A 57671-nucleotide genomic window follows, 5' to 3' on the forward strand; every position below is an offset into this window, starting at 1 on the left:
CGTAAAGCTAGAATGAGCTTATCTCTCTCTAAAACTTACAGATTTATCATCACCGCTCAATTATAAACCGCACCAAGCATGACCGCCGGTTTACTGATCAGTGCCAGCAATCACACACTCCCCGAGCACGTCCTCTCCCCACAACAACTGCAACCGGTCACCCGCATTCACTTCACCGACGCCAGCCGGCGTGCCAGTATAAATGATATCCCCTGCTCCCAGTCCCAAATGATTTCCGCAAAAATCGACGATCGTCTGCAAATCGAACACCATATCCTGAATGTTGCCACGTTGCACCTCAACCCCATTTTTGGCAAGGGCGAAATCCGTGTCAGCACAGGTCTCTACACCCGGGAAGGGGTAAAACTTGGTGACCAGGGCTGAGTTGGGAAATCCTTTGGCCTGAAGCCACGGATGACCTTTCCGTTTTAAATCTTCTTGCAAATCACGCAACGTAAAATCGATACCAAGCGCAAAAGCGTCAATCAATTCATCAACTGATAGCCCTTTTTGATACGGTTTGCCGATTCGGATGACCAACTCCGCTTCATAGTGCACCTGCCCTTGACCCACAGGCAGTCTGATGGCCCGTCCATCGGCAAGCGCTAGCGCATGGGTCGGCTTGGAGAAGACCATCAGCGACGAGGGCACCGCATTGCCAAGCTCGGCCGCATGCAGACGGTAATTGCGACCCACGCAATAAATGTTGCGAGTCGTGTCCATTTCCTATACCCCCTCATTTGTTTCCGCGTTCTCTTTTAAAGATACCTGAAGCAGGAATCGGTGTGAACTGCTCCAACTCATCGAAACATAAAAAGGAGCCTTTTTTCATCAAAAGGCACTTTGTGCCGAAGAAGTCACGCCTGCGATGGGCCGCCCTCTAAGCGTTTGTTTTTGGCCCAATCATAATCACCATCGTAGCGGTGAAGTTGCTGATTCTCCAGCCAATAAATGGTGCCGAACAAACGGTTTAAGAAATAGCGGTCATGGGAAACGGCGAGGATGGTGCCGGGAAATTCCGCCAATGCTTCTTCAAGCACTTCCCGCGAGTCGATGTCCAAGTGATTCGTCGGCTCATCCATAACCAACAAATTGATGTCCTGATGCATCAACTGCGCCAACCGCAACCGCATCCGCTCCCCACCGCTCAAGTCGCCCACTTTGCGGAAGACAGAGTGGCCGTAAAAAAGGAACCGGGCCAACAAATGGCGGGCCTCCCCTTCTGTCACCGCGACTTCCTCTCTGAAGGCGTTGATTACCGTTTGCTCCGGATCGCCTTCATAGCCCGCCTGGGAAAGATAGCCCACTTTCACGCTGTCACCCAACCGCACCCAGCCATCGTCCGCCTGCTCCCGGCCCAGGATGATGCGCAGCAACGTGGATTTGCCTGTTCCGTTCGCTCCGACAATGGCACATCTCTCCCCGAAACGTACCAACATCCCGCACCCTGCGAACAGCAAGCGGTCACCATACAACTTGCCAATATTTTCGGCGACGATCACATCTTTGCCGCTCCGCTTGGCAAAATCAAATTGCAAACGCATTTTCCTCCGCTCCAAGACAGGCTTTTTCACCTTCTCCATCCGCTCCAGCGCTTTTTCCATGCTTTTGGCGCGCCGATGCATGCCTGCATTGGGAGGATTGGCGCGGTTGGCCCATTCTTTCAGCCGTTTAATGGTTTCTTTCATTTTTTTGATTTTCTTCTCCTGCTCTTGATACTGTTTGAATTCAGCCAGCAGGCGTTCTTCCTTCAGTTTGGTGAAACGGGAGTAATTACCGGGATATATATGAATCTCTCCATCTTCCAAATCCCATGTCTCATTAGTCACCCGATCAAGAAAGTAACGGTCATGAGAGACGAGCAACACGGCGCCTTGATATTTTTCAAGATAGTTTTCCAACCATTCCACCGACGGCAAATCCAAATGATTGGTCGGTTCATCAAGCAGCAAGCAGTCCGGCCGGGACAGTAGCAATGTAGCCAAACCAACTTTCGTCTTTTCTCCACCGCTCAACTTGTGAAATGGCAGATTCCACATCTCTTTGGGCACACCCAATCCAGTAGCTACCTGGGTAATGAGCGAGTCGATCTGGTACCCGCCTTCTTGTTCAAAGCGTTCGCGCAACACATCCCATTGGCTGAGCAAGCGTTCTAATTTTTGGGGAGAGTCCGTTTCACCCATTTGCAACGATAATTCATTCATTTTACGCTCCATGGCAGTCAGTTTGGCAAACGGTTGCCGCAACACGTCCTCCACCGTGGTCTTCTCATCCGTCTCTGGCAATTGTGCCAGATAGCCCACTTTCGCTTGCTTGCGAATGAAGACTTCTCCTTCATCTGGCCGCTCAATCCCTGCCAAACATTTCAATAGGGTGGTCTTCCCGCTCCCGTTGGCACCAACCAAGCCAATGCGAGCGCGTTCATGTATTTCACCATCTATTTGTTTTAGTACCCATGTGGCACCCAACATTTTTTTCAATTGATGACATGCGCATACGATCATCGACAAACACTCCTTTTTGGACGCAAAAAAGCCATCAGCATACACACCCGCTGATGGCTTTCTCACATCTATGTTGAGAATAGTGGGGTTCTGATGCTACGCTTGAATTGCTGGTATTTGGCTAAAAAAGGGCACACGTATCCCATTTTCAGCCAAACCATGGGTAATGGCAGTAATTTCCACCACCAACCAACCCAGCCAATTCTGCCATGCGTAGCTCATGAACCCTCACCTCCTTGTCGTTGATCAGTATTGTCGCACTATCCATTTTAATTGAAATTTCTTTCATAAGCAAGCGGCAAATCGCCCGTGTCCGCTGGAAGTTGCACGCACCCTAAGACGCAACCGCATTCTGCTCCGCTTCTAGCTGTTTGGCCGCATCAAATTCCTGTTCGCTTTTGGCCACAACGATGGTGGCGATCCCGTTTCCGATCATATTGACAAGCGCACGGGCTTCAGACATGAAGCGGTCCACACCCAACAACAACGTCAGCCCCTCCATCGGTATGACCTGCATCGCCCCCAATGTGGACGCCAACACAATGAAGCCTCCACCGGTCACTGTGGCTGCCCCCTTGGACGTCAACATGAGAATGGCGATGACTGTCAATTCTTGCGTCAGACTCAAGTCCACCCCGCTCACCTGCGCCAAAAAGACAACGGCCATGGTCAAATAAATCGAAGTGCCGTCCAGGTTAAACGAATATCCGGTGGGAAGTACTAACCCAACCACTGATCGGGAGCACCCATACGCCTCCATTTTATGCATCATCCGCGGCAAAACGGATTCCGATGAAGATGTGCCCAAAACGATCAATATTTCCTCTTTGATGAATTTCAAATACTTCCACAAACTGAATCCATATATCTTACAAATCAGATTAAGTATGACAAACACAAAGAAAATCATGGTCAGATAGACGGCCAACATCAATTTCCCCAACGGGATGAGCGAAGATAAGCCGTAATGACCAATCGTGTATGAGATCGCTCCAAGCGCCCCAAGCGGCGCCACCCGCATCACCATGTTGACGAGTTTGAAAAAAGCTTGACTGATCCGCTCGAACACGTCAATCACCAGCTGGTTTGCCTGCCCGAGGGAAGCCAAAGCGAAGCCGAACAGGACAGCGAAAAAGACGACCTGAAGAATGTCCCCTTTTGCGAACGAATCTACCACATTGGAGGGAACGATATGGATCAAGAAGTCCACCATATCCATTTTCTCGCCTTCATGAACGTATCCGTCCACTTCTTTTTTGTATTGTGAGCTGTTAAGGGGCACTCCCTCACCCGGCTCGACCACATTGGCGACCACCAGGCCGATAATCAACGCAAACGTGGTCACGATTTCAAAGTAGATTAGCGCTTTTCCTCCGACCCTTCCCACTTTCTTCATGTCGCCCATTTTGGCAATGCCGAGCACAATCGTAAAAAAGATAATCGGCGCGATCACCATCTTAACCATGTTGATAAAGATATCGCTGAGCGGCTTCAGGTAATTGGCCGTGTTTGGTGCGACGGCGCCAAGGATGATCCCGATGGTGATTGCACTTAGCACTTGAAAAGTTAAATTTGTGAATAATTTCTTCACTACTTCCGCCTCCTGTCCGATCGTGATGCTGGTGTGGGCAATGCTTCTGACTCTGCATGGAACATTCCCTCTTTTCAAAAATATTAGGGTATGTCACGCAAATCAAGTGGGTGGATAGAAACAGCGGAAAAATCTTTTCTATTTATCTCTTTATCAAACACGCACGAATCACTCTCGTCACCGATCACATCCTTCATAAAAAAGGTGCGGCTTCTCCTCTGAGTAGCCGCACCCCTGCCCGCTTCACTGTTTCCCGTCGACCGAAGCCCATTTGAGGTCATATTCGGCTCCATACGGATGGCGATGCAACCCCTTCACATATGGCTTTTGCAAAAACGAATTCGTCTCATAATACAAGGGCACAAGCGCCGCCTGTTGGCCCTCACCTGTTCCGACCAATAGTTTCTCCGCCTGAATCATCAAGGAGGTTTTCTTATTGTGCGATGCTGCCGCTTTGGCTTGTTTGATCAACCGATCATAGGCCGCATTGTTAAATTTCATGTAATTCAATCCGGAATTTGCGGTCCATATTTCCAAGAAACCGATGGGATCACTGTAGTCGGCAAACCAGCTGGACATGGTCATGTCAAATTCACCTTTCAATTCGTGATCCACTTTGGTTTTACGCGGGAGAGTGTTCAATTTGATCTCCAGCCCCAATTTAGCCTTGAGTTGCTCTTTGATTGATAACGCCACATAACTTCGTTGGTCGTTGAAGCTGAGCATCACAATCGACTCCGGGGGCCGGGTTAACCCCAGTTCCCGTAACCCCTTGTTGAAGTACGTCTGCGCCAAGCTCGGGTTGTGGCCAACGACTTCGCCACCAGCCCGTTGGCGGAATGATTGCCCCTCTACTGACAGCGCTGGCGGAATTAGCGCTCCCGCTGGTTTTGATCCGTCTTTCAACACCCTGTCTACAAGCTCATTACGATCGATGGCCAAGCTGATCGCACGCCGAATATTGGGATTTTTAAAAAACGGTTTGCTTTGGTTCATCAACAGATATTGTGAGGAGGCCAATTCCAAACTGGTGTAATCTGTCGTTTGCTTGAATGCGTAGACAAATTCGGAATCAATTTTGGTGATGTCCGCTTTTCCAGAATTATAAAAATTGATGCGCTTTGATGTATCCGCTTGCACCTGCACATCGACTTGTCCAAGCTGAACCGTGTCTTTGTCCCAATACCTCTCGTTTTTCAACAACCGTACTTGGGTAGGTGTAACCGAATCAATGATGAACGGCCCGTTATAAACCATCTTGTCGGGAGATTTGGCATATTCCTCTCCATATTTTTCAACAATGTCTTTTCGTTGCGGGAAATAGGTGGATTGCGTGGTCAAGCTCAGAAATTCATGCTCTGGTTGCTTCAAGCGCACTTCCAACGTATGGTCATCAATCGCTTTCACTTTGACTTGATTCGCGGAACCTCTTCCCTTGTTATATTCTTCTGCGCCCATAATCGGATATAAGATATATGCGTATTCCGATTTAATCCGGGGATCAAGCGCCCGTTTCCATGCATATTCGAAATCATGGGCAGTGACTGGCTCTTCATCACTCCACTCCGCGTCATCGCGCAGTTTGAAGGTGTAGGTTTTTTTGTCAGGACTCACTTCCACTGATTCTGCCATACCATTGACGAGCCGGTTGTTCGGCCCTAACCGCGTCAATCCTTCATTCACGTTATACAAAATGTTCCATGAAACGATGTCCACATACTTGGCACTGTCCAAGTTGGAGATTTGATTGCTCTCCATGATGCGCAAAATCTTGTTTTCCGGAATGGCTTCGTTTGATTCCAACCACGGAATACTACACGCGGTCAATAACAACAGAGACAACGAAACAACTGACGCGATGAACAAACTCTTTTTCCTCATGATTTCCCCCATTTTTATTAAGAGTATAATTATGCCGACGATTGAATATATTCGATTTTATTCATTTACACTAATAAAGTAAAGAGTTTGTTGCAAAAAACTGATAAATTTACAACCAAACTTTGGTCTTTTGTTAATAATAAAGGAATTGACAAATTAATTAAACAACAATAGAGGCGCTGACTTCAACATACAAAAAAAGGGATTGTCCAACGAACGGACAATCCCATCCCTTTATCTGCTTACTCAAGCAACCTGCCCACTCTTCACCGTCCGATAACGGCGAATGAGCCAATAGATCGGCAATCCAACTAGGGTAATCCCTACAACAGACAAACTGCCCACCACGTCATTCGTCAGCGCACTGACAATCACAAACAGCGCCCCGACGATTGCCACTATCGGCACAAACGGATACAAGGGCACGCGGTACGGAAGCTCAGCGTTCCCTTTGCGCTTGCGCAGGATAAATACAGCGACAAAAGCCATCAAATAAAACAGGAACGTCGCAAACACAGCAATGTCCGACAATTGGTTCGGATCAGCCAACAGCATCATGGCAATAGCCAAGACAACTTGGGACAAGATGGACATCACGGGTGTTTTCCACGTGGAGTGAACTTGTTTCAAATAACGGGAACCCGGCAATTGGCCCCGTTCTGCCATTGAAAACGGGATGCGGGGGAATGTGAGAATTTTGCCGTTGAGACAGCCGAAAATAGAAATAATAATACCGATTTGAATCAACTTCCCACCCACGTCTCCAAACAGCAACGTAGCGGCAGTGCTTGCCGCATTCTCCCCAAGCTTCACGATTTCTCCTGCTGGCAGGATGTGCAACATCGCAAGGTTGACCAACAGATAAACCAGCGTCACCGCTGAAATCCCAAAAATGATCGCCCGCGGCAACATCTTGGCGGGATTTTTCATTTCACCGGCCACTGACGCGACCATGATCCACCCGTCATAAGCGAACAAGGTAGCGACAACCGCGGCCCCAAAACTGATCTCCATCGAGGAAGACCCAGAAACGCCAAAAATGGTTGCTTCCCCTTTCCACAAGCCAAACACAATGATCATAGCGATGGGCAATAATTTAGCAATCGTTGACACCAACTGCACCTGACCACCGTATTTGGTGCCGATCATGTTCACCAACGCCAAAAAGATCACAAACCCAACACCAATCAAGGTCGACCAGCTATGATCCATGCCAAACAGGTGAACAATAAGGCTTCCTAGGTACAGCCCCAAGGCGCCAATGACAGCGGGCCCGTAAATGACGGTTTGCATCCATCCACACAAAAACCCCCAACGTTCGCCATATGTCTCTTCCAGATAGACATTCAAACCGCCGGTCTTGGGAATTTGCGCCCCAATCTCTGCAATGGTCAATCCTCCTGCCAGGGTGATCACTCCCCCGATCAGCCAAGCCAACAATCCCATCGTGGAATCGCTGGTTTGACCGAGCACAACGCCCGGCTTCATGAAGACGCCCGATCCGATCACCGTCCCTATCACGATCGACAACGCCACCATAAAGCCGATATCTTTCTTCAAATGTTGTTCTGCCATCCCATTTCGTCCTCCCCCAAAAGACATTTGTTTCATTCAGTAACACATCATCATGTATTATACCATGTTGATGCTAAAAAGAACTGATTAATTTACCATCTTAAATGCAATTATACAAAAAACAGCTAATGAACACCCAAAATATTATAAATATTAATGATTGGTTATCGATATGATAAATTTTTATGAAAATTACCTCTTCTCCTCAAGCTCAAGGAGGCAGGAAAAGAGATTGGCGCACCCGCTTTCGGACTGGCTCCCGACCTTTGCTATCAACCATTTCTTATCAATCAATATTAATACATAAAAATCATCCCTCTATTGGTTAACAAAAGGGTAATTTCGTTAATCAACAATCAATCCTCTCAAGAAAAACGCATGCCGGCCGCAATCGTGAGGCCACTGGCAGATGTATCAGCGACACAGCAAACAAATGGCTTGCCTCTTGCTACATAAAGAAGATTTATTCTATTGCCAAATGGTATAATATAACTAACAGTCCAAGCATCGCACACACCTCCATGCCCACGGCATCATCACATGCCACGCACTTCCCCGGGCTGCGGAATGATAGCATCATTACACAAGACAGCCCACCAATCTTGTTCCCTTTTGAATCTCGAGTAAGTTACTCATGATGGACGACATTCTTTTATCACACAGGAGGAGATTGCATGAATATGATCGAATGCATCGCCATGTCCCTGCGCAACCGCCCGAACCTTGATTTCACCGCATTAAAACAGGCGATTGAACAGGCCGAATGCACGTTGGAGCGCATAAGCGCGCACATCCCTGCTCCCGCTCCCCCTCTTCACTACGGCCGAAACGTCATCTACCGTTCCAAGTCTGTAGAAGCGATCGTCATCCATTTGCCTGGATACACAGAAACGCCGATCCATGATCACGGCGATTCGATTTGTTGCTTGTATGTTGTCTCCGGCTCAGTGGTGAACCGAATCTACGCCACCCCGTCGGATACCGCCCCCGAGCGGGAACAACGAAAACAAGCGGGGGAATTCCTTTATTGCGATTATGGACAAATCCACTCCTTGTACAATCCAGGACCCCAACGCCTCATCACTTTCCACCTCTATACCCCGCCATTGCGAAATGCAACATTCTACCCTCCCTTTTCCAAGCAGGTCTTGCAACCGCCCCAAGCCTCAAGCACGCCTGTTAAGCAAATCAAGCTGACGAGATCCGCCTCCCACAAACAAAAAACCCACCCAAAGGGCGGGAAATAGCCTAACGATATACGTTAATATAAGAAATTTGGTCATTCCAGCCATCACCAACATATCTAATATCAAGTCCAGGCCCAAACGTTTTGCAAGGTTCGCCCCCATTTTTGTGAAAACAAACCCGTGTTCCCGAACTTTTTCTGGCTGTTTTGAGTGATGAAACTTCATCATTGTAAGAGCTGTTGTTGAAGTTCGTATAATATCCCACTGGTGTCGTGTATTTCCAACCACGGAAGCCGGAATGTTGGAACGATTCGGTCGCATAATCAGAAGCTTGTGCCTTTATCCCCTCTTGCTGGACGGCCCATTTTTGTTTGAACTTCTTTTCGGCGATTTCATACGCCGCTCTGGTTTTGTAATTGTACGTCTTTCCATCGGTATCCACAATCTGATATTGGACATGGCTCAAATCATATTCCAGCGGAACCACCGTTCTGGCTTCAACAGGACTAACTGACACGCTCCCCAAGGTAACAGCCAACACAAACACGATCGCCAGAATCATGGATTTCCATTTCTTTTTCATCACATTCACACTCCCCTTGCAATTCATTGCTTCATGTTCGTTTCTCCATTTCCCCCCTTTCCCGCATAATAATATTTATCACTTGCGAAATTGTGTTATGACGCCTTTTTTCAAACCTCGACAAAAAAATCTCCAATAAAAAACGGCCCATGCCACCCGTTGCGTTTGGATGGCATGGGCTGAATACCTGTGAGGTTGGATCAGTAAACCCCCGTGGGGACAGGGGTGAAAAACTTCTTAACCATTCTTTTGCTGAGATAGGGCATTTACTATGCGTGATCTCTCCAATAACCATGAAGCATGGGTAACCTTGCTGTTAACCAGGTTTACATCGACAGCCTGATAAAACGCATTGCCGGTGTCGGCAATTTCCCATACGCCCAAAATCACATGGTACCCACTGCGGTCGGTCGGCACGTTGCATTGGTGGGTTACGGTGTTTGGCGGTCGTTTCCCCCCGTCATAGACATAACAAAACAATTCCAGATCGGCCCGAGCAATCGGCTTGTCCGGATTCCATCCCTTCTTGGTGATGTAATACTTCCACTCTCTCGTGCTATGCGGCGCAGTCAGATACCAGGTAAACGAATTGCTCCCCCCGCGCAGAGTCACTTTGGCCCAACGAGTCGACGTTTGCTCGTACAACTCCGGATAACGTCCGCCCCCTGTAATCTGTCCGTCAGGCGGACCTGATTGTGGAAATGATCCTACCCCTTCCACGCTTTGCGGTTCCCACTGAATTTGACCGCAATTCGTGTTTTGCTTTTGTTGGCACAGATAAGTACGGCTGGCGGGAGACTGGATATAACCATGGGCAAAAGCGCCTTCGGCAAACGCCGCCACGCTCAACCCACAACCCATGACCAACAGACCTAACCGCAACGCAATTTTTTTCCAAGCACGCATCATCTCAACCTCCTCATTCAATATTAATAGAATATTCTATATATTTATAATGTATCTTATATTGGTAGGATTGTCTATACCAATTCTGTGGTGTCAATTGCTCGTAAGAGAAAAGGCGTCAACCGATGTCACACACATGGCTAGTGGCAGGTTGACGCCTTCGATGTGAGCTCATTTTTTCGGAGCACTCAGGCATCCGCGCTGTGCCTCAACCTCAAAGCAGGAACGGATGTAGACAGCTATCCAGTAACGGCATTCTCTCTCAGCATTCCCCTTGCCGCCGTTCCAACCAATGTTCATCATCGTCTATTGAATAGGTCTCCACCAACGCATCCCATTTCGCCATTGCTTCTTTCCAGGACGCCTCGTCCATCTGCCAGTCAATGGCTTGCATTACCTCCGCCAACGCTTGAAATGGAAACTCATCAGTGCACACATGCCGCATCGAATACACATCAAAAGGCGAATCGCATGCGTGATACCATCCATGAACCGGATCTTGCGTCCATTCAAAATGCGGTTTGAACCAAACCATCCGATCGAATTGTTCGATTTCCTCCTCAGAAAACAGCCCCAATGAACGCCATGCTGCTTTCACTTTGCGGGCAATCGCCTTGGCATCCTCATGTCGCGTCACCACCGCGAACCGAAGCATTAGCAAAAATGGCACAACAAACTGCTCGGGATGCCGCAGGGTGAGAAAGAGGTACAGCTTTTCAAACTCTTCCCATCTGAGTGCATGCGGATGCCATCTACCCAAGTCATCCCATCCCAATTCAAAAGAATTGGCTAAAGAGGGGTGAAACAGGTGGAGTGAGGACATGTCAATGTCGTCTCCGATCCATACCATCAATCCCGCATCCTCTGTGATAGGAAAACGAATGGGATCGACCAGCTCGGGATAAATGCTATTGTCATCATCATATAACCCGTACGCATTGAAATGGACATACTCCCACCAGAACCTGCGGTCCTTAAACACAGAGTTCCACAGATCAAACTCATCGACGATATCGATATTCAGTCCGTACCGGCGTACGATTGCATTCATCATACTATGCTTGATCAACGTGTTTTCGATCTTTTTATTCTCATCCCGGCATAGCAATTCTCGAACCGCCGCTCCCACTTCTTCTTTGCACCGGACGATGAGCGTGTGAGTATATGTCATGAATTCAACCAAAACCAAACATCGGGCGTCAGTTTGACTCCGCATGAGATAGATGGAAGATTTCTGTCTGCCTTTAGCCTCTATATAAGCTTGTTTGTCAAATGGTATATCCACCAATGGCGCTAAATGCTCCAGTATCTCTTCGCCTTCATTGTTGTAAAAGCTAACTTGAAATTGCACAATCCCAGTGTATTTTTCTAACAGTTGTTGTTCGGTCATGGTGTTCTCCTTCGTTTACGTAAGTCTTCTATATTTTTTAATCGTCTCACGTTACCTCACAAGGATCAATCCCTAGACCGTGTCTATTCTTGCTCATCCTCTACATGGCGATTTCGTTTTATCGTATTTATTTTTATGCTTTTTTAATTGTCCTCCTTTTGTGTCATCATGCCAACATGCATGTTTATCCAGCCGAAAACAGCTCATATTTCTCTGGATTACCCATCCTTCACATGACCATTTTCTCACTCACCCGATCTTTGTAACCTGTAGCCGATTTGTCGAATTTTATCATAGACTTAAGACATGGGTTCGCCAAACAATTATAATGAACGGTGGAGAATGATATGCAAAGTGAGGGTGAATGGATGCGCACAGAAAAAATTCTTTTAATAGATGATGAAGTTGGCATTCTTAATATGTTGGAAAAAATCTTGCTGAAAGAAGGGTTTCACTCGATCGTGAAAGCCACGTCAAGCAAAGAAGCCTTACAAGCCGTGGAGACGACCCCATTTGACATCATCGTGCTAGATGTGATGCTACCTGATTCCGACGGCTTTGACTTGTGTCGAAAATTACGCAATGTGACCGAAGCACCGATTCTGTTTCTGTCGGCGCGCTCCAGCGATTTAGATAAGTTGACCGGCTTGGGGATCGGTGGCGACGACTATATCACCAAACCCTTCAATCCTTTGGAAGTAGTCGCCCGCATCAACGCCCATCTGCGCCGAAACAGCATCCTCAAAAAATCGATGCAAGCCAAGCCGACCAAATGGGATTTCGGTTCTTTTTCAGTCAATAAAGAGACGGGACAGTTGTTTGTTAATGGTAAAGAAGTCCGTTGCACAGCGAAAGAATATGACCTGATGATCTTTCTGTGCGAACATCCCAATCAGATTTTCACAACCAGCCAGTTGTATGAGCAAGTATGGGACTCCATGTTGATGGGGGACGAAAAAACGGTGGCCGTCCACGTATCCAAATTGCGTAAAAAAATTGAACCCGACCCCAAAAATCCCCGATTCATCGTGAACTTACGAGGCATCGGTTATAAATTTGTTCCCCCCAAGGCAGGTGAACGTCCATGAAAATGAGCTTTCGCATCGCTCTGCACTTCGTCTTAAGTTTGCTCTTGATGTTGTTCCTGTTGGGATTGTCAATGATGTTCATCGAAGAAATCGTCCCGGAATCCAATAAGAACTTCAACCAAGCGCCCCTGTTCGGCATTATCGTGTTTGTGGTGTTCGCGATCAGTTATGGTTGGTACCTGGGACGGCCTCTCCGCCACCTGATCAGCTGGATCCGTCAGTTGGCGGAAGGGGACTACTCAGTTCCTGACAAAATTCAGCGCAGTTATCAACCCCATAACCATCAGATGAAAAAACCTTACCAACTCTATCAGGATGTGTTGCTCAATGTGTGGACGCTAACAAACACCCTGCAAGAAAATGAATTGAAAAAACAACAATTAGATGAGTTAAAAAAAGAATGGATCGCTGGCATCTCCCATGATTTAAAAACGCCGCTCACCTACATCAACGGTTATTCGACCATGTTACTGTCGCCGCATTACCAATGGACAGAAGAGGAAAAAGAGCAATTCTTGAAAGAAATCCACGCCAAATCAATCCATTTGCAAGAATTGATCCAAGATCTCAATCTGTCCTTGCAACTGGATGAAAACAAAATTCCTCTGAATTTGAAAAAGGTGGACATCATCGAGTTTGTGCGCCGGGTGGTCGCCGATGCGGCCAACGACCCCAGGGCCAAAGATGATCAGATTGAATTTTATACCTATCACGAACGCGCAGAAACGGAAATCGACGAAAAACTCTTCAAACGGGCCCTGCAAAATTTGATGATGAACGCCATCATCCACAATCCGCCGGGAACAACCATTCAAGTGTCGATCCTCGTGAGCAGCCAGGTACAGATCGTGATCCAAGATAATGGCAAAGGCATGGACAAAGAAACGGTGGATAACCTCTTCGTCAAATATTACCGAGGCACTCCCACCGACGCGCCGGCGGAAGGGACGGGCTTAGGCATGTCCATCGTCAAACAGCTGATTTCTGTGCACAAAGGAACGATTGACGTCCACAGTCAATTAAACAAAGGGACAACCGTAACCATTTCCCTTCCTCGCCATTTGGCCAGCACTTAACCCACTCAGCCAAGCAGAGTTTTACCTGCTTGGTTTTTATTTTGTCAACCTTTTGCTTTGATTTTACTTTCTTTTTACTTTCATTTCTTATGCTATAACCAATCACTTATTTGAAAGGCGAATGATACATGAATTTGACCATCAAAGATGTGAGTAAACATTACGGCAAAAAACGGGCCCTTCATCAACTGAACCTAGAGCTGGACAAAGGGGTCTGGGGATTTTTAGGTCCCAATGGTGCCGGCAAGTCAACCATGATGAAGATTTTGGCCACCATTGACCAACCCACTGAAGGCACTGTCACTTGGAACGGAGTCGACATCGTTAAGCACCCGTTGGCTCTGCGGTCAGAACTCGGCTATTTGCCACAGGACTTCGGCGTTTATCCTAATTTAAACGCCATTGAGTTTTTAGAATATATGGCCGCCATCAAAGGGTTGCCTATGAAGCAAGCGCGCAAACGCATCGATGAGTTGTTGGAGCTGTTAAACCTGACCAATGATGCCAAGCGCATGATCGGCGGTTATTCGGGCGGGATGAAGCAACGTGTCGGCATTGCGCAGGCGTTGTTGAACGACCCCCAATTGCTGATTGTGGACGAACCCACCGTAGGGCTGGACCCAACGGAAAGAATCCGGTTCAGAAACTTGCTTTCCCAGATTGGAAAAGACCGCATCATCATCTTGTCGACCCATATTGTCTCCGATGTGGAAACGATCGCTAACCAGATCATCCTGATCCGTCAGGGATCGCTGATCGCCAACGCCAAACCGGAAACGCTCTTGGAAATGCTGGCCTACAAGGTGTGGGAGTGCGTCATCCCGGCAGAAGAGCTCGATTCGCTCCAGAAAAACTTCATCGTCAGCCATGCCGTCCATCGTAGCGACGGACTATTGGTTCGCGTGGTTTCCGATGAGCCGCCGGCCCCAGACGCCGAAAATGTCCCGGCCTCGCTTGAAGATGTTTATCTCTATTACACCATGAACTAAAGAAAGGGGGGAAAGCCATGAACACTTTCACCATTATTCGCACTGAAATGTTGCGGCAAATCCGCAGTTACCCATTTATGATCACCCTCGCGCTGATCATCTTCATGGGATACGCGCTAGTGCCGACCAGCGATGCCGGGTATACGATTCTACACACCGGCGGCGTGCGCGGGATTTACAATTCCGCTTGGTTGAGCGCGATGGCCACCGTGGCCTCTGCCACACTGTTGTGGTTGTTCGGCTTTTATCTGCTGAGAAGCAACATTTCCACAGACCGGCAATTGAACATCGGCACATTGATTGTCCCTTCTCCCTATCGAAATGGACAATATCTGTTCACCAAAGCGCTTAGCAATTGGCTGCTCCTGCTGATGATGCACTTGGCACTCATCTTCGCATTCATGGTGATGCAACTGGTGCGGCGGGAGAGCGTCATCATCAATGTATGGGATTATTTCGCGCCGTTTCTGTTCGTGATCGTCCCTTCATTCGCAGTACTGGCCGCCTTGACGATCCTCTTTGACGTCATTCCTGGATTGAAGGGAGCATTGGGCAATTTTATTTACTTCTTCCTTTGGGCCGCTCTCGGCGCGTTTAGTCTGGAAAAATACACTTGGGCCGATGTGATGGGAGTGCAATTCATATTCTCTGCCATCATCGCCGATGCCAAACAGCACGTTCCGCTGGCTGACGAAAGTTTCGGCTTTGGATACAACGAAATCGGGAAGTTGCAAACCTTTGTCTGGGACGGGATCACTTGGACTCCCGACATCATCCAATCCCGCCTGACTTGGTTCATCTGGGCGATTGGGCTGTTCGCGGTAGCCCTTCTGATCTTTCGCCGCAATTCATTGCTGAATCGCCACGCTCCCGCTGAGAGCAAACCGGGGAACCCGGCGGTCAAACCCTTGCTACAACAGGAGCTCACTCCGGGAACCATGGCGCTGAGCCCATTGCAAGGAGAAAAACGGTATGAATTGATTCCCCATATTCGTGTGGAACTCAAGCTCATATCAAAAGATTTTCCACGCTGGTGGTACATTGTCACCCTGCTGTTGATCGCAGGAAGCCTGTTTCTGCCATACAACGAACTGAAAGATTGGATGGGATTGTTGCTGGTTTGGCCCATCGCGCTGTGGTCGCAAATGGCCACTCGCGAAAAGCGCTACCGTATGACAGCGCTGGTTACATCCAGCGGCCCACCTTTGCTCCAAACCCTCTCCATCTGGATCGCCGGATTGTTAGCCACCTTTGCCCTAGGAATCGGCGTCACGCTAAATACGATCATGGCTGGCGATTGGGACTTTCTGCTCTCCTGGGTGGTGGGAATGTGCTTTGTGCCAACGCTCGCCTTACTATCTGGCGTAATCAGCGGGACCAAGAAAGTATTTGAGGTTATTTACCTGCTATTGTGGTATATGGGACCGATGCAATACGAATCAGCACTTGATTTTTACGGACTGCATCTGACGTCCAAATTGACCTGGTTCTATTTCTTATGCACAGTGGTACTGCTTGCAACCGCCTTGTTCTTGAAGAAAAAACAAGCGAATGCTTAAAATCCCTTCCAATTTTCACCTCGTTGGAAGATGATGATATACATGATCCACAATTCAAACAAACCAAATACACAAAATGATTAGGAGGATGTAAACATGAGAAAAACTTCATTGATCGCAGGCTTGGTACTTTCATTGACCGTCATGTCAGGATGTTCTTTGGATTTAGATGATCCGGACTTCGACACCAACAACTCCAATTCCAACAGCAACATCAAGTTAGACGCTGGTGCCATTGATACTTCGAAAAAGGGACAAGTTCAAAAAAGTTTTCTCGCCGACAATGTTTCCGTGCTTGACATTTATTCCAAAGAGATTGGCGTACAACTCCATCACTCTGATAGCAATGAGATCAAGGTTTTGCTGACTAATGTAGACAATGATACCAAGTTAGATGCAAACGTGAGTGGTGATACCTTGCAAGTAAAAATGGGTGCCGGCCCTTCCGTATTTGGCCTTAACACCACCACCCCCACCCTTCACATCTATGTGCCGAAAAAATCTTATCAATCCATCAAACTGCATTCGCAAAACGCCAACTTTACCGCCGAGAACTTGGAAGCAGCTGAGTTAGACTTAAACACCAACGAAGGCGACTTTAAACTTAATGGATTCAAAGGTAATCAACTGACCGGAAAAACAGCACATGGCAACTTCAACTTGCAACAAATTGATGCACCGTTCTCCATCAGCTCCTCTTCCGGTGCAGTCAACGTCTCCGTAGCCAATGGCATCATTGGTAACAGCCAAATCCGTTCCAGCTTTGGTGACGTCAAAGTAAATGTAGGCACCGAAGCCGTCCATGTAAACCTCCGCTCCGATCAAGGGATCTCTTCCAGCTTTTCCGCTCCAGCGGTGAAAGATAATGAAGGAGTTTTCACCATGGAGGGCGCACTGAATGGCGGTGGTGGGTCAAGCAAGTTGACCATCAATACGGAAGGCAGAATCAAATTGGAAAAATAAAGAAGGTAAAAAACACCCAATTCCAACACCTTTGCATAAAAAAAGCGGCGATTGCCAAGGCAATCGCCGCACTACCTTATACTCGTTGTCCTTTCTGTTCCGCACGTTTCTTCAGGCAATGCGCGATGATGTTGCGCAAATGCTCCTGATAACGTTGCACCAGACCTTCCACGGTGCTGTGATGATACACCGTTTTGGGATAACGAACCGAAATCAGCAATTGACCCTCTTCAACCAACCCGTTGAAATCCAGCTTAAACGGCCATTGGTTGAGCGGACTAACCCCTTGTCCGACAGAAACGGACATCAACTCTGTTTCTCCCGCCTCTACATCCTGCACAAATTGCCCTTGATAGTTGAAGTTGATCTCCGGCTTCAGGACAAAGGAAAGCGCTTCTCTCTTGCTCGGTTCAAGCATATACCGCAACAAGCTATAGCCGATCCCTCTGTTAGGTACGGACCGAATCGTCGCTTTCACTTCTTGGATAGCTTTAGCGACATCCAACGCGGTCAGATCGAATACCACGGGATAGATGGAAGTGAACCAACCGACCGTGCGAGTCACATCCACGTGTTCAGCAATCTCTTCCCGACCGTGCCCTTCCATGTGAACGGCCACGGGCTCACCCGTCCATTCTTTGACTGTCAGTGACAACGCGGTCAACAAGATGTCATTGATCTCCGTCTGATAAGCATCATGCACCTCTGTCAACAGCGCCTTGGTTTCTTCCTTGGAGAAGGTGATCTCCGCAACGCCTACATCCCGAATCAGATATTTGCCGTCACTTTCCATATCGACAGGCAGCGGGGCCACTTCCTGTGCCACCACCTGTTGCCAATACGGCCATTCGGCTTGCATGAAGGCGTCACTGTTGGCATAGTCGCGCAACGATTCGCTCCATGTTTTAAAGGAGGTGGTTTTATCGGGTAGCCTAATCTCTTTTTCTTGCAACACCTGCTCATAAGCAGAGTATAAGTCTTCCGACAGGATGCGCCAGGAGACCGCATCAACCACCAAGTGGTGAATGATGATCAGCAGATAGTCACCGTCATGGGTGTAGAACACCCCGCACCGGACGAGTGGCCCATCGGTGAGCGACAAGCTTTCGTGCATGCGATTGGCCTCCCGCTCAATCACTGTGGCAACATCCACTTCCTCTGATTCGTCCATCAGGTTGAACTCTTCCACAGTGAAATAAGCATCTGCCTCTTGCTCATCATAACCTCGGTTGAATTGCGTCCACTGTCCATCTTGGAAGGAATAACTCATGCGCAATGCATCATGGTGTTGAACGAGCTTTCTCCATACTTTGCGCAAGGCATCCGCATCCCAGCATTCCGGACGGTGCAACACCACAGCCATGTTCCAATGTTCCGGAACGTCGGACAAACCGAAGATCCATTGTTGCACCGGTGTGACGGGTACTGGCCCTTCCACCACATGATTTTCCATGTTTTCGCCCTTGACTGACACATATGGAGCCAAAGACGCAATCGTCGGATGCTTGAGCAAATCACTGATCTGCAAGCGATATTGCTGTTGGCTGGCGCGGGCAGCAATCTGAATAGCCTTGATTGAATCCCCGCCCAAGGTGAAGAAATTGTCATGGATGCCAACACGCTCACGCTTGAGGACATCTTGCCATATTTCGGCCAGCAACTTCTCTGTGGCGGTTGTCGGAGCCACATATTCCACACCTGCATCAGCGTTCGCTTCCGGGCGAGGCAGCGCGCGCTTATCCAATTTGCCGTTTGATGTCAGCGGCAACTCATCAAGTTGGATGTAATGCGATGGAACCATGTAATCGGGCAACGACTGCTCCAAGTGACGGTGCAGGTCAGCCGCTTCTTCCTGCTCTTCGCAAACGACATACGCGCACAGGAAGGATGGGTTTTGGCCGGATTCTTCTTCCAGCGCCAGCACAACCGCTTCTTTGACGCCGGGATGTTCAAGCAACTTGCTCTCAATCTCTCCCAATTCGATGCGGTGTCCGCGAATCTTCACTTGCTGGTCAATCCGGTCGATATAATCAATGCTGCCATCCGGCAACCACCGAACCAAGTCTCCGGTGCGGTACATCCGATCTCCTTCTTTAAACGGATTGGGTACAAACCGTTCCTCAGTAAGTTTCTGATTGTTTAAGTACCCTAGAGCCACACCGTCTCCAGCGACGCAAAGTTCTCCCGGAACCCCGATTGGTTGCAATTGGTTCCGCTCGTTCAGCACATACACGGTGGTGTTGTTCAACGGTTTGCCGATCGGCACCCGGTTCGTCGTCGCTACCTCTTGCGTGATGGCGTGCGTCGTAGCAAAAACCGTGGTTTCTGTGGGGCCGTAACCATTGATCAACCGACCGTCGCCCAGATAGGCAACCGCTTTTTTCACATGGGCCAGCGATGCTTTTTCACCGCCAAAGACAATCTTCTTCATCTTGTCAAAGCAGGAGAGATCAAACTCGACCAAGGTGTTGAAGAGAGCCGTGGTCATGAAGCTGATGGTAACCTCCCGCTCCCGGATGAGTTTTGTCAGATCTTCCAGCGACATAAGCAACTCTTTTGGCACCAGAATCAACTTCGCTCCGTTTAACAAAGCGTTGTAAATGTCAAAGGTTGACCCGTCAAAAGCGTAGTTGGAGAGTTGCATCAAGGTGTCCTCTTCCCCAACTTCAATATATCCGTTATTGACAATCGTTCTGACGATGTTGCGGTGAATGGTCAGCGTTCCTTTCGGCTTACCGGTAGAACCAGACGTATAGATGATGTAAGCCAAATCATCCGCCGTGTTCACGTTGGTCAAGTTGGTATCCTCTTCATCCAAGCCCAAGGATTGGTTGATGAAAATCACGTCTCCATCATATCCTTGCGGCACACTCAAATCAGGTTGCATCAACAAGAGCCGCACATCACTGTCAGACAACATATATTGGATGCGCTCCACGGGATAGGTGGGATCAATCGGAACATACGCGCCGCCTGCCTTGAGAATGGACAGCAGGGCGATAATCTGATTGAAGGAGCGATCGGCGATAACCCCCACCCGTTGGTTGGGTTGCAAGCCGTTGGCGCGCAATACGCGAGCCCATTGGTTTGCCCGTCTGTTTACTTCCGCATACGTCATGGTGCGGTTCTCCCACTCCAAGCAGATGCGCTCAGGCGTTTGGGCCACTTGTTGTTCAAACAGTTGATGCACAGTCGCTTCGCGGGGGAATTCCGCTTGCGTTTGGTTAAAGTCGAACAAGATTTGCCGTTTCTCCTCTTCCGTGCACAGCTCTAGGTCGGCCAACCGCGCAGACGGTTGATTTACCACTTGTGCCAACAGATGAGTAAAATGGCGAACCATTCGCTCGATCGTTTCTTGTTTGAAGAGGTGGGTGCTGTATTCTACCGTCAATTCTAACTGATCTGCTTCGACAAACACCCAGTTCATATCAAACTTAGCTGCTTTCCAATCCATATCGACGGGCTCGATGCGAAGGCCGGGCAACTCCAGCTCGCCCATGTCGATGTTCTGCACGGTGAGCAGGGTATCAAACAATGGCTGACGACTGAGATCGCGCTGCACATCCAACCGTTCCAACAGCTCTTCCAAGGGATATTCCGCATGCTCGTATGCTTCTAACACCTGCTGTTTGACGGCGTCGATCAAAGACTCAACCGTTTGCTCCGGTTGCAGGCGGTTGCGGATAGCAAGGGTATTGACAAACATCCCCACTACCGATTGCAGATCCGGATGCGGCCGTCCCGCAACAGGGGAACCCACAATCAGGTCGTCCTGCCCTGAGTACTTGGACAAGAGCAACTGATAAGCGGCCATCAAAACCATGTGCAACGTGACTTGCCGCTCAAACGCGAATTGCTTCACCTGGCTGGTTAACGCAGCATCCAGTTGGAAGCCCACTTGGTTTCCATCAAAGCGCATCACGTTTGGACGCGGATAGTCGGTGGGCAATTCCAACACCGGCAGAGCACCGGAGAATTGGTTCACCCAATAAGCCTCATCTTGCTTCCACTGCTCCGTTTGCATATAGCGCTCTTGCCATACGGCGTAATCTTTGTACTGAACCTTGAGCGCTGACAACGGTTTTTGTTGGTACAAGCTCATCAAATCATGCATCAAGATATCCATCGACATGCCGTCAGAAATAATGTGATGCATGTCAAACACCAAGATGTGATGATCCTCAGCCAACGAAATCAATGTCATGCGCGCCAGCGGGGCTTGACTCAGGTCAAACGGCCGGATGCACGACTCGGCCATGCGCTTCGCTTCCTCCAGGTGGGTGGCATGTAATCGCTCAATCTGGCAAGGTACGGTCGGAGCGATCTTTTGCACCAATTCCCCATCATGGAAGTGGAACGAAGTACGGAGGGATTCGTGCCGCTGAACTAGCTGGGCGAATGCGCTCTCCAGGTGCGCGATGGACAGATTTCCTTTGATCTCCGAGATGAGCGGCATATTGTAGCCGACATGCACATTTTCAAATTGCTGAGTGACGTACAAGCGTCTTTGTGCCGAAGAAACCGGATAGTAGTCGCGTTCTTCCACGGGGCGGATCTCCTCGAAGCCCGTTTGTTCCGCTTGGCCGATCAAGTGCGCTAGATCGCGCAGGACGGGGCGAGAGAATACCTCGCGCAAGGAGATTTGCACACCCAATTCTTGATGAATTCGCGCTGTCAACAGCATCGCTTTGAGCGAGTTACCGCCCAACTTGAAGAAATGGTCCAGCGCGCCGACAGGCTCCACGTTGAGCACTTCTTCATATATCTGGGACAATCGTTTCTCTACTTCGGTTGCCGGGGCCTCGTAGGTGTCACCTGTTTGAGCGCCCTCTGGCTCCGGCAAAGCTTTTTTGTCCACTTTGCCATTGGGCGTGAGCGGGAACTGATCCAACTGAGTGAGATATGACGGGATCATATAGTCAGGCAACTCCGTCGCCAAATGCGCGCGCAAGTCTGCGTCACCCACTGTACTTTGGGCAATGACATACCCGCACAGCACCATTTCTCCGTTCATCTCCCGCGTGATCACGACCGCTTCGTTGACGGCGGGATGCTCCAGCAACTTCGCTTCAATTTCCCCGGTCTCAATCCGGAAGCCGCGCACTTTCACTTGTTCGTCGATCCGTCCGAGATACTCGATGTTGCCATCTGGCAGCCATCTTGCCAAATCGCCGGTTCGGTACATCTTCTCACCCGGTACAAACGGATTGTCGACGAATTTTTCTGCGGTGAGATCCGGACGGTTCCAGTAACCTCGTGCCAGACCGGCTCCGCTGACGCACAACTCTCCAGGCACACCGATCGGTTGGAGATGGTTGTGTTCATTGACGATATAGACTTTTTGGTTCGCAATCGGCTTTCCGATCGGCGGTTTGCTCATCTGCGGTGAAAGCTTAGCCAATGTGGCGCAAACCGTGGTTTCCGTCGGGCCGTAAGCATTGATGAAGGTAAAGTCTTTACTCCAAACTTTGATCAAATCTTGTGGACAAGCTTCTCCCGCGGTTACGACGGTGCGCAAGGCCGGCAAGTTTTCTGGCGACAATGACTTCAGCACCGTGGGCGGCAAGGTCATGGTTGTGATCTCTTGGGCTCTTAACCAACCGGCGAAGTCGTAGAAGAGTTTCTCTTTCTCCTCCATCACCACCGTTGCACCATGGAGCAAGGACGGGAAGATTTCCCATACAGACGCGTCAAAGCTGAAGGAAGCGAATTGCAGGACGCGGCTATCTTCCGTGATGTCAAGCGCATGGGCCACCAACTGCAAGTTGCAGACGGAACGGTGTTCAATCATGACCCCTTTCGGTTTTCCGGTTGAACCCGAGGTATAGATCATATAGGCGAGATCACTTGAATCGTTGCCATTATCCACCGCATCGCCATCGAGTTCGGTCCACGGGATCTCTTCAACACGGATGGTTTCTCCTGCATAAGCTTCAGGTACAGTCGGTTCACCCAATGTGAGCAACAAGGCGGCTTCGCTGTCAGACAGCATATGCTCAATCCGGTGTTGCGGGTAATGGGGATCGACCGGAAGATAAGCTGCACCGGCTTTGAGAACGCCCAGCATGCCGACGATCATTTCTAAGGAAGGAGGCATCATCAAGGCGATGATCTGGTTACGTTCGGCACCTTTGCCGCGCAACAATCTTGCCAACTGATTGGAGCGGATGTCCAATTCCCGGTAAGTGAGTTGTTCTTGGCCAAATACCACCGCCGGCTTGTCTGGGGTGCGAGCTACTTGCTCCGCCCACAGGGAGTGAATGGTTTGATCTGCCGGGAACTCCACTTCAGAGTCATTAAATGCGACCAGCAGTTGTTCCTGTTCTTCTGCTGTCACCAGTTGCAAATCGGCCAGACGGCAATCCGGGTTCTCCACGATTTGCTCCAACAGGCGGACAAAGTGGCCAGCCATGCGAGCGATCGTCGCGTGCTCGAACAAATGCGTGCTGTAGCCGATGGTCAACTGTGTGGCATCATCTTTCTCCACCGTCCAGCTCAAGTCGAATTTGATTTTATTCCATTCCCATTCATAAGGCGTCAGTGGGAGACCAGACAACCGCATGTCAGACATCTCCATGTTTTGCACGGCAAACATCGTGTCAAACAGCGGATGGCGGCTCAAGTCGCGGTGTGCGTCCAGTTGATCGACCAATTCTTCAAACGGATAATCGCCATTTTCCAGCGCTTTGAGCATGCGTTCCTTCACATCGGCCAAAAAGGCGGAAAACGTTTTTTCCGGCTGCGGCTGGGTGCGGATCGCCAAGGTGTTGACAAACATGCCCACCATTTGCTCCAAGTCGGGATGGTCGCGGCCGGCCACCGGGAAACCGACGATGATATCTTCTTGTCCTGCGTATTTGGACAGAAGCACATGATAGGTTGCCATCAACGCCATATGCAAAGTCACATTGTTCTCGATCAAGAAACGATCCAACTTTTGCATCAACGCGGTGTCAATTGGCATGGTGAAGTAATCTCCGTCGAACTGTTGCACCGGCGGACGCGGTTTGTCTGTCGGCAATTCCAGCATCGGCAGTTCCCCGCCCATCTCTTTCAGCCAATACGCTTCTTTCGCTTGCCATTGCTCTGTTTCTCTGTGCCCATTTTGCCACACCGCGAAATCTTTATAGTGAATGCGGAGCGGAGGCAAGTCAGCCCCATCATAGAAGCTGGACAGTTCTTTAAGCATCAGGTTCACAGAGACGCCGTCCGAAATAATGTGGTGCATGTCTATAACCAGGTACTGCAAATCTTCTTCCACTTCGACCAATGCCATCCGGAACAATGGCGCTTTCGCCAAATCAAACGGCTGGATCAAAGAGGAGAGGAGGGTATCCAGTTCTGATTCATCGGTGATTTTCTGCTGAGTCACGGCAAAGTCCACGTGTGGATGAATCCATTGCACCAATTCTCCGTTCACAAAACCAAACGATGTGCGCAAGGACTCATGGCGGGCGATCAACCGGGTGCCAGCTTCTGTCAAGCGAGCCGGATCAAGCTGCCCTTCCACGCGCAACACCATCGGCATGTTGTAACTGATTCCGCCTTCTTCCAACTGTTGCGTGACATAAATTCGTTTCTGTGCCGAGGAGACAGGATAATAATCGCGCTTCTCAACCGGGTTGATCTCAGCATATTTGCGGGTATCCGCCTGCTCGATCAAAGCCGCCAACTCTTTCACCGTCGGATGGCTGAAAATATCGCGCAGAGACAGGTGCACATCGCATTTCTTTTGAATTTGCGACACCAAGGCCATGGCCTTCAGCGAATGGCCGCCCAATTCAAAGAAGTGGTCAAGAACACTCACACGGTCTACATTCAAGACCTCTTGCCACATCAAGGCCAGCTCGCGCTCCAGATCCGTCTGCGGCGCCACATACTCCCGGTCGGAGCCCGCTGTACGATCTGGCTTGGGCAAAGCTTTCTTATCCACTTTGCCGTTGGCTGTCATCGGCAGGGCCGGCAGGGTCACCAAGTGCGCAGGAATCATGTAATCCGGCAAGGTCTGAGCAAGGTGCTGTCTCATGTCTGCGTATGTCCATTCGCCGTCGGTTACGACATAGGCACAAAGCGCCGTCTCCTGCTCATCCGTGTGAGCCACTACTACCGCTTCTTTCACTGCAGAATGCGCCATCAGACGGCTGGTGATTTCCCCGATCTCGATGCGGAAGCCGCGAATTTTGACTTGATCATCGATCCGCCCCAAAAATTCAATGGTACCGTCCGGCAACCACCGCACCAAATCCCCTGTCTTGTACATTTTTTGTCCCGGCTCAAACGGATTGTCCACAAACCGTTCCTGAGTCAGATCAGGGCGGTGCAGATAACCTCTAGCCAAACTTTGACCGCTCAAGCAGAGTTCCCCAGGCACACCGATCGGTTGCAACTGATGGTGTTCATTTAAGATGTACACACGATTGTTGGTGATCGGTTTTCCGATCGTGATCACATCGGCGTTTTCATCAATCCGGCCGCTGGTGGCAACAACAGCGTTTTCAGTGGGGCCGTAGTTATTGACCACTTCATACGATTGCGGAACGATGTGTTGAGCGCGATCACCACCGATCAACAAGGTTTTGAGCGTTTGATTGGGCAATTTCATGAACTGCTCAGCAAATTGAGTCGGCAAGAAGCTGATCGTGATGCCCTGCTCTTGGAAAAACGCATTTAATGCAACTACGTCGTAACGAACATCTTCTTCCACCATATACAGTGTTGCGCCCGCCACCAGCGTCGGGAAAATCTCCCACACAGAAGCGTCAAATCCGAAGCCCGCGTATTTGGCGCTGCGGTCGTCCGCCGTCAGGTTGAAGCGCTCCACATGCCACAGGCACAAGTTCATCAGTGCCCGATGCTCCACCATCACCCCTTTGGGCTGACCTGTGGACCCCGACGTGTAGATCACATAAGCCAGATCGTCCGCTTTTGTCTGAGTGCCCAGGTTGGTTGTCTCTCCTTGACGGAAAGAGGTGTCATCGATCAGCCATACATCCCCGTCCCATTCCACTTGCAATTGAACCGAACAATGCGTGAGCAATAAGTTCGTGCGGCTGTCATCGAGCATATACCGGACGCGCTCAGCCGGATAATTGGGGTCGATCGGCAAATATGCTGCGCCTGCTTTCAACACGCCCCAAATCCCCACCAGCATCTCAACCGAGGGTTGGAACATGAGAGCAACAATCTGTTCTTTGCCCACACCCTGTTGACGCAAACGGCGCGCCAATTGATTGGCCCGGTCATTCAGCTCGCGGTAAGTAACTGACTGACCTTGATGCACCACTGCGGGATGATCAGGGTTCCGTTGCGCCTGTTCTTCAAACAACGCAACAACATGCTGCTCGGTCGGATCTGCTCCTTCCGTTGCGTTGAACTCGACCAGCAATTGTTGTTTTTCTTCTTCGGTCACCAACTCCAACTCAGACAATTTCACCGTCTTATTGTCAATGATTTGTTTGAGCAAATGGAAATAATGGCCAACCATGCGTTTAATCGTTTCCGGCTTAAACAGATGGGTTGCGTATTCGACGGAAAGGCTCCAATCGGTTTCGTCAAATGTCCAGCTCATATCGAATTTAGCGGTATTCCAATCCGTCTCATACGCCTCGAACCGGAGGGTGTCATCTTGGCTTTGAGCCGCTTCAAAGCTTTGGATCGTGAAGGTCGTGTCAAAGATCGGATGACGGCTCAAATCTCGTTGCTCTTGCAATTTTTCAACCAATTCTTCAAATGGATAATCACCGTGTTCAAAGGCAGTCAGCACCCGCTTTTTTACATCAGCTGCAAACTCGGTGAAGGATTGGTCTTGTTTTGGAAAATTGCGCAGGGCCAACATGTTGACAAACATCCCGACAACTGATTCCAGATCGGCATGAGAACGGCCCGTGATCGGAGCGCCCACCACGATATCTTCTTGGCCTGTGTACTTTGCCAGCAACACATTGTAGACTGACAGCAACACGATATACAGTGTGCTTTTTTCTTCAGCCACGAAGGACTGCAATTTTTCCTTGAGGTCCGGATCGGCCGCAAAGGTGAGCAGCTTTCCGGTCAGCTGTTGTACCGCAGGCCGCGGGAAGTCCGTCTTCAACTCCAAGGTCGGCACGGAATCCTGGAATTCTTGCAACCAGAACGCTTCTTGCTTGTTCCACTCTTCTGATTGCAGGAGCGACTGTTGCCACACTGCATAATCTTTGTATTGGATCTTTTGCACCGGCAATGTTTTGTCATGGTACAAGTGAACCAGTTCGCGATAGAGAATTTCAGTAGAGACGCCATCGGAAATGATGTGGTGCATATCCATCAACATGATGTGGCGCTCTTCCTCGACCTGAATCACCGCGATGCGGCACAATGGCGCCTGGCTCAGATCAAATGGGCGAATGCGCGCATCAATCAACGCTTGCACTTCTGATTCATCTTCCGCCGTCACCCAATCCACTTGCAACGTGACATCCGAATGGATTTTTTGCATCAATTCGCCATCCCGCATGTGGAAAGAGGTGCGGAACGATTCGTGGCGTGCGGCCAATTGTCTTACCGCGTGTTCCAATTTCTCCCGATTGAGCTTCCCGGTGAGTTCCAAGGTCATCGGAATGTTGTACCCAATGCCGCCTTCTTCCAGTTGCTCTACCACATACAAGCGCTTTTGCGCCGAAGACACGGGGTAATACTCCATCTCATCCGCTTTCTCAATCGCCGCAAACGAGGTGCTTTTCGCTTTTTTGATATAAGCGGCCAACTCTTTGACCGTATCTCGGGCAAACACTTCCCGCAACGGAACATCCGCGTCCAACTCTTTCAGGATGCGCGAAGTCAGCATCATGGCTTTGATCGAATGGCCGCCCAACTCGAAGAAATGATCTTCGATACCAACTCGCTCCACACCCAAGACTTCTTGATAAATGCCAACCAACGCTTCTTCAATTCGGTTGGTCGGAGGAACATAATTGGCCGTAGACACTTTCTCCGGCACCGGCAACGCCTTGCGGTTCACCTTGCCGTTTGACGTGAGCGGGAATTTGTCCAACTCTACGAAATATGAAGGCACCATGTACTCCGGCAACGTCACTCCCAGATGTTGACGTAGCTCAGCCGCCGTCCACGCCTGACTCGCCACGACATACGCAGCGAGATAAGCGGCACCTGATTCGTCGGTCCGCGCCATCACCACGCACTCGGTGATCGCTGGATGTTCCAGTAGCTTCGTCTCAATCTCTCCCAGCTCGATCCGATGTCCTCTGATTTTCACTTGATGGTCGATCCGACCCAAGTATTCCAACGTGCCGTCAGACAGCCAACGCGCCAAGTCCCCCGATTTGTACATCCGCGCCCCTGGGTTAAACGGGTCCTCGATGAAACGCTCCGCTGTCAACTCCGGCCGGTTCAGGTACCCCCGCGTCACACCTGCCCCGCTGACATACATCTCTCCTGCAACCCCGATGGGCACCGGATTCATCTGTTCATCCAACACATACACTTTCAATGTCGGGATTGGCACCCCAATGTTGCTCACATTGGACTCGATTTCCCGTTCCGTGATCTCTTTATAAGTCACGTGCACGGTCGTTTCCGTGATTCCGTACATGTTGATCAATTTCGTTTGCGGATACCGCTCTCGCCACGGTTTCAACATGCTCGGTGCCAAGGCTTCCCCGCCGAAGATCACCATTCGCACCGACATTTCGTCCGATTTCGGCCCCATCATCTCCACATTGGACAATTGGTAGAACGCGGTTGGCGTTTGGTTCAAGACGGTTACCCGCTCCCGCTTCAGGAGATCCAAAAACGCTTTGGTGTCTTTGGCCACCAACGCCGGCACCACGACCAACTTTCCGCCGTACAAGAGGGCCCCGTACATCTCCCACACCGAGAAGTCGAAGCTGAAGGAGTGGAACATCGTCCACACATCGGCCTCGGAGAAATCGAACAGGTTGCGGTCGTTAAACAGCAAGCGAATCACATTGCGGTGCTCCACCATCACCCCTTTGGGATTGCCCGTCGAACCGGAGGTATAGATGATGTAGCACATATCCTGCGGCTCATTCACCGAAGCTGGCGCTTCTACTCCCTCTTGCCAAACGATCTCGTCGAAATAAACGATTTCGCCGGTGTAAGAGCCCGGCACTTCTAGCCCTTTCCGCGTCAGCAACAGGTTCGTGCCGCTGTCTGCCAGCATGTAGGTGATGCGGTCTTGCGGATACAGCGGGTCGATTGGCATGTATGCGCCGCCCGCTTTCAATATCGCCAGCATGCCGACGATCATTTCGATGGAACGTTCCACCATCAAGCCTACGACTTGATCCCGTTTTACTCCGCGCTCGCGCAGCATGACGGCCAATTGGTTGGCGCGGTCTTCCAACTCGCGGTAAGTAAGCCGTTCTTCTTCAAACACCACTGCGATGTTGTCCGGCGTCCGTGCCACTTGTTCAGCAAAACGTTGATGAATGGTTTGCGCTGTCGGATAGTTGGCGTCTGTTTGGTTGAATGCTGTCAGCACTTGTTGCTTCTCTTCTTCGGAGATCACACTGATCTCGGCTACCGGCACCTGTGGATTTGCCAATACTTGCTCGATCACATAGCGAAAGTTGCGGGTCAGATTTTGCACAAACACTGGATCGAACATCGCCCGGTTAAATGAAAATCTGACTTCAATCCGATCCTCATCATAAGGAATGACCAACACGTTAAACTGGTAGTTGGTTTGTTCATACGCCTCAGAACCGACCACTTTGAAACCCATTTTGGCCATACTCTCATCCATGGCGTCAGCATCGAAGGGATAGTTTTCAAACACGAACAGATGATCAAACAAATGGTTGTTCAACGCGCTGTTGGCTTGGATATCCGCCAAGGACAAGTAATCGTACTCTTCGGATGCGATCGTCGATTGTTTGGCCCTTTGCGCCAACTCGATGAACGAAGCACCCTCTTTGGTGCGCACGCGAACGGGAATCGTGTTGATGAACAAGCCAACAATGTTTTCGATATTGCGAATGTTTTTGTTGCGGCCTGACACAACCGCCCCAAACACTACATCATCCGTGTGATTCATCCGTTGCAACAGGACACCCCAGATGCATTGGAACAGGTTGTTCAAGGTGAGGTGATGTTGTTGCGCCAATTTGGTCAAGCGTTTTACCACCGTTTGATCCAATGTGCAGACGATTTCTTCCGGCTGGAACTCATCTCCGCTCGTGTGATAGCCTTGGCGCGGAATCTCACTCATCTGCGTGTATCCTTCCAGATACGTCTTCCAGTACGCCTTCGCTTCATCATGATCTTGTTTGTCCAACCAGCGGATGTACTCACTGTAAGGGGTCGTTTTTGTCAGCACTGGCTTATTGCTCGCCAGCAGTTGCCCATAAATGTCAAACAACTCATCGAGCACGATGCCCAAGCACCAACCGTCCATCAGGATGTGATGGTGGCTGAAGATAAATTCGTAGCGGTTAGCCTCCGTTTTCACTATGGCAAACCGCACCAGCATATCCCGTGACAAGTCAAACCCTTTTTCGCGATCTTTGCGCTTATATTCGCTAAGAAATGCTTCTTTCTCTTCCGTGGGCAGTTGGCTGATGTCATGGTAATCCAATGTCGCTTTGCGTCGCCGTAAAACCACTTGCCGCGGCTTGGCTAATTTCTTGTAACTGAAAATCGTCCGGAACACTTCATATTTGTCCACAATCCACTGCACGCTCTCCGCAAACTTGTCGATATCCAGGCTACCCTCGATGGTTAGCGCCATTTGCTCGAAATAAGCGTTTCCTTCGTCGTGGATGGAATGGAACAACATGGCTTCCTGCATGGGTGAAAGGGAGTAAATATCTGCAATTTGCTTTTTATCCATCGATGCCTTACCTCCCAAATCAAAGTGATCAGTACTTGGGGAGGGGAGGGTTGCGCCACTGATTGCGCCACCCCCGTTTCCTTCCCATACAAACGTCATGTCTTACAGATCCTCCAGAAGTTCAGCAATGCTGTCCAGTTCGTCGTAAGTTAAATCATCTGAACTGAAATCACTTGGCGTGTAATTGGGCTCTTGCTGCGACAGGCAGTGATCAACCAAGTCAATCAGGTATTGCCGGTAGCGCTCGCCAAGGGCCTCCATGGTTTCCTTCCGGTGAAGGTGAGTGTGGTAAGTGAGATGAATCTCCAATTGGCCTTTCACAATCAATTCATTCACTTCCAACAGGTAACGGTTTGGCATCGAAGCCCCTACCGCTTGTCCCGTCGGCAAGTCGCTGATCACCACTTCCCCTTCCTCTTCATCGGAATCAAATTGTCCCAAATAGTTGAACAGGATGTCGGGTGACAGGGAAAAAGCTAGGTCTTGCTTGTGCTCCGGCGCCGTCAGATGTTGTAGGATACCATAGCCGACACCTTTGTTGGGGATTTTGCGCAAGTGCTCTTTCACCTGTTTGATCGACTCTGCCAAGTCGCCCCCGCTTACATCTACCACTACGGGATAAATCGAAGTAAACCAACCCACGGTGCGGGTCAAATCGATATCCTCGATGATCTCTTCACGCCCATGCCCTTCCAAATAAACCGCGAAACGTTCTTCTCCTGTCCAATCTTTGAGCGCCAAGCCCAAAGCGGCCAGCAACAGGTCGTTGATCTCGGTCCGGTATGCTTGATGGGCATCTGTCAAAAGCTGTTTGGTCACCGACTCAGGCAATCGCACGACGACTGTGTCCTGATCCCCGTACACCTGGGTTGCGTCTTGCGCACCTTCCCGTGGCAACGGCGCGACTTGTTGGCTCTCCAGCTCCTGCCAATACGGAATCTCCTTCAACAGCGCTTTGCTATTGGCATACTCACGCAACATCCGGCTCCACGCCTGGTAAGAATGGGTTTTATCCGGGAACTTGATCGGTTGATTCGTGAGCGCTTGGCGATACCCCGCCTCCAAATCCTCGACCAAGATCCGCCAAGACACCCCATCCACAATCAAGTGGTGAATGACGATCAACAGATGGTCAGCTTCTGGTGCCTTGAACAATCCCAATCGAATCAACGGACCTGCCTCGATATTTAGGCTGGCGTGCAAGCGGTCGGCTTCTCGCTCGATGCGGGCGGCCACATCCGGCTCCCCGGCCAGGTCAAACAGTTCCAGCGTAAACGCGTCCGCTTCCGGCTCGCGTCCAGTTTGCACCCATTGTCCGTCCGTTTGGGTGAACACATGGCGCAAAGCGTCGTGGTGTTCCACGATTTTGGCGAACACGGTCCGCACCATTTCCTCATCCCAACCACCGCGACGGGTCAACAGCATCGCCTGGTTGAAATGATGCGGTGCCTCCGCATGCAAAGTGAGGAAATCTCGTTGGATCGGAGTAAGCGGTACTTCGCCCGTGACCGGCCCTTGGTCGATGACCAACTGATTCCGTTCGATGAACGGCGCCAGTGCCGAAATTGTCTCATACTGGAAGATGTCTTTGATGTTCAGGCGCAGTTGGTGTTGTGCCAGACGAGCTGCGATTTGAATCGCTTTGATGGAATCTCCGCCCAATTCAAAGAAGTTGTCATGAATCCCGATCCGCCCGATCTGCAAAACTTGCTGCCACACCTCGGCCAGCAGGGCTTCCACTTCATTGGTGGGCGCCGCATATTCCGCTCCGCTCACGACGTATTCGGTCGGTTCGGGTAGCGCTTTGCGATCCAGCTTACCATTGGCGTTGAGCGGCAGTTCGGGCAGTTCCACAAAGTAGGCCGGAATCATATAGTCAGGCAACCCTTGGCCCATATGCTTGCGCAATTCGGCCACATCCCAGTCCGCCTCGCTAACCAGGTAGGCGCACAGGTAAGCTTGTCCTTGCGCATCGTGGCGGGCGATCACCGCACCATCTTTCACAGCGGGGTGCTTCATCAATTGACCGGTCACTTCATCCAACTCAATGCGGTAACCCCGGATCTTCACTTGATGGTCCATGCGGCCCAAATACTCGATGTTCCCATCGGACATCCACCGCGCCAAATCTCCCGTCTTGTACATCAACTCTCCGGGGAGATAGGGGTTGGGAACAAATTTCTCCCGGGTCAGGTCTTCCCGGTTGAGGTATCCGCGGGCCAGACAGGTTCCGGACAGACAGAGCTCACCTGGCACACCGATTGGTTGCAGTCGGTTGCGCTCATCCAGCACCAGCAATTGGACATTGGCGATGGGTTTACCAATCGGTATCACATCTGGATCATGGTCTGTCGGGCAATCATAGTACGAGACGTCTACCGTCGCTTCGGTCGGCCCGTACAGATTGTACAACCGGGTTCCATTCACACGATACATCGTGTCCCGGAAACGGGCAGCATGGTTGGGCAACAGCGCTTCCCCACTGGTAAACACCCGCCGCAAGCTGGACAAGCGAGGCAAGTTGGATTCATGAAGGTGTTCCAAGAACAGATGGAACATGGACGGCACAAAGTGCATGGTGGTGATGCCGTAACGCTCTATCGTGTTGATCATAAGCTCCGGCGCTTTCTCACCGCCCGGCTCCAACAGGTGCACGCGAGCACCGACGAAGAACCACAAGAACAACTCCCACACCGACACGTCAAACACGATCGGCGTTTTTTGCAAGATGACATCTTCCGGGCCAAACTCATATTGGCGCGCCATCCATTCGATCCGGTTATACGCCGTGTAATGCTCGATCATGACCCCTTTGGGCTTCCCAGTAGACCCCGAGGTGTAAATCACATATGCCAAATCTCTCACTGTAGCAGTGGCTGGCAAATTGTCGGCTTCCCCTTGCTCCAACGCGATTTCGTCCAGATAGAGTACTTCTGCGTCGAAAGAACCAGCCAAGCCGCGGAACTTGCTCAGTGACAAAATCAAGCGCGCTTCACTGTTGTCGAGCATGTAGGCGATCCGTTCTTCTGGGAATTCAGGCGAAATCGGCATATACGCCGCACCGGCTTTGAGAATCCCCAAGATGCCGATCATCATTTCCAGTGAACGCTCTGCCAGCAATCCGACAATTTGGTTGGGACCAACGCCTTTGGCGCGCAGCATCCGAGCCAAGTGGTTTGCACGGGCGTTCACTTCGGCGTACGTCCATTTCCCGTCGCCAAACTCAATCGCAATCCGGTCGGGTGTCCGTGCCACTTGTTCCTCAAACAAGGTTGGCAACGGTTTGGCCGGCGGATATTCCACCCGCGTGTTATTAAACACGTGCAAGATCTGTTGCGTTTCCGCCTCGGTGATCAACGCCATGTCATCCAGCGTGCTATCCGGACGGCTAACCACTTGTTGCAAAAGGTGGATGAAGTGAGAAACCATCCGTTCCGCTGTTTCCTTTTTAAACAGGCTGGTGGCGTAAGACAGGGCGAATCGCAAGCGGTCATCGTCCTCATAAACCGTCCAAGTCAAGTCGAATTGCGCGGCTACTTTCTCCTGCAAAGCATAATGACTCAGTTTCAGTCCGGGGACTTCCGCCGACAGGGCGTCATCTCCCTCATAGTTGAACATGGTGTCAAACAGCGGGTTGCGGCTCATGTCCCGACGCAACTGCAACTTGTCGATCAGATCTTCCAGCGGATAATCTGCATGGTCAAAGCATTGGAGCGTCCGCTCTTTCACCGCTTGCAAGAATTGGGTGAAGCTTTGTTGCGGCTGTGGATGGTTACGCAAGACCAATGTATTGACAAACAGCCCGAAGATGGATTGCACATCCGGATGGTTCCGGCCGGCAATGGCGCTACCGACGACAATGTCATCCTGTCCGCTGTACTTGGACAACAACACGTTGTATGCCGCCAACAACGTCATATACATGGTTGCGCCGTTTTCCATGGCTACGCGTTTCAGCCCCGCGGTCAAATCTTCATCCAACTCAAAGCGGATCAGATCCCCGTCAAATTGCTTCACCGGCGGCCGAACAAAGTCCGTCGGCAAGGACAGGGTTGGCAATTCCCCTTTAAACGCGTCCAACCAAAACGCTTCTTGCTTTTGGTATGTTTCCGACGCGGCAAAAGATTTTTGCCATACAGCGTAATCCTTGTACTGAAATTTGAGCTCAGGCAGCGATTTGCCTTGAAGCAATTGCGCCAACTCATCAAACAGGATGCCTACAGACAAACCATCGGTGATGATATGGTGCATATCGACGATAAACAGGTGCTTGGTTTCAGTGAGGCGAGCCAGTGCCACTCTGGCCAGAGGCGCCTGATGCAACTCAAACGGCTGCACAAACTCGCCGATGAAGGCATCTACCTTCGCTTCCTCCACTTCCATCAGTTCGATATCGCAAGTGACGGATGGGTGGATTTGTTGCACCAATTCCCCATCGGACAAGTGGAAAGAGGTGCGCAATGGCTCATGCCGCTCCACAAGTTGATTCCACGCCGCACGCAAGCGCTCGGGGTCCAGCTCTCCTTCGATCATGAGGGTGGCGGTCAAGTTGTAACCCGTGCCAGCATTGCCCAAACTGTCAATGGCAAACATTCTTCTTTGGCTTGAGGTAACCGGATAAGCTTCCCGCTCTCCTGCCGGCACAATCGCCTCATAAGTGCCCTTGTCCGCATCACGCAAGTATTGAGCCAACTCTTTCAGCGTGGTGCTGGTGAAGATTACATTGAGCGGAATCTCAATGTTCAACACCTTGTGCACTTGCGACACCAAACTCATCGCCAGCAGCGAGTGTCCTCCCAGCTCGAAGAAGTTGTCATTCATCCCGACGCGTTCCAGCCCCATCAGTTGTTGGCAGATTTCCGCCAATTTGTGTTCCAATTCATCAGCAGGTGGGACATACTCGCGCTGGGTTTTGGATTGCGAATCGGGTTTCGGCAAAGCTTTTCGGTCCACTTTGCCATTGGCGTTGAGCGGCAGGGCGTCCATCTCTACAAACTGGGTCGGAACCATATAATTGGGTAACTGTGCCGCCAATTGTTCCCGAACCTGCGCCACTGTCATCCCTTCCGCCAAGACCGTATACGCGCACAGGTACGCATATCCCTGATGGTCAAGATAAGGCACGACCGTTGCTTCCCGCACACCGTCCAATTGCAGGAGGCGCTCAACCACTTCTCCCAATTCCACGCGATGTCCACGAATCTTCACTTGATCGTCGATCCGGCCAAGGTACTCGATTTCTCCATTGGGCAACCAACGAGCCAAATCGCCGGTCTTATACATTTTCTCCTCAGGGTTAAACGGATTGGGCACAAACTTCTCAGCCGTCAGATCTTCTCGACCCCAGTAACCTCGTGCCAAACCAACCCCACCGACGCACAACTCTCCTGGTACGCCAATCGGTTGCAGTTGGTTGTGCCGGTTTAGGATGTATACCTTTTTGTTGGGGAATGGCGTGCCAATCGTCGGTTTGTCGTCTTCCGCGCGACAATATCCCAACGTAGCGTCCACCGTCACTTCCGTCGGTCCGTAGGCATTGATGAAGGTTCGACCTTGGCCCCAGCGTTTCACCAGATCGCTGGTAACAGCTTCCCCACCTGTCAAAATCGTCCGCAAATCCGGCAATTCCGCATATGGGAACGTTTGTAACGCCGATGGCGACAGTCCCAAGAAGTTGATTTTCTCCTCTTTCAGCCACTGTACAAACCGGTCGGGTACCAGCTGCTCTTTACGAACCAGATAAAGTGTCGCTCCGGTCAGCAAGGCTGGGAAAATCTCAGATACGGAAGCGTCAAAACTGATGGAAGCGAATTGCAACACCCGGCTTCCCTCAGTGATTTGATACAGGTCAGCCATCGCACTGAGATTGCACACCCCGAGATGCTCAATCATGACGCCTTTGGGTTTGCCAGTGGAACCGGAGGTGTAGATCATATAAGCCAAATCCGTCGGCTGGTTGATCTGCTCCAACTCCGAAGCATCCCTCTCGTACCAGCTGGGCTCATCCAATCGGATCACTTCGCCCGCAAATTCAGCCGGAACCTGAATGTGGCTGTGGGTTAACAACAACCGGGCTTGGCTGTCTTGCAACATAAAGGCGATCCGTTCTTGCGGATAATCGGGATCGATCGGGACATAAGCCCCGCCCGCCTTTAACACCGCCAAAAGGCCGACGATCATGTCAGGTGTGCGTTCTGTCATCATCCCCACAAATTGGTCGCGTGTAACCCCCTTGTCACGTAGCGCTCTTGCCAATTGATTGGATCTCTGATGCAGCTCACGGTAAGTCAAGCTGACATCTTCAAAGACAACCGCCGGGTGATCTGGGGTCCGAGCCACCTGTTCCGCAAACAGCTCATGCAACGTTTTGTCCTGCGGATAAGGGCGTTCCGTGCGGTTGAACGCGGTCAAAAGTTGCGTCCGCTCCGCCTCAGATACGATTTCAATCTCCGCCAACTTCATCTCAGGAGCCGTAACCACCTGTTCCATGACCGTTTGCAAATGGGTGAACAGCTGTTCGATCTTGTCTTGCGAATACAATGCTTGGTCATATTGCACTTTTAGATGCAGTTGCTCACCGGGATAGATGGTCACGCTTAATTCAAAGTTCTCCTGCTCAAACACATCCAACCCCGTAATGGTAAACCCGAGCTCGTCCGCCCGCTTGCTAAACAGGTCTTGATCCAATGGATAGTTCTCAAACACCAAGATGTGGTTAAACAACGCTCCAGACAAATCGGTACCAGCTTGGATTTCCGCCAATGATTTATAACCGTACCGTTCAGACGTCAACGCATTTTCCTGCATCTTAGCCAGCAGGTCAGTAAAAGAGGTGTCTCTCTGCCCTTGCACCCGTACCGGGATGGTGTTGATGAACAAGCCGACCATTTTTTCCACATCGGGGATCTCTGTCGGCCGTCCAGAGATAACCGCTCCGAACACGACATCATCGGTATCGTTGTAGCGTTGCAACAACACGCCCCAGATTGCTTGGAACATCGTGTTCAACGTAACGCGTTGCCGTGCCGCCGTACGTGTAAGCCGCTCTGTTAGCTCCTTGTCCAAACGGAAGTCCAGCTCGGCTTTGGGCTCGCTTCCTCGACGCCCGTCCAGCGTATCTTGCGGTATCGAGACAGCTTGTTCGTATCCGTGCAGATACTCTTTCCAATAAGCGGTCGCTTGTTGGTCATCCTGACGTTCTAACCAGCGAATATATTCACTGTAGGGGGCGGCGCTTTCTGTTTGCTGCGCGTCGATGTAGAAGTTCAGCCAATCTTCCACAATTAATCCGAAGCACCAACCATCCATCAGGATGTGATGGGAACTGAACACCAATTGATAATGGCGTTCACCCGTTTGGAACAAAGCGAAACGGATCATCACATCACGTGTCAGATCAAATCCTTTCAACCGATCTTGCCGCTTGAACGCTTCCATGTGCGCGGTTTGTTCCGCCGGAGCCAGATGACGAATGTCCTCATATCTAAACGTCGCCTCTTTGTGTTTCAACACGACTTGGATCGGCTTTTTGACTTTGTCGTAGATGAACACCGTCCGGAACACATCATATTTTTGAATGAGCGAATCCAAACTTTTCTTCAACCGCTCGGGATCGAGAACGCCTTCCATGCGGAAAGTGATCTGGTCAAAATACGCCTCGCTCTCTTTGTCCTTCAAAGCGTGGAACAAGATGCCTTCTTGCATGGGCGACAGATGATACAAATCTTGAATCTCTGCCTCGGCCACGATGTTGCGTACGAGCTCCAAATCTTCCAACGGACAGGAGCCGATGCTGAAATCACTTGGCGTCCGCAGTGATTCTGGCTGCGCCAGACAATGTTCCACCAACGCATGCAAGCTTCGTTTCACTTCGTCCATCAACTGGTGGATCGTTTGCTCAGTGAACGCAGTGCGATCATAACTGCATTCCAGCGTAAGTTGCCCTTCGGCGACCCAGCCGTTGATCTCAATGGCCACATCGACTGGCGTCTCCGGACTGAACCATTCCCCGGTCGGCATCGATGATGGGTCCAACCCGCCTTGGTCAAATTGACCGAGATAGTTGAAGCTGATTTCCGGCTTGCAACTGAAAGACAAGTCGGAGGTCATTTCGGCCGGAGTCAAGTACCGCAATACCCCGTAGCCCACTCCTTTGTTAGGCACTTGGCGCAGGGTTTCTTTCACTGTCGGCACGATCCGCCCCATCTCATCTGCAGCCATGTCCAACACCACGGGATACAGGGACGTGAACCAACCCACTGTCCGGGTCAAGTCGATCTCCTTAAACAGCTCTTCGCGACCATGCCCTTCCAAATACAGAGCCACTTTGTCTTGCCCAGTCCACTTTTTCAGGGCCATGCTCAAACCGGCGATCAGCAAATCATTTGCTTCTGTGTGATAAGCCCGATGCGCTTGCGTGAGCAAAGCCGCCGTTTCCGTGTCTGACAAGTGAACGCGCACCGCGTCGCGATCCTTCATATAGATTTCCGTCGCTGGCTCGCGGTCTTTTGGCAACGCCTGTACTTGTGCCGTTTCTACCCGCTTCCAGTGTGGAATCTCCGCCATCAGTTGCGGGCTGACAGCATATTCGCGCAACTTCCGCGCCCATGCTTGGAAAGAACTTGTTTTCAGCGGCAAAGATGCGTCCGCTTGCTCATACAGAGTCGTGAAGTCTTCTAGTAAGATGCGCCAAGATACACCGTCTACCACCAGATGGTGAATCACCAGCAGCAGATAATCTCCGTCAGCAGTGTGGAACAGCCCCACTTTAACCAACGGCCCTTGCTCCAAGTCGATAGACTGTTGCAGACGGTTGGCTTCCTGTTCAATCGCCGCGCGTACGTCCGCCACACCTGTGAAGTCATACTCGCTCAGTGTGAAGCCGTCTGCTTCCAAGCCTTGATTCGTCAGCACCAAGCCATCGTCCGTAAACGCCGCAGTCATGCGCAGTGCATCATGGTGGGCCACGAGTCGAGTCAGCGTGGACTTCACTCGCTCGCTGTCCCATCCTTCCGGCTGGTGAAGCATCATCGCTTGATTGTAGTGATGCGACGCTTGGCTGTTCAGTTCAGCAAACCATTGCTGAATTGGAGTTGGTGGCACATTGCCGGTCACAACACCTTGTTCCGCCGCTGTTTCCGCCTTGCTGGTGATGCGCGGCGCCAGCTCCCGAATGGTAGGATGGCGGAACAATCCTTTCATCTCCAACTGCCACTTTTGTTGGTGCAATCGAGCTGCAATCTGGATCGCCTTGATTGAATCGCCACCCAATTCGAAGAAGTTGTCTTCGATCCCGATGCGCTCGACGCCCAGCACTTCTTCCCAAATCTGGGCGAGAAGTGTTTCCATCGGCGTTTGCGGTGCGACATACTCCGCGCTGGTCTGCACCCGTCCCTCCGGTTCAGGCAACGCTTTTTTGTCCACTTTACCGTTGGGGGTCAGCGGGATTTTGTCCATCTCCACAAAGTAAGACGGAATCATGTAATGCGGCAGGATGGCGCTTAAGTCATCACGCAAGGTTTTGACCGAACCAGGTGTTTTCCAGACGATATACGCACAGAGGTACGCACCGCTTCCTTTGTCGTTTCTGGCCAACACCACGGCTTCTTCCACCTGCTCCATTTCCAACAGCATGGTCTCGATCTCACCGATTTCAATGCGGTGCCCACGGATCTTCACCTGATCGTCGATCCGTCCCAAGTATTCGATCTCCCCTGTCGGCAACCACCGCACCAAGTCTCCGGTTTTGTACATCCGCTCGCCCGGACGGAACGGATTGGGTACAAACTTCTCCGCGGTCAAGTCGGGCCGGTTCCAATACCCGCGCGCCAACCCTTCCCCACCGATGCACAATTCGCCCGGCACACCGATCGGTTGCAATTGTCCTTCTGGGCTTAAGACATACGCTTTCTTATTGCGGATCGGCGTCCCAATCGTGATCGTTTCAGCCTCCGGAGAGCACACACCGATCGTCGCATCTACCGTCCCTTCCGTCGGGCCGTAAGCGTTCAGGAACGTGCGACCCTGTCCCCAGACTTTCACCAAATCCGGTGAGCACGCTTCTCCCCCCGTACTGATGGTAGTCAAATCGGGCAAATCCAGATACGGCAGCGTACGCAACACGGACGGCGGGATAAACGGCATCGAGGTGATGCGCTGTTCTTTCAACCATTGCACAAATCCGGTTCCATCCAACAATTGTTCTTTCTTGATCAGATAGAGCGCGCCACCATTGAGCAAGGTGTGGAAAATATCGCCCACCGCCGCGTCAAAACTGATCGAGGAGAACTGCAACACCCGACTTCCCGGGCCGATGCCGTACGTTTCAGCCATCAGTTGCAAGTTGGCCACGCCCCGGTGTTCGATCATGACTCCTTTCGGCTTCCCGGTAGAACCCGAGGTATAAATCATGTATGCCAGATGGTCAGGGGTGTTGACTATGGGAAGTGGCGTCCCTTCTTCCTCTCGCCATTCGCTCTCTTCGATGCGGATCGTCTCACCTGTAAACTCTGCTGGCACATCCACTCCCTGCTGGGTGATAAGCCACTTGGCTTGGCTGTCTTCCAGCATGTAACGAATCCGTTCCTGAGGATACTCAGGATCGATTGGGAGATAAGCTGCCCCCGCTTTCAGCACCCCCAACAGTGCGATGATCATCTCTGGAGACCGCTCCAGCAAAATGCCTACAAATTGTTCCGGTTGTACACCTTTCTTCCGCAGCGCCCGGGCCAAGCGGTTTGCTTGCTCATCCAACTCCCGGTATGTCAGCTGGATTTCGCCAAACACCAACGCCGGTTCGTCCGGTGTCCGCGCCACCTGCGCCTCAAAGAGTTCTGGCAAGGTTTGGTCATGCGGATACTCCGCTTCAGTGCGGTTAAATACTTCTAACACCTGCTGCTTCTCCTGTTCGGTGATCAGGCTGATCTCCCGCACAGAAATCTCCGGATTGGCCGTCACTTGGCGCAACACCTGCTCCACATGGCCGATCATGCGCTCCACCGTTTCCCGCTTAAACAGCGCGGTGTTGTATTCCACCTGAAACTGGAGTCGCTCTTCCTCTGTCACCACCAAGGCCAAATCAAACTGCACCTTTTTAGCCTGAATCGGATACGGGCGGAAAGTGAGCCCTGGGATTTGGATCATGGACAAGTCCATGTTTTGCAACACAAACATGGTGTCAAACAACGGGTTGCGGCTCAGATCACGTTGTAAACCCAATTTGCCGACCAGCTCATCAAACGGATAATCCTGCCGCTCATATGCTTCCAGCATCTGCGCTTGCAATCTCTTCAGGAAGCTGGTGAAACGCTCTTCACTTGGTACATGAGCTCTTAGCGGCAAGGTGTTAACAAACATCCCGAAGATCGGTTCCAGCTCGCTTTGGGTGCGGCCGGCGATCGGCGAACCGACAATAATATCATCCTGCCCCGAATACTTGGACAAGAGCACATAATAGGAAGCGAGCAAGGTGATGAACAAGGTGCTCTTCTGCTCTTTGGCCAATTGTTTAACCTGTGCTTCCACCTCTTCAGGCAGATAAAAGGTCTTCACTTCCCCATCAAACTGTTGCATCGACGGGCGCGGATAATCGGTCGGCAATTCCAGCACCGGCACTTCCCCGGCAAACTGCTCCAGCCAGTACTGCTCTTTCTCTTCGTTCGCTGCATCCCGGCTTTGCTCCCATACCGCGTAATCCTTGTATTGAATCGGTAGTTCCGGCAACGATTGTTTCTGATAGAGCGCCCCCAGTTCGCGATACAAAATGCTGTGCGAAATCCCATCTGAGATGATGTGGTGCATATCGAGCACCAACACGTGCCGCTCATCGGACAGGCTGAACACACCCGCTCTAAACAACGGTGCCTGGCTCAAATCAAACGGCTGGATCATTCCTTGCACCAGCGACTCCAACTCAGCCTCATCCGACACGGTGACGTGTTTCATCTCCACTTCCAGGCGGGGATGAATCTGTTGCACCAACTCTCCGTCCACAAACGTAAAGGAGGTGCGCAGCGCTTCATGCCGAGCGACAAAGGCGTTAAGCGCATCCGTCAGGGCCTTAACATCCAACCGACCTTCCACTTCCAACAAGATCGGTGTGTTGTACGCCGTTCCCACGTTCTCCCATTGTTGCAACGCATACAGCCGTTTTTGCGCCGCCGACACAGGATAATAATCTTGCTCACCAGCGCGTTGGATCATGGTAACATGTGATTGATTAGCTCCAGCGATATACGAAGCCATCTCTTTGATCGTCGGATAATCAAACGCATCTTGGAAAGACATTTCTACACCGAATTGATCACGAATTCGCGCAATCAACTGCATTGCTTTCAGTGAATGACCGCCCGATTCAAAGAAGTGGTCGGTGATGCCAATCCGCTTGATGCCCAAGATGTCTTCCCAAATGGCCGCCAACTTGCGTTCCGTTTCGTTGGTGGGAGCGGACAGCTCTTCTGTCGGCTCGCTGTCAAGCAATCGGGGATCAGGCAACGCCCGTTTATCCACTTTGCCATTGGCCGTCAGCGGCAAGGCGTTTAGTTCCACCAAATACGTGGGCACCATATATTCCGGCAAGGTTGTCGCCAAATGCCGGCGGATATCCGCCATCTCGCATGGCTCGTCCAAAACGACATAGCCACTTAAGAAAGAATGACCATCCTCATCCTTGCCCGCGGTTACGATCGTTTGTTGCACAGCCGGATGTTCGAGCAATTTCAGTTCAATCTCTGTCAACTCGATCCGGTGTCCCCGGATTTTCACTTGGCCGTCCATGCGGCCCAAAAATTCCAGATTGCCATCCGGCAGCCAACGAACCAAGTCCCCTGTGCGATACATCGTTTCACCCGGTGCAAACGGATCGTCTACAAACACTTGTGCCGTCTGTTCTGGACGGTTCAAATAACCAGCACCTACTCCGTCACCACTGATGCAAAGCTCTCCGGCAACACCGATCGGTTGTAGCTGATTGTGTCTGTTCAACACATAGACGCGGGAATGATTGATCGGTTTACCGATCGGAATGCCCTTTTGCGCGCTCCAAGCTTTAATCGGATACATCGTGGTGAAGACCGATGTTTCTGTTGGGCCGTAAGCATTCATCAACTGCCCATCGCCCAAAACGGCATATGCCTTCTCCACGTGTTTGAGTGATGCTTTCTCCCCGCCAAAGATAATTTTGCGAAGCCCAGCGAGTGCGTGTGGGTCCCAATCCACCAACGTGTTGAGCAAAGCGGTCGTCATAAAGCTGACAGTGATTTCTTCCTCTTTGATCAATTGGGTCAACTGCTTGAGATCCATGAGCACCTCTTCGGGTACAAGCACCAACTTGGCACCGTGCAACAGCGCGCCAAACATATCGAACACAGAAGCGTCAAAAGCAAAATTGGATAATTGCAATATCGTGTCATCTTCTGTGATCTCAATGTAACCACAGTTAATCATCGTGCGCGTCAAGTTGTAATGTCTAATCAGTACCCCTTTCGGCTTGCCCGTCGATCCCGAAGTGTAAATCACATAGGTCAAATCATCGCTGGTGTTGACATCTTCCACATTGCTGTCGTCTTCCCCGATCCAGGTATCCCTCATCAAGGGGCAAATCTCACCCTCGTAGGCAAACTCTGGCATGGCTTGCGGCTGTTTGAGCAACAGCGACATTTGGCAATCTTCGGCCATGTATCGGATGCGCTCTTCTGGATAGTCGGGGGAGAGAGGAACATAAACGGCGCCCGCTTTGATAATTCCAAGCACCCCGATGACCATTTCTGGCGAGCGCTTGGCCATCAGCCCCACTTTGTCGCCCCGCTTCACCCCGCGCGCACGCAACACCCGCGCCAGCTGGTTAGCTTGTCGGTTCAACTCATTGTAAGTGACCGTTTGGTTTTTATATTTCAATGCAATTCGCTCTGGATGTCGTTCAACTTGCTCTTCAAATAACGCTTGCACCGTTTTGTGCTTGGGATAACTCACTGGGTCTGGGTTAAAGCCCGAGAGCATGATATGTTTTTCCTCTTCGGTGCAGAGGTCGATTTCACTCACCAGCACATGCGGATTCCGGATGACTGCTTCGATGATCCGCTCCACATGCCCCGCCATGTTTTGAACAAATGTCTGGGGATAGCTCGCTGAATCATAAATGAAATCAATGCTTAATCCATCTTCAGCTTTCGTCGCCACCACTTTGAGCTTAAATGAAGCTTGCTCCGACCGTTCGGCACCGATCAGGGTCAAATCGTCTTGCACACCCCGGAGTTGCTCCGCTTCGAGATCGCAGACGAAGAAGTGATCAAACGATTCGACAGCCAATCCCGTCCAATCCGCAAGCTGAGCCAGATGCATTCCACCGTGTTCCCGCCCTTTAGCCAAGTCACGGTGCAAATCAGCCACGACGGCCGCAAAAGATGGATTGTCTCCGTGAACTCGAACTGGTGTCGCGTCAACACACAGACCGATCGTCTGACGCACATCCCGAGCCAACGGGAAACGCTCCGGTTTCATGGACAAATATGACACATCATCCGCGTTCCCATACTTTTGCAACAAAACGCCCCAGACCCCGTGCAACATGGTGGGCAATGGCACATCCAATTTGGCAGCGACCTTAGACAATCTGTCAGTTTGTTCACTGTCCAGATGCAAAGTCACAGAGGGAGACGTCAAACCGCCCTCTTCCAAATCGACAGGTATGGTGGGGAAAAACGGTTTGTGTTCATAGTCGGCAAACCGTTCGCTCCAGTATGCTTTCGCCTCTTCCAGCGACTGCTCCATCCGCTGTTCATGAAACGCGGACAGGTGCTTCGGTTCCCGGCCCAACCGTTGTTGGTGGTAGGCGCTAAACGCTTTACGGATCAACAGGTTCAACATTTTTCCGTCAATCGCTTGCAGATCATATCGGAAAATGAGCCAACTGATCCCACCGTCATCCTGAACGACAATCACCTGTAGGGAAACAGAATCAGTCGCCTCCCCCTCACCGCGCCGATGCGCTTGGATGATTGACGCTTTTTGCTCCGCCGACTGTCCGCGCAAGTCATCTTCGCTAAAGGTTAGCGGACGCCCATCGACGGAATGTTCATTATATAATGCATCAAGTAAGTATTTGAATAATTCCGCATCCACCTCGCCTTGCACTTGCATGACCAAGTCGCAATCATACACCTGATCCTTTGACAAAACCTCTTTGTTTTGCGTAAAAGGCGACACTTTTTCCACCCCTTAACTTTTTATCCTCTCTGTGGTACCTACAGCCGCGCCAATAGATGCGGCGATCAGATTGGATTCTTCTTAAAGGCATTCCAATGCATCATCATGTCTATGTAGTGGTGCATCACCTCCAACACATGATCTTCGTAACAACTGGCAGTGTCTCGCGCACATACATGGTTAGGAACAACCATCCTCCCCACCGCCAAAAAGCATCGTCAAACAGGTTGCAATCCTTCCGGTTGAGAACGTATCAATCGCTCACCCCCGATCAGAGCAAACCTGCACCATGCACATTTATATGCCTTTTACGAATAAATCCAATCTTCCGTATTCTAATTTCCTATTAAAACACTAAAAACAAATGCCGCTCTAAGTTCGATGAGCGCCCAACCATATGTACCATTCAATCTTTTCGTAGCCCCCCAAGCTCAGACTCGGCAAAGAAAAGTTGGCCTGGGATACGATCTTCCTATTTACCAATATTAAATCAGGCTGACAGTGATCATCAAAAATAGAAAACCATTTCTTTCAACATTTCCGTTCCTCATCCCACCTTTCCCATACCAAACAAAAACAATTATTCCCTAATTCCACGTTTTTGGGTATGCCTGTAAGTCCAGTGAAATAGGAAACCATCACCTCTGCTAAGCAGCTGAGACGTTATGAGCATAAATTCATGCAGTTATGTTATAAATTACATATACAATCTTTACTACATTCGATACCATTAATTTAAATATATAAATTTCCATTCGTCAACAACTTACCAGACAATTAATAAGAAATATTGTTTTTTTACATATAAATTTCTTCTCGAACTACACTTCTTTAAAAAATCTAGTCATACCAGACTCAACAGCTATTATATGCCACCATCCCATCCTTAATAAACCATAAAATTTATGAATGACCAATGTTCATTTATTAAAAAATGCAAGGGAACAACTATGAAGTGGACGCACAATTTATTAAAAAAGGAGATTTTTGTTGTTTTTTAAATTGTTATTATATATGATATTTGGTGTGAAGCGGTATTTTTTAAATAAACGGATTCTATATAGACTATGTATATTATCACTCTCATCTAGTAGATAAACATATTCCGCCACAAGCGTGTTGATCTGCCTGAAGTGGATTTTGCCTATCGCTTGACTGGGAACATGTATTGATACATCACGATGGTTTTCTACTCCTATTCAACGAAGGGATGCCCGAGGAAAAGAAACGGTGCGGACAGGACGAGATTCACCCCTCTTCTCCCACAAGGACTATTTGGCTTTTCAACACGCCCGATTCCGCTGGAAAATCTTGCGTTTCACATTTTGGCGGATTTTGGTCATGTGGCTCAACTTCTTTTGTAAAAGTGAGGTCTAAATGATGAATGAATCCTTATCGAAAGAAATGAGTGTCACACAAGAGAAACCGTCACCCACTCCTCTTTTAAAAAATCGTTCTTTTTTGATGTTGATCATTTCCATTATCTTTAGTAGCTTGGCCACTTCCACCTATCTGATGATTGAAACTTGGTATGTTTCCAAACATTTGCAAATGCCTTCGATGATTGGTTACGTGTTGATGGCAACAGCGATCCCGCGCTTGTTGCTGATGAGTGTGGGGGGCGTGGTGGCCGACCGCTTCAGACGGTCCCTTATCATGTTTTACTCTGATTTCTTTAGGTTTGTGCTATTGTTGGCCATGACATTTCTATTTCTTTCTGATCAATTGACCTTCACCATCTTGATCATTTTCGCCCTGTTGTTCGGAGTTTTGGAATCATTCTACTGGCCCGCGGCCTCCTCCATCATTCCGACCATCGTTCCCGATTCGCAATTGGGCGCGGCCAACAGCTACAACTTCACTATCCAGCAAGTCGGCGTGCTCGTCGGCCCTGTCATCGCCGGGATGTCCCTCACTTGGGGCTCATATGATTGGTCTTTTGGCCTCATCAGCGTCATGCTGTTGCTCGGGTCCGTGTTCTTGCTGGGCGTCCGCGACCAACCACTGCAATCGGAGCCTGACGAAGTATCAGAGGAAAAACAGTCGATGCTAGCAGAAATCAAGGAAGGGTTCCTTTACATAAAAGAGGATCGGTTCAAGTTTTCCATTCTGCTCACAAACGCCATTTCTGTCTTTTTCTTGGTCGGTCCCTTGTCTATCGCTATTCCCACGTTTGTGACGGAAACACTAAACGGAACCGCGATGGATTTCACCTACCTTGAAATTTCTTTGACCGCCGGGTCCTTGATCGGCGCAATCGTCATCGGCATGATCAATATCACTAAACAACGGGCCATGTGGTCCTATATCTTTATGCTCTTCTTCTGCTTCAGCATGATGGGGCTTGGTTTTGCCAAAGAACTGATTCCGGCCATTATCGCCCTGCTATTCACGGGGATCTTTTCCTCTTTTGCCAACACAACCATGGTCACCGCATTGCAATCGATCATTGACATGGACAAAATGGGTAGAGTAATGAGCTTGTTCACCATGGCTTCAACCGGATTGGTTCCTATCTCCCAGGGCTTCATCCCGATGATATTGAACAAGGGTGTCTCGCTGTCCCATTTGCTGATCGCCGGTAGTTCCATCACTTGCGTTTTTCTGATCAGTGTGTTGCTATTGGTCAAAACGATCCGTTCTCAATAATCCTTCGCTCGAAGCGATTTCGACACAACAACAAAAGGGCAAAGTTGGAAGATACACCCAACTCGCCCTTTTTTCCATTCTCATCTTTTATATCCTGCCACTTTACCCATAGCCAATTAGCCCGTTTCCCACGCTTGCTTTTCATGCGTAGGAGTCGGTTAGCCAATTAGGTATCATCAGGCATCGACAAACTTATCGTGATGGGTGGAATATAAATCAGCCAATGGGGATTCCGGTTGCAAATGTTTCTTTGCGCTGTTCACAGCGACCGGCCCTTCTGTGAAACCTCCCGTGATGAGCTTCAATTTGTTGGGATAGGTCACTGCGTCCCCGGCCGCAAAAATACCTGGAATATTCGTTTCCATCGCATTGTTCACTACAAAATGCCCGTCTTTCATCTCCAGTCCCCAATCGTTGATTCCGCCCAAATCTCCTCTGATTCCGTGATTCACGATCAATTCATCAATCTCCAGCTCGCGCGTTTCTCCTGTTTCCAAGTGTTCAATCGTCACTTTTTGAATGTGATCAGACTCCCCATGCAATGCTTTCAGAGCATATGGGGTCAACGTGACTGCCGCTTCGCTCATATGGGTGACATGCTGTTCATGGCCCCGGAATTCATCTCTGCGGTGAATAACCGTCACCTTTTTGGCGATCGGCAACAATTCATTAGCCCAATCCACCGCCGCGTTTCCGCCTCCCGAAATGAGAACGTGCTTCCCTTTAAACTTGTCCAATTCGCCCACCGAATAGTGCAAATTGCCGCTTTCATAACGTTCCGCGCCTTCTATGTCCAGTTTGATCGGTTCAAAAATGCCGTGACCCACTGTCAGGATAATGGTTCGTGTATGGTGGATGTCTCCTTGGGTGCTGGTCAATAGAAAGGTTCCGTCTTCCAACCGTTCCAGTCCGGAAATGCGCTGTCCGCAAATGATTGTCGGTGCAAAAGTTTGCGCCTGCTCCTTGAGTCGCTCGACGAGGTCAGCACCAGTGATTGCCGGGATGCCGCCGATATCTCTGATGGTTTTCTCTGGAAAAAACATGGAGACTTTGCCGCCGAGTTCCGGCCCGGATTCAATCAATTTGGTTTTCATTTCTCGCATGCCGCTGTAAAATGCGCTAAACAGCCCTACCGGCCCTCCCCCTATGATCGTGACATCGTACAGGCCATCTTTTTTCATGTGCCTCTCCTCCAGCTGAACTATTTTTTAGCCATTAAGTACATAAAATAGGGCGCACCGATGATACTTACAACAATACCAGCGGGAATGCCGATGGGATCCGTCATGGCCCTGCCGATCGTGTCAGCGGCAAGGAGCAATATCGCACCAAGCAAAGCCGCGATGGGAAGAGCTCCCTGGAGGCGAGGCCCAACCAGCGACCTAGCGATATGCGGAGCCATCAGACCGACAAAAGCGATCCCTCCGCTGACCGCCACAGATGCTGACGAAAGGGCCACCGCGATCAAAATGAGCAAGCGTCTTTCCCGCTCCACATGAACACCTAACCCGATGGACACATGCTCATGCAAATGCAATGTATTCAAAACATGGGACTTCGCCCATGCAATAGGGAGCAAAACAAGAATCCATGGTAACAACGCCAACACAAATGTCCAATCGTCTCCCCAGATCCGGCCCGCCATCCAATTGGCGAAGAAAGAGGCCTCTTCCTGTCCCAACCGGGAAGTCAACGTGATGATCCCGCCGTTTAGGGCAGCCGCCATCCCTACACCAATAAGCACCAGCCGAGTCGGGTCAACTCCCTCTCCTTTTTTATGGGCCATGGTGTAAATGAAGATAGCCGTAATAATGCCACCCAGCAACGCAAACAGCGGGAGAATATAGACATAAGTGGATGACTCTACGGTAAAGAACATCACATAGACCACCACCATGAATCCAGCTCCCGCATTAATCCCCAACACACCTGGATCTGACAGCGGATTTTTGGTGATGCTTTGTAAAATCGAACCAGAAACGGCCAGACCCATTCCTGCCAAAACCGTGATCACTATTCTCGGCAACCGAAAGCCGTATAAAATCAACTCTTCTTTTTCTGTGCCCCGCCCCAATAAGGTTCGCGCCAATTGCTCGGGAGACAGTGACACAAACCCCGTCACCACACTCACCACAATCAGTGCCAACAGAAACAATAGAGCAATGATGACTGCAAGCCGAACTCTTGCGTGCTGTTGCGCATGGATCATGTTCACTTCCTCCCTCCTCTTCGCGCGAGATAAAGAAAGAAAGGCACGCCAACCATGGAAACGATGGCTCCTACTGGAGTCTCATATGGTGCATTGACCAGTCTCGCCGCCGTATCGGCTAGCACCATCAACACACCCCCAAAGATGGCCGAACAGGGGATAATCCACCGGTAATCTGTCCCCACCAAAAAGCGGACCATATGAGGCACCATCAAACCGACAAAAGCAATGGCCCCGGCGATGGAAACGGCTGCCCCGGCCAGGATGAGCACGACACACATAAGGACAGTTTTCGTCAATAACGTGCGCTGTCCTAACCCTTTGGCTATTTCTTCACCAAAGCTTAACACCGTCAACCCTTTTGAAAACATGATGGCGATCACGATGCCGACGCCGACGACGGGCAACAGCCATCTCAGTTGAACCCAGTTTGTCCCTGACACCCCTCCGGCCGTCCAGAAAGTGAGTTCTTGGGACAGCTTGTAATAGAGTGCAATGCCTTCCGCAATCGCTGACAATAAAGCTGTAACGGCAGCCCCCGCCAATGTGATACGAAGGGGCGTTAAGCCCCCTCGTTTCAAAGAACCCAAGCCAAACACCATCGCAGCCCCGATCCCGGCACCGATAAAGGAAACGATCATGACCGATAAATAGGTGGCACTCGGGTAAAAAGCAAAGACACACGCTAGGGCCAGACTGGCACCGGCGTTTAAACCGAGCAAACCGGAGTCGGCGAGAGGATTCCTGGTCATACCCTGCATGATGGAGCCGCTGACCGCCAAGGCCGCCCCCACGGCCGCTGCTGCCAGCTCGCGAGGCAACCTGAGGCTGACAATGATTTGATCCGCCTCTCTCGTTGAATCATAGTCAAATATCGATCGCCACACAGTGAAAAAGTCAATGTCAGCCGCCCCGACCGAAATGGCAAACGCCATGCTGAGCATGAGGAGAACGATGCCAGACCCAAGGACTGTAACCCCGATGACCGGTCGGGAAAAAGCGGCGTCTCCTGCTTGCATCCGTTTGTTTTTGCTAAACATCATGGGCATGTATCCTTTATCAGACTTTGAAGTCATTTTCTTTTCGTCAGGGAGTCAACAATGAATTCCATCTCTTTTTCTAGGGAAATCGGATCATTGAAATAAAAAGATTTGGAGTCGAAGAGAATCACCTGGTTCTTCTGCACAGCAGGAATGCCTTTCCAAACATCGGTTTGCATAAACGAGTTGTCTGCCGAATCATCCCCTTGGCCAACAAAGAGGTAGTCGCCTGCGTATTGTGGAATCACCTCTTTGGAAATCGCTTTATACCCAGGCCCGAACACATCCTGTTCCAACTTTTTGGTCGGTTTCAAGCCAAGCGCCTGATAGATGACTTCTGTCCCACGACCCCAGTTTTTTCCATACACGTACATGTCTTTGCCGAACGTTTCCAACACGGTGGCGGTGGCATTTTCACCGATAGCTGCTTGAACCTTTTTGCGCTCCGCTTTTGCCTTCTCTTGCCACTGTGCGACCCACTCTCTGGCTTCCTTTTCTTTACCCACCAGCTTGCCGATCTCGATATGCTGTTGCAGATAGTCGTATTTTTCGTAAGTAAACGCGACCGTTGGAGCGATTTGAGCATATTTTTTAAGATTTTTATCGTTGGAGTAGGTAATGATCAAATCGGGATTTAACGCCAAGAGCTTCTCCACGGAATCTTCGGTGACCACTTCCACATCATCCAACTGACCTTCATAAAATTTGTTTCCTTTCGGCCATTCATTGACAGCGATTGGCTTGATGCCAAGTTTCAGCAAGTTTCCTGCATAAGTCGCAGCCAGCACAGCTACTCTCTGCGGTTTCGCAGGGACTTTAATATCCCCTTGTTCAGAACGGTACGTTCTGGTTTGTGATGTGGAATCCGTGGTCGATTGACCTGCGTTGCCCCCACACGCGGCCAGTAAGACCGCCATAACCATCATGATCATGCCGAAAAGCATTCGTTTTTTATGTATGCGCATTTTTCCCTCATCTCCAATTTGTTTTAATAATAAAAATCATTCTCGATCATTCCTCAAAAAAAAGCTGTTCCTCCAAGCTCCCTCACATCAATCAATCACTGCGACATGAGACCGATCGATCAAATCATATGTGAGGCACATCGGCTTTTTCGTCCGCGGGTCTAAGCCAACTTCAACATCGATGTTAAAAACGCGCTGAAGGATTTCGGGAGTGATGATCTCCTCCGCTGTCCCTTCTTTAACCAATTCCCCCGCTTTCATAGCCACGATGTGATCCGCGAAACGGGCCGCATGGTTGAGGTCATGGATCACCATCACAATGGTGCGCTTTTCTTTTTCGTTCAAATGTTTGAGTAGCTCCAATATCTCCAGTTGATGCGACAAGTCAAGATACGTTGTCGGTTCATCAAGTAGAATGATATCGGTTTCCTGGACTAGCGCCATAGCGATCCACGCCCGCTGTCTCTGCCCGCCCGACAGGGCATCCACCGCTCTGTCCTTAAAGTGGGAAACGCCGGTGATCTCCATAGCCCAATTAATTACTTTCCAGTCGGCTTCTTGTAGCCTGCCCATCCCCTTTTGGTATGGAAACCTTCCATAAGAAACGAGTTCGGCCACAGTAAGCCCTTCCGGGGCGTCCGGCGACTGAGGCAATATCGCCATCTTTTGCGCAATCTTTTTCGTTTTTTCCATCGTAATATCTTTGCCGTCCAGAAACACTGCTCCTGATTTTGCGGAAAGAATGCGCGCCATGGTCTTCAACACAGTCGATTTGCCACACCCATTCGGTCCGATGATCGCAGTGATTTTCCCATCTGGAATGGTTAAGTTCAAATTGTTGACGATATCTTGGCTTCCATAGGCTATTCTTAAATTCTCAGTAAAAAGCCTGGACATTTTCTCCCTCCAATCGCCCTGACTTGAAAGACAACACCTGATGTGTTGCAATCAGTCATGCGGCGAACTCTTAGCACAATCTCCGATTTTCACCCTTGTAATTGTTGATAACGATTCTCGATCTCAAATGATATTTTAGTTTGGTCTCGCCGTTGTGTCAACTGTTGCCACTAAATAAAAGCCGCTTCTTTACTTGTATTCTTATTTGCAAATAAAATGAGGCTGCCTCCCAGATAGGGCAGCCTCATTGGTACCTGCCTTCCTTATTTGATCCAGTGTTATCTAGGCCAACTTCACAGATCGCGTTGATGTGCTGAAAATGACTGCCTCATCCTCTCACCGCCAACGCGTGCGGATGCTGCCGCTCATACTCCTCTTTCCAGTCGATGTCCAAACGCCGCCATGTCAAACCAGTATCCGCCGAGCGATACAATCCCTGATTGGTCAAAGCGTAAAAAACGCCTGGCTCATCTTGATTAGCCGCAAGAATGGGAATCACCATGCCTTCCGTCGGTGGAAGCCCCTCCCTCACTTCCTGCCACGGCTGATTTCCTTCTTTACGGTAGATGGTGGATTCCGGTGTAACTTGGTGCAGATGATGAGCCTCCATCGCATGAACCGAGGCCGATACGATAATCACGTCTGGATTTCCCGGGTCCACTGCCATACCGTAAAGATAATGATGCTTAAGCCCTTCGGCCTTGCTCTCCCAAGTCAGACCGGCGTCCTTACTCTCCAGGTATTCGCGCCCCACTTCAAACAATCCGTCACCCGCCGCGGCATACAGGCGGCCCGGAGCCATTGGATGGGTCAGCAAGGTATGCGTGTCCAAAGGCCCGCGAAACTTCCGATCTTCCCATGTTTGGCCGCCGTCCAGACTGCGAATGAAAGCGCCAGCCTCGATGGAAACATAGATTTTTTCCCCCTCTTTGATATCTGGCGTGATCCAGCGGATGTGACTGGTATGGGGGCGTGGTGGGAAGCTCCAAGTGGCCGCCGATGGCAACAGGCGGACATTTTCCAGCTCCGTCCAGTTGTCCCCGCCGTCGTCAGAGCGGTACAAAGCGGTCGGTTCGGTTCCCACAAACACCACACCGTAACCGTTAGCCTGTTGAACGGGGCTGACTGCGACCGCCGTCACAATGGCCTGATTAATCCCCCGACCCATCAGCGGTTCCGTGTAGAGGCCAGGTGAACCGCAAGGCTCCCACGTCTCGCCCCCATCATCACTACGCCACAGTCCCCGACCAAAGGTGCCGCAGTACACACGCTCCGGCCGAAAAGGATCGAATGTCACACAAATCGGTTGCATTCCCTGCAACGTTTGCTTGGTTGTGATTCGTTCCCCTTGCACATCCACCACCAGTAGATCCTTTTCCATCGCCAAGTACAGCTTCGTCATGGAAACACCCACCTTTAGATTCATTTGTTTGGACTTGCAAACATGCCAGCTAATGACACCCTAAAAACAGACATGCAACCAGTTACTTCCACGAACAAACAAATAATCATACTACAATTAAATAATAACAAATATAACTTACAATTTAAAATTACCTAATAATCATTCTAAATAAATCCATCATTGATGCACACACTTTCGGTCATGCCTACAGGCTGGCAGAGATCGATTCGCCGGGGATACAACGTGCTATCATGTAAGAGGTCCCACAATCGCAGATCCTCGTATTCAGCTTTGACTCTGACCTCACACGCCCGCAACTACAATGTTTTCTAGGGTGTGTCTAGTGGGGAAGAAGCGGCGGAAAAACCTTTTCTCGAGGAGCGCCTCGCCACCGCGTGAAGCGAATGAGAAAATGGTTTTGGTTAAACTGGCCGGCACACCCGAACTCGAAGTGTACGATGATGACGATCCCTACAAGCCAGACTATTACTCAAAAATCTGGATTCCTGTAAAATAATCACAGCTTAGGCACGTGCACCGTGCCGCAAATTAAGCAGACGAAACGAATCCACTCCCCGCAACGCGGTGCCGAGTTGAAAGAAGGATGGGATACTCTCCCATCCTTTTCTGCGTAAAAAGCAAGATTTCACTTTTCAATCTCATTCTTGACAGGCGGTTAACGGATGGATATGATTATTTTAAATCAAATAATTCATATCAATTAAGTATGTTTTATGCTTTAAGCAATTTTTTGGTGCTTGATGAATAGATTGATTTAGCAGGATCATATCTCGACCAATTGACTCGACATAGTGGAGTTGCTTATCGAAAAGCATACTTATGTAGCAAGCGATACCTTATGCATAGGGCGATCGCATGACACGGCATCTTGAGATGATTTTCTTGTGTCGCAATTTTCCCAATCATACTTGCTATCGGGATGTCTGTTGGAATGAATTCGCTCTAACATATCATGATCTAATTCTGAGTAATTAGATTGATATTGTCCGTTAAAGGAGGATCTTTATGCAACGGCTTATCATTTTCGCCATCATCGGGCTTTTCGCCCAATTGGTGGACGGCTCCTTAGGGATGGCATATGGCGTCACTTCCAGTTCACTTTTACTTCTATTCGGCGTTTCTCCGGCGATTGCTTCTGCTTCTGTTCATATGGCTGAAGTCGTCACTACTGCCGCTTCAGGCGTATCTCACATCCGTTTTGGAAACGTGGATAAGCAAACCGTTTATCGCCTGATTCTCCCTGGTTCCTTGGGTGCCTTTATCGGAGCTTGTTTTTTGAGCAACTTGCCTGGGGATGTGGTTAAACCGTATATCGCCGTTTTCTTGTTTGCTTTGGGTATTTATGTACTTCTGCGGTTTTTGCTTGCTGATTCCAAGAAAATTACCCAAGCCGATACCAACCTCACACCCAGTAAAAAATTACTTGTTCCGCTCGGCTTCATCGCGGGCTTTGCTGATTCTACAGGAGGAGGTGGCTGGGGCCCACTCACAACGCCGGTCTTGCTGTCGCGCAATGAGCTTGAACCGCGCAAAGTGATTGGTTCAGTAGATGCCAGTGAATTTGCCATCGCCTCCGCCGCCACAATTGGCTTTTTTATTTCATTGGGCCCGGAGCAGTTTCATTGGCAATGGGTATTGGCATTGATGGCGGGAGGAGTAGTGGCTGCTCCTATCGCTGCTTGGTTGGTCCGCAAGATTCCGGCCGCCATTCTCGGTGTGTTGGTTGGGGGACTGATTATCATTACGAACCTCAAAACATTATTTGGCGCCTTTGATATCGGTTCCGATGCCGTACAAAATGGAGCCTATTTTATTGTCGCCTTGCTGTGGGCTGGCGCTGTCGCGTACAACATTGTGCGCCATTATAAACAAATCCAACAAACAAAGCAGGAAGAAAAAGCACTTTAATACTGCTTCGGTCTTTAACGCCGTTTTTAGTATATCGGGACAGGGTTGTCCGGAATAAAAAATGCCGGAGCCGCTTTAAACAAGGCGGCTCTTTTTTTACATATACGCTTGGGTCTGCTTGAATAGAGATGCCTTCAATCTAAGTAGAAATAAAAAAAGAAGGGCTTTAAATTTTGCCCTTAATATCTCTGTTTCTATTCTTACTCCCAATCCCGAACATATTTCAACAAATGAG

At 50.1% G+C, this 57671-nt stretch carries 27 protein-coding genes (1 of these 27 only partly in view); 9 read left to right on the forward strand and 18 right to left on the reverse strand.

Annotation, left to right across the window (positions count from 1 at the left end):
• Window positions 1-90: 90 nt before the first annotated feature.
• From CLV36_RS10625 to CLV36_RS10645, 6 genes are all read right to left on the reverse strand, one after another.
• Window positions 91-723: a fumarylacetoacetate hydrolase family protein gene (locus tag CLV36_RS10625; RefSeq protein WP_102992750.1), complete on the reverse strand. Its 633-nt coding sequence runs from the start codon at window positions 721-723 to the stop codon at window positions 91-93.
• A gap of 134 nt (window positions 724-857) precedes the next feature.
• Window positions 858-2504: a ribosomal protection-like ABC-F family protein gene (gene abc-f, locus CLV36_RS10630; protein ID WP_102992751.1), complete on the reverse strand. Its 1647-nt coding sequence runs from the start codon at window positions 2502-2504 to the stop codon at window positions 858-860.
• A 96-nt stretch (window positions 2505-2600) separates the two neighbouring features.
• Window positions 2601-2726, reverse strand: a complete 126-nt coding sequence (locus CLV36_RS17890) for an RAxF-45 family protein (protein ID WP_262983035.1) — start codon at window positions 2724-2726, stop codon at window positions 2601-2603.
• 112 nt (window positions 2727-2838) lie between these two features.
• Window positions 2839-4095 (reverse strand): dicarboxylate/amino acid:cation symporter, encoded by a 1257-nt coding sequence (locus CLV36_RS10635; protein ID WP_106342660.1) that lies wholly within the window; start codon window positions 4093-4095, stop codon window positions 2839-2841.
• A gap of 243 nt (window positions 4096-4338) precedes the next feature.
• Window positions 4339-5976, reverse strand: a complete 1638-nt coding sequence (locus tag CLV36_RS10640) for a peptide ABC transporter substrate-binding protein (RefSeq protein ID WP_181352982.1) — start codon at window positions 5974-5976, stop codon at window positions 4339-4341.
• A gap of 246 nt (window positions 5977-6222) precedes the next feature.
• The gene (locus CLV36_RS10645; protein WP_106342662.1) at window positions 6223-7551 is read right to left on the reverse strand and encodes an APC family permease; all 1329 of its coding nucleotides are present in this window, start codon (window positions 7549-7551) and stop codon (window positions 6223-6225) included.
• 674 nt (window positions 7552-8225) lie between these two features.
• Between CLV36_RS10645 and CLV36_RS10650 the strand changes: the two genes are divergently transcribed.
• Window positions 8226-8798 (forward strand): cysteine dioxygenase, encoded by a 573-nt coding sequence (locus CLV36_RS10650; protein WP_106342663.1) that lies wholly within the window; start codon window positions 8226-8228, stop codon window positions 8796-8798.
• Between the two features lies 1 nt (window position 8799).
• On the opposite strand, the gene CLV36_RS10655 is transcribed toward CLV36_RS10650, so the two are convergent.
• The 3 genes from CLV36_RS10655 to CLV36_RS10665 form a co-directional block, all read right to left on the reverse strand.
• Window positions 8800-9321, reverse strand: coding sequence for a hypothetical protein (locus CLV36_RS10655; protein WP_106342664.1), 522 nt, complete (start codon window positions 9319-9321; stop codon window positions 8800-8802).
• Window positions 9322-9558: 237 nt separating this feature from the next.
• Window positions 9559-10227, reverse strand: coding sequence for a lytic polysaccharide monooxygenase (locus CLV36_RS10660; RefSeq protein WP_245888345.1), 669 nt, complete (start codon window positions 10225-10227; stop codon window positions 9559-9561).
• A gap of 262 nt (window positions 10228-10489) precedes the next feature.
• Entirely contained in the window at window positions 10490-11617 is a 1128-nt protein-coding gene (locus tag CLV36_RS10665) for a hypothetical protein (protein WP_106342665.1), read from the reverse strand.
• Window positions 11618-11985: 368 nt separating this feature from the next.
• Here CLV36_RS10665 and CLV36_RS10670 point away from each other — a divergent pair, with 368 nt between their 5' ends.
• From CLV36_RS10670 to CLV36_RS10690, 5 genes are all read left to right on the forward strand, one after another.
• Complete coding sequence (locus CLV36_RS10670; RefSeq protein WP_102993855.1) at window positions 11986-12705, forward strand: response regulator transcription factor; 720 nt, start codon at window positions 11986-11988, stop codon at window positions 12703-12705.
• Window positions 12702-13781 carry a HAMP domain-containing sensor histidine kinase gene (locus tag CLV36_RS10675; protein WP_245888346.1) on the forward strand — a complete coding sequence of 360 codons (1080 nt, stop codon included), beginning with the start codon at window positions 12702-12704 and terminating at the stop codon, window positions 13779-13781. The genes CLV36_RS10670 and CLV36_RS10675 overlap by 4 nt, the downstream gene beginning before the upstream one ends.
• A 128-nt stretch (window positions 13782-13909) precedes the next feature.
• Window positions 13910-14770, forward strand: coding sequence for an ABC transporter ATP-binding protein (locus tag CLV36_RS10680; protein ID WP_102992759.1), 861 nt, complete (start codon window positions 13910-13912; stop codon window positions 14768-14770).
• Window positions 14771-14787: 17 nt separating this feature from the next.
• Window positions 14788-16329: a hypothetical protein gene (locus CLV36_RS10685; protein ID WP_106342666.1), complete on the forward strand. Its 1542-nt coding sequence runs from the start codon at window positions 14788-14790 to the stop codon at window positions 16327-16329.
• 96 nt (window positions 16330-16425) lie between these two features.
• A complete protein-coding gene (locus CLV36_RS10690; protein WP_102992761.1) occupies window positions 16426-17292 on the forward strand; it encodes a DUF4097 family beta strand repeat-containing protein in 867 nt (288 codons plus the stop codon).
• 76 nt (window positions 17293-17368) lie between these two features.
• Here the strand turns inward: CLV36_RS10690 and CLV36_RS10695 are convergent, their stop codons facing one another.
• Entirely contained in the window at window positions 17369-31141 is a 13773-nt protein-coding gene (locus CLV36_RS10695) for a non-ribosomal peptide synthetase (RefSeq protein ID WP_181352984.1), read from the reverse strand.
• A gap of 102 nt (window positions 31142-31243) precedes the next feature.
• On the reverse strand, window positions 31244-46342 hold the full coding sequence (locus CLV36_RS10700; RefSeq protein WP_146130632.1) for a non-ribosomal peptide synthetase: 15099 nt from the start codon (window positions 46340-46342) through the stop codon (window positions 31244-31246).
• Window positions 46343-47722: 1380 nt separating this feature from the next.
• On the opposite strand from CLV36_RS10700, the gene CLV36_RS10705 reads away from it, so the two are divergent.
• Window positions 47723-48991, forward strand: a complete 1269-nt coding sequence (locus CLV36_RS10705; protein ID WP_181352986.1) for an MFS transporter — start codon at window positions 47723-47725, stop codon at window positions 48989-48991.
• A gap of 176 nt (window positions 48992-49167) precedes the next feature.
• Here the strand turns inward: CLV36_RS10705 and CLV36_RS10710 are convergent, their stop codons facing one another.
• From CLV36_RS10710 to CLV36_RS10735, 6 genes are all read right to left on the reverse strand, one after another.
• Window positions 49168-50172, reverse strand: coding sequence for an NAD(P)/FAD-dependent oxidoreductase (locus CLV36_RS10710; RefSeq protein WP_102992765.1), 1005 nt, complete (start codon window positions 50170-50172; stop codon window positions 49168-49170).
• Between the two features lie 20 nt (window positions 50173-50192).
• Complete coding sequence (locus tag CLV36_RS10715) at window positions 50193-51200, reverse strand: FecCD family ABC transporter permease (RefSeq protein ID WP_102993857.1); 1008 nt, start codon at window positions 51198-51200, stop codon at window positions 50193-50195.
• Between the two features lie 2 nt (window positions 51201-51202).
• Window positions 51203-52243 (reverse strand): FecCD family ABC transporter permease, encoded by a 1041-nt coding sequence (locus tag CLV36_RS10720; RefSeq protein ID WP_181352987.1) that lies wholly within the window; start codon window positions 52241-52243, stop codon window positions 51203-51205.
• A gap of 29 nt (window positions 52244-52272) precedes the next feature.
• Window positions 52273-53205, reverse strand: a complete 933-nt coding sequence (locus CLV36_RS10725; RefSeq protein WP_181352989.1) for an iron-hydroxamate ABC transporter substrate-binding protein — start codon at window positions 53203-53205, stop codon at window positions 52273-52275.
• Window positions 53206-53292: 87 nt separating this feature from the next.
• On the reverse strand, window positions 53293-54102 hold the full coding sequence (locus tag CLV36_RS10730) for an ABC transporter ATP-binding protein (protein ID WP_102992766.1): 810 nt from the start codon (window positions 54100-54102) through the stop codon (window positions 53293-53295).
• 328 nt (window positions 54103-54430) lie between these two features.
• Entirely contained in the window at window positions 54431-55504 is a 1074-nt protein-coding gene (locus tag CLV36_RS10735) for a WD40/YVTN/BNR-like repeat-containing protein (RefSeq protein WP_106342669.1), read from the reverse strand.
• Window positions 55505-55850: 346 nt separating this feature from the next.
• Here CLV36_RS10735 and CLV36_RS17670 point away from each other — a divergent pair, with 346 nt between their 5' ends.
• Both CLV36_RS17670 and CLV36_RS10745 read left to right on the forward strand, forming a co-directional pair.
• The gene (locus tag CLV36_RS17670; protein ID WP_245888347.1) at window positions 55851-56024 is read left to right on the forward strand and encodes a hypothetical protein; all 174 of its coding nucleotides are present in this window, start codon (window positions 55851-55853) and stop codon (window positions 56022-56024) included.
• Between the two features lie 509 nt (window positions 56025-56533).
• Window positions 56534-57436 (forward strand): sulfite exporter TauE/SafE family protein, encoded by a 903-nt coding sequence (locus CLV36_RS10745; protein ID WP_106342670.1) that lies wholly within the window; start codon window positions 56534-56536, stop codon window positions 57434-57436.
• A 200-nt stretch (window positions 57437-57636) separates the two neighbouring features.
• On the opposite strand, the gene CLV36_RS10750 is transcribed toward CLV36_RS10745, so the two are convergent.
• Window positions 57637-57671: the 3' end of a GNAT family N-acetyltransferase gene (locus CLV36_RS10750; protein ID WP_181352991.1), read on the reverse strand. It continues 463 nt past the right edge of the window; 35 of the gene's 498 nt are visible here — the last part of the coding sequence; its start codon lies off the right edge, out of view — the gene reads right to left on this strand; its stop codon occupies window positions 57637-57639.

The organism is Laceyella sediminis, from assembly GCF_003003125.1.
Classification (GTDB): domain Bacteria; phylum Bacillota; class Bacilli; order Thermoactinomycetales; family Thermoactinomycetaceae; genus Laceyella; species Laceyella tengchongensis.

Bases quoted from the DNA above. Each gene is read 5' to 3' on its own strand.
- CLV36_RS10695 (WP_181352984.1), bottom strand. From the start codon at position 31,141: ATGGATAAAAAGCAAATTGCAGATATTTACTCCCTTTCACCCATGCAG.
- CLV36_RS10625 (WP_102992750.1), bottom strand. From the start codon at position 723: ATGGACACGACTCGCAACATTTATTGCGTGGGTCGCAATTACCGTCTG.
- CLV36_RS10720 (WP_181352987.1), bottom strand. From the start codon at position 52,243: ATGATGTTTAGCAAAAACAAACGGATGCAAGCAGGAGACGCCGCTTTT.
- CLV36_RS10715 (WP_102993857.1), bottom strand. From the start codon at position 51,200: ATGATCCATGCGCAACAGCACGCAAGAGTTCGGCTTGCAGTCATCATT.
- CLV36_RS10640 (WP_181352982.1), bottom strand. From the start codon at position 5,976: ATGAGGAAAAAGAGTTTGTTCATCGCGTCAGTTGTTTCGTTGTCTCTG.
- CLV36_RS10735 (WP_106342669.1), bottom strand. From the start codon at position 55,504: ATGACGAAGCTGTACTTGGCGATGGAAAAGGATCTACTGGTGGTGGAT.
- CLV36_RS10690 (WP_102992761.1), top strand. From the start codon at position 16,426: ATGAGAAAAACTTCATTGATCGCAGGCTTGGTACTTTCATTGACCGTC.
- CLV36_RS10645 (WP_106342662.1), bottom strand. From the start codon at position 7,551: ATGGCAGAACAACATTTGAAGAAAGATATCGGCTTTATGGTGGCGTTG.
- abc-f (WP_102992751.1), bottom strand. From the start codon at position 2,504: ATGATCGTATGCGCATGTCATCAATTGAAAAAAATGTTGGGTGCCACA.
- CLV36_RS10730 (WP_102992766.1), bottom strand. From the start codon at position 54,102: ATGTCCAGGCTTTTTACTGAGAATTTAAGAATAGCCTATGGAAGCCAA.
- CLV36_RS17890 (WP_262983035.1), bottom strand. From the start codon at position 2,726: ATGAGCTACGCATGGCAGAATTGGCTGGGTTGGTTGGTGGTGGAAATT.
- CLV36_RS10725 (WP_181352989.1), bottom strand. From the start codon at position 53,205: ATGCGCATACATAAAAAACGAATGCTTTTCGGCATGATCATGATGGTT.
- CLV36_RS10745 (WP_106342670.1), top strand. From the start codon at position 56,534: ATGCAACGGCTTATCATTTTCGCCATCATCGGGCTTTTCGCCCAATTG.
- CLV36_RS10655 (WP_106342664.1), bottom strand. From the start codon at position 9,321: ATGAAAAAGAAATGGAAATCCATGATTCTGGCGATCGTGTTTGTGTTG.
- CLV36_RS10650 (WP_106342663.1), top strand. From the start codon at position 8,226: ATGAATATGATCGAATGCATCGCCATGTCCCTGCGCAACCGCCCGAAC.
- CLV36_RS10685 (WP_106342666.1), top strand. From the start codon at position 14,788: ATGAACACTTTCACCATTATTCGCACTGAAATGTTGCGGCAAATCCGC.
- CLV36_RS10710 (WP_102992765.1), bottom strand. From the start codon at position 50,172: ATGAAAAAAGATGGCCTGTACGATGTCACGATCATAGGGGGAGGGCCG.
- CLV36_RS10680 (WP_102992759.1), top strand. From the start codon at position 13,910: ATGAATTTGACCATCAAAGATGTGAGTAAACATTACGGCAAAAAACGG.
- CLV36_RS10705 (WP_181352986.1), top strand. From the start codon at position 47,723: ATGAATGAATCCTTATCGAAAGAAATGAGTGTCACACAAGAGAAACCG.
- CLV36_RS10660 (WP_245888345.1), bottom strand. From the start codon at position 10,227: ATGCGTGCTTGGAAAAAAATTGCGTTGCGGTTAGGTCTGTTGGTCATG.
- CLV36_RS10675 (WP_245888346.1), top strand. From the start codon at position 12,702: ATGAAAATGAGCTTTCGCATCGCTCTGCACTTCGTCTTAAGTTTGCTC.
- CLV36_RS10665 (WP_106342665.1), bottom strand. From the start codon at position 11,617: ATGACCGAACAACAACTGTTAGAAAAATACACTGGGATTGTGCAATTT.
- CLV36_RS10670 (WP_102993855.1), top strand. From the start codon at position 11,986: ATGCGCACAGAAAAAATTCTTTTAATAGATGATGAAGTTGGCATTCTT.